This is a genomic window from Flammeovirga sp. AWQ4_249 (assembly GCF_056161045.1).
On record NZ_JBSWYJ010000013.1, the window covers coordinates 115344 to 156293 of the forward strand.

Below are 40950 nucleotides of genomic sequence, written 5' to 3' on the forward strand. Positions count from 1 at the left end.
ATCAATGTTTTAAAAGGTGCCGCGGCTTCTGCTTTATATGGATCTCAAGCAGCAAATGGTGTAATTTTAATTACAACTGAAAAAGGCCAAAAAGGGCTGTCAAAAGTAACTTTCTCATCGAATTTTACAGCAGAACAAGCTTATAAATTACCTAAGCTTCAAAATGACTATACTGGATTTGCAGATGATGGTACTTATGGAGAAAAATCATGGGGTAGAGCTACTCAAAGTGGTGATTCATTTGCTGATGTAAATGACTTTTTACAAGGAGGAACAACTTTTATCAATTCATTAGCAGCTACGCATGGTGGAGTAAATTCACAAATTTATTTTTCATATGCCTATTCAAGTTCGAAGGGTATTTTACCTACAAATTCATTAGATAAACACAACTTCACCGTTAGGTAGTCTTCTAAGTTATTTGATGGTAAATTAGAATTAGATGCAAACATAAATTACATGCATCAGAACGTGAAAAATAGACCTGTATTCGGTTTATATAATAACCCTTACCAATCTTACTTATTATTCCCAAGAGGTGTTGATATTAATCAATATAAAAATGGTTATGAAGTTTTTGATGACAAGAGTAATATTCCTGTTCAACAATGGCATGCACTCAGAGATATTAATCAAAACCCTTGGTGGTTACTAAATAGAGCTAAATCAGAAGAAGTTAGAAAGAGATTAATCGCTTCTGTAAAAGGAAAATATAATATTTATGATTGGCTTTGGGCAAAAGGTCGTGTGAGTATTGATCAAACGAAAGACACTTTTGAGAAAAAGTTTTATGCAACAACTCAAGCAACTCATGTTGCTGAAAATGGTCGTTATTTGAATACAGGCTTAGATAACACTCAAATTTATGCAGATGCGATTTTAAACATGTCGAAATCATTTGGTGACATTAATGTTAATGCATTAATAGGGGCTAGTATTACGCATAATCTATTAGAAGGTCAAACTTTGGATACAAAAACGGGTGGAGAAGGTTTATTAATTCCTAACTATTTTACAGTTGATAATATTCACCCTTCAAGTACAGTTAGACCAGCTGGAGTGTATTCTGAAAAACAACTACAATCCGTTTTTGCTTCTGCTCAACTTTCATATAAGGATTTCTTATTTTTAGATTTAACAGGACGTAATGATTGGTCTTCGTCACTTTCTACTTCATACTTCTATCCATCAGTAGGTTTAACTGCTGTTCTTAGTGAAGTCATTAGTTTACTAGAAGGTTTTGAGATGGCAAAAGTAAGAGCATCTTATACACAAGTGGGTAATGATGTTCCTGCTTATGTAACAGCACCTGGAACTAGAGAGGTGGATGGTACAATCCAATACAATACACGTGAACCTGTTTATAACTTAAAACCTGAGCTTTCTTCTTCTCTTGAATTTGGTTTAGAACTAGACTATAAAGGAAAGGTATACTTAGACTTCTCGTATTATAACACAAATACAGAAAATCAATATTTTGAAATTGCAGCTTCACCAACTTCTGGATATTCAACAACTTTAGTAAATGGAGGTGTTATTCAAAATGGAGGTGTAGAAATGATGTTGACATTAATCCCTGTTAGTACATCTGATTTTACTTGGTCAACAACATTAAACTTTGCTAAGATTACAAATGAAATTATAGAACTTCATGAATCTGTTCCTGAGTTTGTTATTTCGGATGGTGTTGTGAATAACTATATGTCAAAAATTAGAGAAGGTGGTTCATTTGGTGATCTTTACTCTTACAAAATGAAGAGAGACGAGAACGGCGAGGTTGTATTAAGTGATCAAGGTTTGCCTGTACCAACTGATGAAATAGTACTTGTTGGTAATCCAAACCCTGATTGGCAGTTAGGATGGAGTAATACATTAAACTATAAAAATTTCTCTTTTAGCTTCTTAATTGATGGAAAATTTGGTGGAGAAGTAATGTCTATGACTCAAGCTATTTTAGATGAGTATGGCGTATCTCAAGTTACAGCAGATGCTAGAAACAATGGAGGTGTAAATGTTGGAGGAATAATGGTTCCCGCTGCAGATTATTATAATGCAGTAGGTGGTAGAGGGGGTATGCTAGGAGAATATATTTATGACGCAACAAACATTCGTTTAAGAGAAGTTTCTCTAACGTATTCTCACCCATCAGACTTAGCTTTCTTTAAAAATCTATCTGTATCATTGGTTGCTCGTAACTTATTCTTCTTCGCATTAGATGCTCCATATGACCCAGAAGTAACAATGTCACCAGGTAATGGTCTCCAAGGTGTAGACATCTTTGGTATGCCTACAACAAGAAGTTATGGAGCAAACTTGAAGTTTAGTTTTTAGTCAAGAGATTATTTAGAAATACTATAATGAATATTAAAAAATATATAGCTTCAGCATTACTTTCTGCAGGTGTATTTGCTGGATGTACAAGTAATTTTGATGAAATCAATAAATCTCCTTTGGAGTTAGATGCTGATCAGCTTTCTGCGGGAAATAATCATATTAAAGGTTACTATCCTCAAATGCAAAGATCAATTTATTACCATTTAAGTAATGTGACATGGCAATTTCAGTTACAACAAAATCTTATTGGTGATGTTTTCTCAGGTTATATGATGCCACCAACACCATTTGTAGGTAATGTCAATAATATGACGTATTCTTTAGTGGATGGATGGAATGCTTTCCCATTTAACCTTGCCTATTCAAATGTTATGGGTCCTGCAAGACAGGTGAAGAATGCTGCAATTATTGATGGAGAAATAAATGCACCTGAATTCTATGCGGTGAACTTAATTTTAAAAGTGTCAGCAATGCATAGAGTTACTGATATTTATGGTCCCATCCCTTACACAAAGTTTGGTGAAAGTGATTTTGGTGTCGAATATGATAACCAAGAACTCATTTATGATACTTTCTTTGAAGAATTGACAGAAGCCAATGATTTATTAGCAGGAGCTTCTGAGATTTCAGACTTCACTAAGATAGACGAAGTATTTGGAGGTGATTTTGACATGTGGAGAAAGTATGGTAATTCTTTGAAACTAAGATTAGCATTAAGAATTTCAAACGTCAGTCCTTCTAAAGCTAAACAAATGGCAGAAGAAGCTATTCAAGATGGTGTTTTAGAATCATCTTCGGTGGTTGCAGTTGGTGCTCAAGGGGTTACTCATCCATTGTTTACAATATTAAATGCATGGGATGATATTAGAATGGGCGCCAATATGGAAGTAATTCTAAAAGGTTTTAATGATCCAAGGTTAGAAATTTTCATTGATCCTTCTACATATGATGGAGAATATAGAGGAATTCGTCAAGGAATTGATATTAAAGAAAAAGACACTTATAAAGGTTTTTCTAAAATGTCTAATAATGTTATTGGTGAATCTAAACCTTTACAATTGATGACAGGAGTTGAGGTTACATTCTTAAGAGCTGAAGGTGCGTTATTGGGTTGGAATATGAATGGAACAGCACAAGCATTATATGAAGAAGGAATTACTGCTTCCTTTAGTCAATGTGGGCTTCAATAGGTGATTATTTAGAAGGAACGACTTCTCCAATTGCTTATGATGATCCTATTTCTGATGATAATGATATTGATGCACAATCAAATGTCGTCGTAAAATGGGACGAAGGAGCTAGTCAAGAAGTAAAATTAGAGCAGATTATTACTCAAAAATGGATTGCGATGTTCCCTGAAGGACAAGAAGCATGGGCAGAACAACGTAGAACTGATTATCCTATGTTAATTCCAGTAAAACAAAATCTAAGTAACGGAGATATTCCTGCTGGAACTTTAATTAAGCGTGTAAACTTCCCTTATACTGAATATGAAACCAATGCTGATGGTGTAAATGGAGGTGTAGTACTTCTAGGTGGACCTGATGTTGGTGGAACAGCATTATGGTGGGATGTCAATTAAATCATTGAATAAATAATGTTGAAAAGTCACTCTTCATGGAATTTGAAGGGTGACTTTTTTATTTGAATTTATTTTATGTGATGAATGTTACACTACATGTGGAATTGTTTTAGTAAATTGCAGTACCAAACTTCTAAAGAATGTATAAAAATCAGTTCATAGCCCCTTGGCTTAAAGGGTACAAAAAGCGTTATTTATCAGGAGATATTTCTGCAGGTTTAACTGTTGGCATTATGCTTATTCCTCAAGGAATGGCTTATGCTAGTTTAGCTGGCATGCCTCCTGTGTATGGTTTGTATGCTGCTATGATACCTCAGTTTATATATGCTTTATTAGGTACTTCAAGACATATTTCAGTAGGACCTGTTGCTATTGACTCTATGTTAATAGGTGCAGCTATTGGAGGAATTTCTTCAGTAAATCCGGATCAATATATTTCAGCAATTCTACTATTGACATTAATGATAGGTATTATCCAAGTCATTTTTGGGGTAATAAGACTCGGTTTTTTAGTAAACTTCATGAGTAAACCAGTGATAAGTGGTTTTACGTCAGCAGCAGCATTTATAATTGGTATTGATCAATTGAAAAATATTTTTGGAGTAACACTTGAGACAAAAGGAACAGCAGTAGAAGTATTAGGATCAACATTAATATTATGGAAAGAATATAATTTATATGCCACAATAATTGGTGTTTTGAGTATCTCTCTAATTTTGATAACAAAGAAATATTTGAAAAAAGTACCTGGATCATTAGTCGCTGTATTATTCGGTTTGTCCATCATGTTTTTTTCTCCTTTAGAAATAGATGTTTTGGGGGCAATACCTCAGGGCTTACCTTCTTTTCATATGCTTTCTTTTGATTATGAGATGATAAAGAAACTTCTACCATCAGCGGCAATAATAGCTTTGATTGCTTACATGGAAGCAATTTCAGTTGCAAAAGCATTACAATTAAAACATAAAGGAGAGTATAAGATTAATAATAATAAAGAGTTTATAGCATTAGGAATCGGTGATATTTTAGGTTCTTTCCTTGGTGCTTTTCATACAACTGGAGGCTTTAGTAGATCTGCTGTAAATGAACAAGCTGGGGCAAATACAAATTTTGCAAATGTAATTAGTGGCTTAATTTTATTGATGACATTATTATTCTTAACACCTTATTTTGAAAAACTCCCGCTTACAATTATTGGTGCTATTATTTTAGTAGCAGTGTATGGATTAATAGATCTAAAATACCCTAAATTATTATGGGAAACCAAAAGAGAAGACTTCTACATGTTAGTATTGACATTTGTCTTGACTTTAAGTTTTGGTATCCAAATAGGAATTATATCAGGTATGGTTCTTTCATTATTATTGTTGGTAAGACGAACTGCCATGCCACATATAGCCGTTTTAGGAAAGTTACAAGGTTCCTTGGAATACAGAAATAAATTAAGGTTTCCTGATGTAGAAATCCGAGAGGATATTTTAATCTTAAGACAAGATGCTCAGATGTATTATGCTAATTGTAATCATTTCTATGAATTTGTTCATAAAGAAACAGAAAAGAAGGGGGATAGATTAAAATTAGTTGTATTACATTTTGGTAGTGTCTCTAACATTGATTCTACAGCATTGTCTGTGTTAGAAGATTTGGTGTTGGATTTAAAACATAATAATATAAAAATATACTTTACTTATGTTATTGGTCCTGTAAGAGACTTTTTCTCGAAAGTAGGCTTCATTCAAAACCTTGGTAAGGAACATTTCTTTTTAGATATACAAGATGCAATTGATTATTTTGATCAAAAGGGAAATCAAGAAGAAATAAAGCTTAACTTTGCACGAGCGATTCAATCCAATGAATTTGAGGAAAGGAATATTTAAATTTCTTACGAATATAAAACATTAAACATATATAAAATGAAAATTGAACAAATTTATACTGGTTGTTTAGCACAAGGTGCTTATTATATAGAATCTAATGGTGAAGCAGCAATTGTTGATCCCCTAAGAGAAACTAAACCATATATAGAAAAAGCAGAAAAAGAAGGAGCAAAAATTAAATACATTTTTGAAACACACTTTCATGCTGATTTTGTTTCAGGTCATGTATCTTTAGCTGAAAAAACAGGTGCTACAATTGTATTTGGACCAACAGCAAAGACTACTTATGATGCTCATATTGCTAAAGATAATGAGGTTTTCAAAATTGGAGATATAACAATAACAGTTCTTCATACTCCTGGACATACACAAGAATCGTCTACATTCCTTGTTAAAGATGAAAATGGTAAAGACTATGCAATTTTCTCAGGAGATACACTTTTCATTGGTGATGTTGGACGCCCTGACTTAGCTGTAAAATCAGATTTATCTCAAGAAGATTTAGCAGGTTTATTATTCGATTCATTAAGAAATAAGATTATGCCATTAGCAGATGATGTAATCGTCTATCCAGCACATGGCGCTGGTTCTGCTTGTGGAAAAAATATGAGTAAAGAAACATTTGATTCTTTAGGTAATCAAAAAAAGACAAATTATGCATTAAGAGCTGATATGTCTAAAGAAGAGTTTATCAAAGAAGTGACAGATGGTTTAGCAACTCCTCCTCAATATTTCCCACAAAATGTGAAAATGAATAAAGAAGGGTATGAAAATATTGATGTTATTTTACAAAAAGGAACTGTAGCATTAAGTCCTCAATTATTTGAAGATGTAGTGAATGCCGAGGGTGCTTTAATGTTAGATACAAGAAAGCCACAAGTATTTAAAGATGCTTTTATTCCAAACTCTATCAATATTGGTGTTGATGGTGGTTTTGCTCCTTGGGTTGGTGCTTTAATTTTAGATTTAAAACAACCAATTGTTATCATTGCTGATGAAGGAAGAGAAGAAGAAGTAATCACTAGATTATCAAGAGTTGGTTATGATAATACGCTCGGATTCTTAGAAGGAGGGATTGAAGCTTGGAAAGCAGCAGGTAAAGAAATCGATACCATTGAGTCGATTACAGCAGATGAACTTAAAAATCGTTTAGAAGGGGATATTGAAGTAATTGATGCAAGAAAAGATGGTGAATATAAAGCTGAACACATTGATAGTGATAAAGTAGTACATAAACCACTTGATTTTATCAATACTGAGTGGTCAAATTTAGATAAATCAAAAACATATCATATACATTGTGCTGGTGGATACCGTTCAATGATTGCCTCATCAATATTAAAGTCAAGAGGTTTTGAGAATATAATTGATGTAAAAGGGGGCTTTAAAGCAATAAAAGAAGCAGATATTAAAACAACAGCATTTGTTTGTCCTTCTACTTTAAAGTAACAAAAAAGCCGATGATTTACTCATCGGCTTTTTTTATTTTATTCTATATTGAACACCTATTTTACCATATAAATTAAATAGGTTTGGATCAACAATTTCATACCCTTTAGGGAATATTCCATTAAAGCCCCAACTGACTTGAGCATCAACAGTAAAGTTTTTAATTTCTTTTTGAATTCCAAATTGAGCTCCCCAATCAAATGACACTAAATCTTCACCATAATCATAAGGTGTATCTCTACCTACCGTAGATTCCAATACACCATCATCAATAATACTTCCTTCATAAATTTCACCTTTGAAAGTACCATTAAACATATATCCTAAATAAATGCCTGCAATCCCATACCAACCGTTGTCCTTCTTACTTAAGGGTGTTCTGAATTGAACCGGAATTTCAATATAATTTAAAGCAACTTCAGTAAAAACCTCACCTGTAACTTTACCTTGATAAGTATCTGAAAGTTTAAAATATTGATCACTGACAAAAGCAGTAGTATTATTGCCTTTTCCCGTATAAAGAAGTTCAAAACGTATGGATTGTCTTGGATTACTTAGTTTGTAATCTCCATAAAAACCAAGAGATAAATTGAGATCAGTATTCCAATCGAATCGATCAGGCATATTTTGAAAGTAAATAGGAACTGCAGCACCAAAATTGAGCCCTCCACGAACACCAAAGCTCCATTTGCTTTCAGTTTCTTGTGCAGAAACAGAAACTCCATAACTACTGAAAAGAAAAAGAATAAATGCTAGATATTTTCTCATATTAGTATTCAAGCTCAATTTCATCCACATACATTAAACTTCCGATAGAACCTCTGAAGAAATCACCAGCACTACTTGAAGCAAAAACAATAATTATATGTGTTGGAGTAGTTTCAGCGGCAGCCCATCCAGTTTCTTCAGGTCTTAATTTAAAACCAGCTGTTGGATTTGTAATTTCTCCATATTGAACGGGTAGGTTAACCTCAGTCCAATCCGTAACAGTTGTACTACTTTGCATTGCTGCTGTACCAATTCTTTCAATAGTATCACCTTCTCTTTTTTGTAAGTAAAGGTAAACTAGACATGAATCAATACCGGAGATTTCCACACCATTTGGACCTGAAAACTGTTTATAACTCTCGCCCGGAGTATATTTATATTGAAATTTTAATGCAGAAGGTCTTTTTTCGAAAGGAAGACCAAGTTTTGCACTTTGTGCAGGGTCAGATAAATTAAGTTGAAAGGTGCCTGTATAAATTGTAGAAGAGGCGATACCAGTGATACCAATTTCAGCTGTTTCCAATCTTGCAGCACTTCCATTAACAACATCTTCAGTTTCCTCAGTGGCATTTACTACCCCTAAAAATGATGTGCCAGGATTAGACGTTTCCCATCCAACTGGATTAGAATATTGACCATCAATAGATTCCCAGTTGTCTAAATTTAAATTTCCTTCAAAAGCTTGATCTTCAATAGGGTCAGGATCATTATCATCATCCATAGAAGGTGATTCAGAATCACATGAAAGAATAGACAATGCAAAGATTGAATACACAAAAAATGAGTTGAAAATTTTCATTTGTATTAGTTTATATTGAAGAGAATATTTTGATCTATATTTTACTTGAATAAAATATAGATCAAAGATAATTAATTTATAATACTTTTTTAATTCTAGAAATAGCTTCTTCTAAAATAGGGAATGGGCATGCTGTATTTAAACGCATAAATCCAGTTCCTTCAGGACCAAATAACCTACCATCTTGAACTCCGACTTTACATTTTTCATAGAAGAATTTTTTCAATAGAGTTCCACTTTTTTCATAATTTTTGCAATTCAACCAAACCAAATATGTAGCGTCTGTTTGCATAGGGTCAATAGGAGTATCTTTTAACGATTCTTCTATGTAACTTATGTTTTTTTGAATATGACTTATAAGTTGTTGATACCAGTCTTCACCATAAGTGTAGGCTGCAATCATTGATTCTGTAGCAAATGTTCCTCCAAAATCAAAATGTAGATGTTTTACAAATTTTAAATATCTTTTTTTTAATTCTAGATTTTTGAAAATGAGATAAGCACAGTTTAGTCCTGCAAGATTGAATGTTTTGGAAGGAGCCATACAAGTAACAACTCTTTTCTCTGCAACTTCTGATATACTTGCTAAAGGAATATGCTTATTATTCCATAGTGTTAAATCAGCATGAATTTCATCAGAAATCACGTATACATCATATTTTTCACAAAGATTTAGAAGAGTATTAAGTTCATCTAAATTCCACATTCTTCCTGAAGGATTATGTGGATTACAAAAAACAATTAATTGAAGGCCATTCTTCATTTGTTCCTCTAATAGATCAAAATCAATATAGTACCGATTGTCTTTTTCGATTAAAGGCATTGCTATTAATTGACGATTTGATCCTAAGACGTTTTCTGCAAATGGAGGGTAAACAGGAGAGAAAATACCTACTTTATCATTTGGTTTTGATAATGCTTGAATAAGAAAACCTAATGCAGGAACTATTCCGGGAGCAAAAACAAATTCAGTTTGATAAACATCCCAATTATGTCTCTTTTTTATCCATTTAATGGCAGAATTCCAAAATTGATCTGTTTGTAAAGTATAACCGTAAATAGGATGTTGTACACGTTTGTTTAATGCTTCAACAATCTCTGGAGCTGTAGCAAGATCCATATCTGCTACCCAGAGAGGTATGATGTCATCCGTTCCAAAAATAACTTTTCTTAATCCATATTTTACAGTTGATGTTGCTTCTCTGTTATATATTTTATTAAAATCGTATTCCATTACTATATTTTTTGAAATACAAAAAGTACAAAAAAATAAGGGAACCACAATGAAGTGATTCCCTTTTTTGTTAGCGTTTATTTTAACTACTGAAATATTATTGGCAATCTGGGCAATCTCTTGATACTTTGATGTCATCAAGTCCAAAATCATTACCACCTGCTCTTGTATTATCACATACAATTGTAATTTCATCCTGACCAGTCATTTCTGAAGTCCAGCATAAAGTTACAGTTTGCCATGCATCATCAATTTCACCCGTTACATTAGCAACAATATGATTACTTTCAAATACACTTGCAGAGATTGTTAATGGAACATCAGCATCACTGCCGCTTACATTAATGTCAGCTACTCTAAAAGTTAATGTATAGTTTTGACCTTCTACTACATTAACTGTAGTGCTAAATGCTACTAAATCTGCAGTTGTAGAACCATTAATTATCATTGCATTACTTGAATTTTCATGATTTGTAAATAAATGGTGATAATTCTCTGGAGTACTTGTAATAGCATAAGTTCCTTCAGGATGTAGCTCATTCGTTTTATCTGGATTACTATCTGTTACAAAACGATAATCTGTACTGAATTGATCATCATCATTTTCAAAATCAATATTTATAACTTCAACACATGGAGTAGCTCTAGTTATAGTAGGAGGTGTACAGCTGAATGCGATATTATCAATTGCAAAGTCATTACCATTCCAAGCATCACTTACTTCTGCTATACCAATAGTAATTATACCATTTGCAGGAGCTGTAAACTCAAGATACATTTGTGTCCAATCGTCGCTCTCTGTTAAATCTAATACTTGAGGTAAAGAAACCGTTCCTTCATTAGCAAATCCAATGTTGTAACCAATATACATGTCAAGGTGTGGATTATTTAGATCTTTACCTCTGATAACATTAATTACATCTGCAGAGAAATAATAAGTTTCTCCGGCTAATACTGGAATATAATCTTTAAAGAAAGTTCGTGACATATCTGCTAATCCAGGATTGTTATGAGAATTACGGTTTGAATTATCATCTTGAGCAGCATTGACTACCATTACATTATCTCCAAAATCTTCATCCATAAATCCATTATGAACACTCTTTGGATTATTTGTAAAACTTACTTGACCTTCATGGTTGTTACCATCAAGACGATCTGCGTAAGAATAGCTTTCAAGGTAAGTTGAAACAAACAATTGATTGTTTACAATATTATCAAAACTACCAATGCCATAATCTTCACAATAATCAGAATAGGCTGAAACATAGTTAATATCAAAATAATCGCCTGGCTGACTTCCGAATGCTTCAATTTTCACCCACTGAATGACATCACCTAAACTAAGTTTATCATTTGTCATTGCCAATTGACCTAGAGGGAAGACATTATTTGTAATTCTTGCTTCACCAAGTAATACCCATTCACCGTTTGCACTTGATCCTGTTTGCGTAACCCATGAGTTATTAATATATTTTGGTTGATCACCTGAAGTAACCCAAACCCAAACATTTGCTTTTTCATTATAACTACTAGCAGCTTGTGCTACAGCAGCTTGATTTGTAGACCCATCATCATTTATGTAACCATAATCAGCAGATCTTCCCCATGTAGTTTCTACTACTTGGATATGTGTTGAATTAGTAACCACTGTTGGGGCTCTAAACTTCATTACTGCATATCCACCATCACCACCTAGAGAAGTAAATAATTTAGGATTTTGTCTTAAATCAGCAATATCAGCGTTAGCAGAATTTTGACGTTGATCAACGCTTACATTTGGCATATCATCAGGTTGAATTTCTGATGGATAATTTGGTCTATATAATTTCATTTCTGCAAGGTTCCAATACTCATGGTACCAAGCCTCATCATTTGCTCCACCTGGATTTCTTATTACTCTATCAGTAACTAAACCATCTGTTCCAGATTCTCCAGCTATATCAAATACTTGAGTACAAGCCATATCACCTGCTGATGTACGTGTAAAGGTTTTGTCCGCTGGCGTGTTTGATGAGAAAGTAATTGTTGGATTGACAACCATTGCTCCATCTAAAGAATAAATTTTAAATGTATTTTGTCTTGCAGTTGAAACAATTACATGATTATCACCCATTAAAGCAGCTCCAGTTACTTTTTTATCTATACTAAACAAATATGAACCTTGAACAGCTGGTTTACCATTTTTCTCTCCAACGGATACTTTAATTGCTGCACCACCGTATGCTCTAGTAAATGTAATTAGATGTTCTTCTTCAAACCCTCCAGTTTCTTGATTGTTTTGTGTGAAAGTTATATCACCTCCTTTAAACTTTAAAGGTCTGTTCTTCTGTGACTCAAATAATTGATATGAATTTTCAGTCATGTCAACATCACCGAAATAATCATTAATTAAACCATCGTTATAAGCAGCATCGTCCAAATCAAAATCATCCTCATCAATAGAAGAAATTAAATCCTCAGCATTTTCTCTAAGATAATTTACTGTAGTAAGTGTAGGATATGTCTCACCATTATATGTTCTTGAGTTTTCAAGATTATCTAAATTATTCCAATCCCACCAAGCAACATCGCCTGTTAAAGGAGTACCATTATCATCACTAGGAACAACTTGATAGAAACCACCAGCGATAAACAACCTTCCTTTTCTGTCAAAGTCAACTTGAGTGATTTTTACTTTCTTATCGGAAGTTCCTCCTGAATTATTTCCTTTTCTTAAGAAGAAAGTTTTCGTTTGTCCATCTCTCCAAAAGTGAATGAGGCCATTGCTGTTTCTGTTTCCTCCATTGTTTACAACTACAACAGTTTGACCATCTGGACTTACTGTCATATGTGAACGACCTTCAAAAGATTTTTTGAAATCAAGTTCAGCATCAGTATCTGTTAATCCTTGGAAATCATAGTTTACTTGGTAAAGATTTGCATTATTTCCAACATTATTAATTAGGTATACTTTTTGGCTAAAAGGCATCCTGATGTTAGAGTTTTCATTAGAATTCTCATCGGGTAGCATGAGATCTTCTTGGATTTTGTTTTGGCATGCAAAACCAATAAGCAAAAAGGCAAATACGCCTAATTTTAATAGCTTGTTCATGATTAAATTTAAAAATTAAAGAGAAATAAAGTTTATTGTATAAAACGAGTTTTTTGAGTAACGAACTCTTTCTTTATTTATAAAGTGTTTAATAATTCAAAAACAGTAATTTTAATTCTTACAATAGTAGCAAAGATTCGAGTGTAAAGGTAATTATTTATTCTAGAATAAATAATTTATCGATATAGCCTATAATGTACTCTAGCTATAGAGTATATGAAAATTTGGTTAGCTGTAAGGATAAATTTAGAATGTATTTTTATTATTTATTAGTGCAAAGTGTTGACTTGATATTAATAAAGATAAAATTGCACATTACTTATAAATGTGTTAAAACCAAATAAAACTTACGTAAGGTGAAATTTATTTACTTCCATAAAAATTAAAAGGAAGATTTTCTAATTTTCTTATATTTAATATATATTTAAAATAATACATAATAAATTATAGATGGTTACAAGACTCTATATACCCTGGAAAAGACTAGTAAGTGATTTATGGTTTTCGGTTTTAATAATTACGATATATATGTTGTTCTTATCGATACTAGATGATGAACATATGCTTAGTAATTTAAGTCTTCCTTTGGGCATAATAACTGTACCAGGTACAGCGATTTCATTATTACTAGCTTTTAGAACGAACTCTTCTTATCAAAGGTGGTGGGAAGCTAGAATGGTTTGGGGTGCAATTGTAAATGATAGTAGATCTTGGGTGAGACAATTAATTACATTTGTTGATCAAGATGCAAAAACAAAAGATATAATTAAGGAGATGTCTTTCAGACAAGCAGCTTGGTGTTATGCATTAACAAGACATCTACGAAAACAAGATCCTTTAAAGGATTTACGAAATTTGGTACCTAAACAAGAATTACCCAGTTTAATGAAAAGTAAGAATGTTCCTAATGCTCTACTATATAAGCAAGGTAAGATGTTAAAACAATTACATGCAGAGGGTCACATTAATACTTATCAATTAGTTCAGTTAGATCAAACCTTAACTAATTTGACAGATTCAATGGGTAAATGTGAAAGAATCAAGAATACAGTTTTTCCTTCGATGTATACTTTGTTACTTGAGATCCTGATTTACTTATTTATTTTTTCTGTTCCTTATGGTTTAGTTGAAACTAATGGTTTAGTACTTTTAGTAACAAGTTTAACTTTAGCAATGGCATTTCTCGTAATTGAAAGAATTGCAACATACCTTCAGGACCCTTTTGAAAATACATCTTCTGATACACCAATGCTTACTCTTTCAAGAACAATTGAGATCAATATTAAAGATGAATTAGGAAATGTAGAGTTACCTGAACCGTTAAAACCAAAGCGCGCTCATGTAATTATGTAAAATTTAAGTTGCTAATTATCAGTGATAAATTTGGAAAGAGACAACTGATAGTATTAATTTCAAGTATAAGATCTAAAATAATATTAAGAAATATATATAAAATGGATTTAGAAAAATTATCTGAAGAATGCATGCAAATTGCATTAGACGCAGGTCGTGCAATTTTAGAAATTTATAAACAAGAAGACCTTGGAGTTGAAGTAAAAGAGGATAATTCTCCTCTGACATTAGCCGATAAAGCTTCTCATGAAGTGATTATGAAAGGTCTTTCTAATTATGAATACCCAATTTTATCTGAGGAAGGAAAAGAAATGTCTTACAGTGAAAGAAAAGATTGGGATACATATTGGTGTGTCGATCCATTGGATGGAACAAAAGAGTTTATCAATAGAAATGGTGAATTTACTGTCAATATTGCTTTAATATCAAATAAAAAACCTGTAATGGGTGTCATCTATGTTCCGGTGAAAGATATTATTTATATCGGAATTGCTGGAGTAGGAGCCAAAAAAGGAGAAAATGGGATATTGGACACTATTAGTGTAAATTGGAAAGAAAAAGATAGAGTTGCAGTGAGATCTAAATCTCATGCCAATCCAGCAGAAGAAGAAATTTTAGAGAAGTATAATGTAACTGATGCAATGTCTGTAGGAAGTTCTCTTAAGTTTTGTATGGTAGCAGAAGGGAAAGCAGATCTTTATTATAGACATGGTCCAACAATGGAGTGGGATACAGCAGCAGGACAAGCTATAGTTGAAGCTGCTGGAGGAACAGTCTATGTAGGCAATAAAGAAGATATTGAATTTACCTACAATAAAGAGAATTTATTAAACGGTAGTTTCTTAGTTCTAGGAAAGTAAAAAAACAAAAAACGAAGGCCATTACGACCTTCGTTTTTTTTATCCAATAATCTTAGAAGAAGGCATTATTTCTTCACCTTCTTTTCTTTTCTTTTTCCATCTTTTATGAGTCCACAACCAATATTGTGGCTTTTTGCGAATTTCATTTTCAAGGAGTCTATTATGTCTTTCAGTGATTTCACCATGGGCCATAGAATTAGGATCATCAGTGACAACCTCAAAGTTTAGACGATAATATCCTCTTTTAACTTTATTGATTTTTGTAAAAATAACAACCATATTATGCTCTCTGGCATATTTTTCAGGGCCATAGAAACAAGCTGTTTCTTGGTTTAGAAAGTCAATCCATATACATTTTTTACTGTAAGTAGGAGATTGATCTGCTCCAAAGATTAACCCAAATGGTTTATCACCTTGGTTTTGGAAAAACTCTTTCGCATGATCTTTTTGAATCATTTCTAAGCCAAATTGACTTCTCGATTCAGTGATTCTTTTATTGAAAAAATCATTACTTAATTTTGAAAATAAACAACTAATTTTTCTGAAAGTACTTCCAGTTGCAGTAGTAGCAGCATATTCAAAATTATTGAAATGAGTTCCAATAACACATAAGTTTCTATCTTTGTATTTATTTATAAGATCTAAATCCTCATAAACACATCTACTAAACAGTTCTTCTCTCTTGACATTAAAAACTTTGAAGCTTTCGCAAATTAAATCACACAAGTGCTTGTAAAATTCGCTTTCAATATATTTTATTTCTTCTGGAGATTTCTCAGGAAATGATTGAGTTAAATTCTTTCGAACTACTTTTGTTCTATAACCTATCATTTTATATAAAACAACATATAAGAAATCTGATATTTTATATAAAACATTATATGGAAGCAATGTAATAGGTAATATAAATATGGTATAAATAATTCTCGTTAACATTGTAATTTAGGAAGTTTATTCATTGTAGTTCTCGCAATATAGGGTAAATAAATCAAATATACTGTGAAATATTTTTTCATTAACTTAAGATAAACTAAAACATATTTAATATTGGACTAAATAATCAATTGATACATAGTATATTAATTACTCAATAGGAATCAACAACACTGTATTGTTGATATTAAATGTCTAATTAATCTGCTAAAACAACCTAATGTCTACATATCAATCGGGAATATTTGATGAAAGTGCTAATGTTTTTAATGTCTCAGAATTTAAATTAATCTCTGAAAACTTAGATAAAGTAAAAGAGGATATTTCTAAGGCGATTATAACATCAAAAGATATCAAAGTAATTGTATCATTTGGAAAAAACCTTTGGTCAAAAATTGGCAATTTTCAATTAGAAAAATTGAAAGATTTCAAAAGCCTTTTAGGCCAAAATGATTATTCGATGCCTACAACACAGACAGATTTATATTTTAGAATCATTGGTTTTGATCAATCCACTGTTCTTGATGCAACAATCAAAATAGAAGAGACCTTAAGAGAATCTTTTAAAATCAAATTATCAGAAAATGGTTTTGTTTATAAAGACCATAGAGATCTAACTGGTTTTGTAGATGGATCAGCGAATCCAAAGGAGGAAAAGAAGTTTCTTGCTGCATTAATACCAGAAGGTGAAGAAGGAGCAAATGGCAGCTTTGTTTTTCATCAAAAATGGGTTCATGATCTAGAAAAATTTAATACACTTCCCATTGAAGTTCAAGAAAAAGTAATAGGTCGAACGAAGAAAGATAGTATTGAACTTGAAGGAGATGATATGCCTGAAGATTCTCATGTTTCAAGAACTGATGTAAAACAAGATGGAGTGTCAATGAAAATATGGAGGAGGTCTTTCCCTTATGGATCAGCGGTTGAGCGAGGGTTATTTTTTGTAGCTTATGCTTGTGATCCTTTTCGCATCGATATTCAATTAGAAAGAATGTTAGGAAATACTGAAGATAAAATTACTGATCGAATAATGGATTTTTCAGTTGCAGTGACAGGTGGTTATTCCTTTGCACCTTCAACAGAAGATTTGGAGAAACTATTAAAATAAAAAAACTCTTCCTTACTTAGTTTGGGAAGAGTTTTGTCTTTTTTATAATCCGAATCTATAATTAATTCCTGTCATTAAGAATTTATTATTTTCTTCGATTCCATATTCACCACGAACGGCTAAATGTTTATTTAATTCAATACTAAAACCAAATTGGAAAGTCCAAGTTTGTAGCAGATCCTTTTTAATTGTATACTCAACTTCTGTATTATCAAACATATCATTGACATACTTATTTACGATGCTACCATCAGGTTCTCCACCTAATAAATTTCTTACAATAACTTTTTGAGCAGGAGTCAAATTATCATAAATGCCAGTGATGGGTTGACTAAGGTCAATGTCATCATTAATAACCTCTGATAAGTGTATGTACCCTGGAGTAGCATTATTGTTAGTGAAATTACGGTTCATTGCACCTACATAAAAAGCGACACTTTGCTTTCCTTGATTCAATGGTATTCTTTTTCCAATTCTAACTGAATAAGTACCAATTGCAATCTGCTCTTCAAGAAGCTCTGTATCACTTAATGCATAATTGATATCCAATGAAGAGAACCAACCTTTATAACCATATGATAAGGTAAAACCACCACCATAAGCAAAAGCATCAAAATCAACTGTAGAACCAAATCCACCACCTTCACTATTACCAATACCGATACTTGTTGTACCATTTACTTGTGTAACCATACCATATACATTTAAAAATGGTAAAATATAAGTGTCTACACGATAATTAAATCCAGCAGCAGTAGCCATTGTCACATTATCGTTTAAGGATTCTAGAATTGGACCTTTGACAAGGTTATCTACAACTTCTTGAGGGATATTCTGCCCAAAATGAGGCATCGAAGGGTCAATTGGTGCTAACTTTACACCAAGGTCAGTAATGCCCATACCCATTGTAGTATTTACATAACTAACACTTACACCTATAGGTAAGGGTAATGAATATCCTTTATCATATACTCTTTGTCCTAAGAATGGTAAGTGATAAGGGTACTCTTCATTATCTCTGATCAATAAAGTTGTATCTTTTACAACTTCTTTATGAGAGTTTTGGTGTGTTTTATCTGTGATTTGTTGAGAGAATATTTTAGTTGAACTCAGCAATAAAAATATTGATAAGAAAATAAGGTAATTTTTATTCATAAAGTTTGATATGAGAATGATTTATTAGACATAATAAGTAACGCAAAAGTACATAAAAGGTAACAATGTAACTGTTTATAAACCTTAATATATTCCTAAGTCATTGTATTTTAATGAGTTAGTCATTTGTGAATAAATCGTTATGTGACAATTGTTACACAGGATCTAGTGTTGTATATGTATTTTTGTAGAGAACTATAAAATAATACAAATATGAATTACCTAGACTTAATAAATAAAGGAGCCAAAGTTTTAGATGTTAGAACTGAAGAAGAATTCAACGAAGAACATTTTGAAGGATCTGTTAACATCCCTGTTAATGATGTTCTGAAAAGAATGGACGAGATTAAAGAACTAGGTTCTCCATTAATTGTAGTTTGTTTCATGGGTGGAAGAGCCGGTGTAGCAAAAGCACAAATTGAAGCAGCAGGAGTAAAGGAAGTTTATAATGCAGGCGGATGGGAAGATCTTCAAGATCTATTATCTGTAGAAAAATAGTATATTAGAGCACATTTTCAACGAGTGAAAATGTGCTTTTTTTATATTTATGAAAATCTCAAAAAAATTCTTACTCCAACAAAAGCCTATGCTGCGATTTGTTGGACAAACTTTCATACAAACCGTATTACCTTTTTTGAAAACAAATTACAAAGGTAAATTAGGTGTAGAAAAACGTTTTGTAAAACCGCCTACTAAAGAATTAATTAAAGCATATTCAGAGTGGTCAGGAGTATCAGAAAATAGATATAATGATATACCCACACACATGTTTTCTCAATATGCACTGGCATTTGGTCTAGGTGTACAAAAGAAATTAAATTACCCTCTTGATAAAATTATTAATCAGGGAGTGGAAATTAAATCAAATGGAGATATATCTTCTGATGACAAAATTAGGTTAACAACTGAGGTTATCAGTGTAAAAGAAGAAGAGGGGAAAGCAAGAGTACATCAAAGGATGTTCATCGGAAATGATACTAAAGAAGATGTAATTGAGGTAAATTTATATACTGCTTTCTTATTAAAGAGAATTAAGAAAAAGAAAGTAGAGCGCAGTGAACCGGATATGGATAACTTTAAACTTATAAGTACATGGTCTGTTGAAGAGAATGCTGGGTTACAATTTGGAATTTTAACCGGAGATTTAAATCCTTTACACTGGGTGAAATTTATAGGTAAAGCAACACCTTTTAAAGGAATTATATTACATGGGTTTGGAATGTATTCCAAAGTTTATGAAATAATTCAGAACTCTTTAGGTGATCGATTAAAAGAAATGAATGTACGTTTTATCAAACCAGTTCTATTACCGAGTAAAGGTTTAGAAGTTTACATTTCAAAAGAAAAAAATGATGAAGGGAGAAAAGATCTTCTTTTAAAAGACGAAAATGGGAAAATATTAATGATTGGAAATTTCTTAAACTAAGAAATTTCCAATCCCATGAGTATCATATCATCAATTTGAGGCTGATTTGTCATCCAATCATTCATGAAATCCTCAATTAAACTTTGATGTTGGAATAAAGGTTTATCTTGAATTGAATTTAAAAATTTCAATAAATTTTTTGACCCTAACTTTTTATCTTTAGGTCCTCCAAATTGATCAGTAATACCATCTGAAAAGAAGTAGTAACGATCTCCTGCCTTTCTTTCAAAGACTTTATTGGTGAACATTTTCTCATTTATCGAATTATCTCCAATAGGATATCTATCACCTTTGATTACTTCTAATTGACCAGTAGTATTCGTTTTATAAAACATTCTTTTTGCGCTAGAAATAGTAATTTTTTTAGTTCGAGTATCTTCTGAAAATATTGTCATATCGATACTATCTCTATTACTATTGGCATTTTCTTGTTTCAATAATTTTATAATTGCCTTATCAATTTTTTCATTGATAATTTTCGGATCATATATTTTTTGATCTACAACATATCTTTCCAATAATGTTATTGCAATTAAAGTCATAAAAGCACCAGGAACTCCATGCCCAGTACAATCAGCGACGACTAGAATGTTTTTTGTTCTTACTTTCTTACTCCAATAAAAATCTCCACCAACTAAGTCTTTTGGCGTGAATATCTTAAAGAAATTATTAAGATTTTTTCGAAGAATTTCAGTAGAAGGAAAGATACTTCGTTGAATATTTTGAGCATAATGAATACTGCTCAAAATTTTCTCATGAGCCTTTTGTATGATATCAGCTTGAAGCTTATGATTTTGTAAATTTTCATTAAGCGTTTGAGCAATACTTAATTGTTCGTTGATTAGAGAAAGTTCTTCTAGATGTTCACTCAACTCTTCGTTTTGTTGTTGAATTTCATTTTTTTGATCAATTATTCGATCTTGAGCATCTTCAAGGTCTACGAATAATTTAGCAATACGAATATTTGCATCTGCTAAAGCTATTTCGCTTTCTTTCAGTTGTTTTATCTCATTGTCTTTTTCAGAGATAATCTTCTCAAGTTCTTTGATCCTTATTTGTAGTGTTTCGCCTTTCATTAAAAAAGGTACTGTATAGATTAAAAAGTTAAAGTGATGTTTGATTCTGATGCTTCTTCAATATATAAAGCAACACCGCCAAATTCTACATCATCACGAATTTCGTCTGTTGTTATACCCATCATACCCATAGTCATTTGACATGCAATTAATTTTGCACCCATATCTATGGATAGATCAATCAAGTCAGGAAGTGTTTCGATGTTATTTTCCTTCATCATCATCTTCATCATACTCGTCCCAATTCCCATCATATTTAAACGGGAGATTGTAGTAGTTTTCGGAGTAGAAGGTAACATCATTGTGATCATTTTCTCCTTAATATTTTTTCCTTTATAGATTGACTTTTCTTTTAAAGCATTAATCCCCCATAAAGTAAAAAATAAAGTGACATCCATACCAAAACTAGCCGCTCCATTAGCAATAATAAAGGCTGGTATAATTTTGTCTAGTTCAAAACTAGTGACAAGCATAGTAATTTTTTCATTTTCACTAGGCTTTATATTTTGAAGTGAACTTTGAAGTTGTTCTAATTGAGATTGAAAAGCTTTTGTTTTTTCATTTACCTTTTCATCTACTAATGCATCGATGTATTCTTTAAGTTTTTGGTCTTCCATAATGATAATAGTAGGATTATTTTAATTTCTCGATGATGGCAATTCTTTTCCTTCCTTCTTCTCGATAGGAAACTAACAGATGTCCTGTTTTTCTAATCCAAGCTTCAACATCTGCTTTAAAGGCAGGGTCTGTAGCAGTTACTTCTACATAATCGTTAATATCAATATTACGAATTGTTTTTGCAATTTTAACAATTGGCATTGGACAGTTTAGATTACTACAGTCTAGTAAATGTTTCTTTATTTCTTCCATTTTAGTAGTTATGTATTATAAAGAACTTGTAAAATTTAGTTTTATTATTGAATATAAGAAAAATACAAAAATAAATAAAAAAGAAAGCAACTTCATACATAAAGTTGCTTTCTTTTTATCAATTAAAGTTTTTCTTCAAATAACTTAAATATTCTTTTGTATTCATCAATCCAACTTGTTGTTTCACGAAAACCATGAGGTTCGATAGGATAGATGGCCATATTCCAGTTTTCTTTTTTTAGTTCAATTAATCTTTGTGATAATCTTACTACATCCTGAAACTGAACATTATCGTCTACCATTCCATGGAGAATTAATAAATCACCTTTTAAACCCTCTGCAAAATAAATAGGAGAAGATTTCTTATAAGCTTCAGGGTCTAATGCAGGAGTATTTAGAATATTAGATGTATAAGGATGATTGTAATGTGCCCAATCTGTAACGGATCTAATTGCAGCTCCCACTTTAAAAGTCTCACTCTCATTAAACATAGCCATTAAGGTGATAAAACCGCCATATGAACCTCCATAAATACCAATTCTATCTTTATCAATACCATGTTTTTCTACAAGATATTTTGCACCATCGACATGATCTGAAAGATCTTTTCCACCCATATGTCTGTAAATATCTGTTCTCCAGTCTCTACCATAACCCTCAGATGCTCTGTAATCAATATCAAGTACTGTATATCCGTTATCTACTAGCATATTATGGAACATGTATTCTCTATAATACACACTCCACCAATGGTGAGCATTTTGTAAATAACCTGCGCCATGTACAAATAATACTGCTTTATGTTGATCTTTTTCAGCTGATGGCTTATAAATTCTAGCATGTACATCTTTTCCATCTTGTGCTTTAAAGGTTACAACTTCTGGTGCTCTCCAATCATATTTATTGAATGCATCAGTGGTAGAAGAAGTAATTTGCCTTCTAGTTGCACCAGCTTTATTGGCTTGAAGGTATAATTCCCATGGTTTATTAGAGAATGAAAATAGTTCAACAAAGTTTTTTTCATCAGGTGATAAAATGACATCATGATTACCAACACCTTTAGTTAGTTTCACCATTTCTCCACCTTCGATTCCAACTTTATAAAAATGTTTTTCACTACTATTCTCCTTATTTGAAGTTAAGTAGAATGCTTTTTTATCCTTAGAAACAACCGTTTTGTAAATTTCAAAATCCCCTGCAGTGATAGCTTTTGTTTCTTTTGTCTCTACATTATATGTATATAGGTGAGAGAATCCTGTTTTTTCTGATTGATACCATAGTGTATTCTCATTAATCCATCCGATTGGTCCAACCCAGAAATTCCACCCACTGATACCAGGACCACCAATCCATGCATCGTCATGTTGTCTATCTATTTCAATAAAACTACCATCAGTTATGTTGATTTGAATTAACCATCTGTCTTTATTATCATAAGATCTCACATCAGCTACGGCGTAATTAGTATTTGATGAAAAATGCGGAGGATGCATCACAACTTTTCTAACTTGATTCAATAATGAAGAATCACGGTTAGAATAGTTTTTAAAATATTTTGGAGTATCCTTGATTCCCGAAAGTTGTTTTAGATCAATAGCAATCACAGTATCCTTTTCAACATTATAAATATAGTTTTTATAAGTATCTTCAGGACTTCCAACCTTTGGTCTTGCATTTTGCATCTTCACATAACCTGTACCTTCAACCCATACAGGCATTTCAGTAGCAAAATTACCTGCACTTTTTCCTAAAGAATACACTACAAATTGTGCGTCATTACTTATTGTGATATCAGATAGATATTGACCGTTTAAGTAGATTTTGCTTTTTTCTTTTTGTGTAATTTCCTCTTTATGCTCTTTTCTTTCTTCTTTTCTTGAATTTCTATTTCTGACAATTTCAAAGAGTTCTTTTTGTTGATCTTCAAGAAATTGTTTTTGAGCACTTAGTTTCTTTTCATTTGGTGTATTGCCTCTAACAATATTTGTTATTTGTTGGGTAACACCAGACTCTTGATTCCAAACAAAAATGTTATTGCCTTCCTGATAAGCAATTTTTGAAGAATTATCTAAAAATTTAGGGTTACTCTTTCTCTCTAAAGTGTTTGTGATTTGAGTAGACAATCCTTTTTTAAAGTCGTAGATGTAAATGTTTTTGTTCTTCACATATACTTTTTTTGTTTGATCAAGATTAAAATTACCATTTGTAGAAGGTAGATTTTTTTCTTCATCAGCACTTACTTTACTGTATTTTTTCGATTTAATATCTACTTTATAAAGGGTTGTGTAAGCCTTATTTTCTTTATTCCAATAAAAGTAAACGGTCTTTGAATCTTTAGCCCAAAATGGGTTAGAAGGTGATCGACCAATGTAATCTTCACCACTCATAATCTCATCAAAAGTCAGTACACTCTGATTTTCTTGAGCATATGAAAAGATGGATAAAAAGATAATAGGTAATAATATTGAAAGTTTTTTCATAATTGAATTGATTAAAAAATGCTCAATATACATTGAGCAATTATCTATTTATTTTCACCATAAAGGTTGTATAGTCCGGAAACTTTAAAGACCATGGAATCACTAAGAATTGTAGATCTAAATGAAATATCGGTAATAAAAAAGGCGGTGTCTGCTTTCATAATATCACCTGCTTCATCTTCATCAAAATCCAAAATCATATCCATGGAAGATGATGATGTATTTATTGGAATATCATATAAATAACCAATTCTTGTTTTCTCATCTAAAGTATTAGCTAGATATACATCAATAGAGTCTACGATTGCTAATGAAGAATCAGGGAAATTAACATCAAGTTGTAGTCTATAAAAAGATAATGTTTTGATCTCTGTTAATTCAGTTTGAAGCTTTAGAAAAACACTATCTCTTGTGTTCGTATATTGATTTGGAGTCTTTTCAACTCTCTCATTTGGTGGAGTTAAATAAAGATATCTTGAGCTAGATGTAAGTTCTAAATCATGAATTGTGAAATGGGTTAATTCATTATCTAAACCAAAAAAATCACAACTACTTGTTGAAATTCCTATTATGATTAGAATTAGATAAAACTTATACTTCTTGAAAAAATTTTGCATGGTACTTAATTTATGAGACACAAATTTATCAAGACAAAAGAATTTTCCCTAATAAAAGTCGTAATCACATTGCAATTATTACTTCATTCAATAAAAAAATATGAGAAAGAAGTTTTCCTCAGTTTTAGATTGTACATTTATAGTATGTTTTTAGTATTTGTCAAATGAGGGCTTTTTTGAAATAATAACCTACTGTAAAATAGCCTCACAACACTTTCTATCTAATTTTTATAATGAGACTTTTTTTAACTGTCATTTTATCATTTCTTTTTCAATCCCAACTATTTGCCCAATATGAATATCCCAAAAGAGAATTCAGAGGAGTTTGGGTAGCAACCCTAAATGCTATTGATTGGCCTTATGATGTCCATGATTCAGCATCTCAACAAAAAGAGGAATTTATAAGGTTATTAAATTTTCATCAAAAAAGAGGGATTAATACTGTTATAGTACAAGTTAGATCAAGTAGCGATGTAATTTATCCTAGTAATATAGAACCATGGGCAATCTGTCTAAGTGGTAAACAAGGTCAGCCACCTGTGCCATTTTATGACCCTCTTGAATTTATGATTAAAGAAACACATAAAAGGGGAATGGAATTTCATGCGTGGGTAAATCCATTTCGAGCAGTAACAAATACCGAATATGTTAAAGTTTCAGATGATCATGTATCTAAAACTCACCCTGAATGGATTTTAAAATATAAAAACTTAGCAATACTAAACCCTGGTATTCCAGAAGCAAGGGATTATATTCTTTCAGTCATAGAAGAATTAATCGTTAATTATGATATTGATGCATTACATTTTGATGATTATTTTTATCCTTATCCTGATCACGGTGAAATTAAAAGTGATCGTTCTACTTATAAAAAGTATAGAGTAGGGAAAGAGTCTATTCGTGATTGGAGAAGAAGTAATATTAATACATTTATATATGATGTTAATCAATTGGTAGTAAAAAAAAAGCCGGGTTTGAAATTTGGTGTTAGCCCTTATGGTGTATGGAGAAACCAAAGGGAAGATAGTTATGGTTCTCCAACAAAATCTGGTTATACTTCATATGATCACCTATATGCAGATGTAAGACTTTGGTTACAGAATGGTTGGATTGATTATGTATCTCCTCAAGTGTACCAGAGTACTAAACATAGAAATATTCCATTTAAACCATTAGTGACTTGGTGGTCTGAAAATTCTTTTGACCGACACTTGTATATTGGTCATGCGACTTATCGACTCCAAAGAAGTTTAGAAAGAGGTTGGAGAGATGATACAGAATTGCCTTCACAAATTTATCATTGCCAAAGTCTTGAGAATGTTCAAGGTAGTATCTTCTACAATTCATCAAGTTTATTATATAACCAAGGAGGTATTGCAGATTCATTGATGCAAATCTATAAATATCCAGCACTTAGCCCATTAATGCCATGGATAGATGCTATACCTACATTACCACCAAATACTGTAAAAATTAATACTTCAGAGAAAGGTATATTAATTACATGGGAAACTCCTTCTGCAGCAAAAGATGGTGACCTCCCAAAATATTATGCTATTTATTCTTCAAAAAAGGGCAAATTACCAGATATCAATGATATTAGAACACTTTTGAAAATTCTACCTGCCGATAAATTGTCATATATAGATGAGAGAACAAATAATCTTGAAGAATTTACCTATTTAATTACAGCATTAGATCAACTCCAAAATGAAAGTCAATCCATTTTACCTTCATACCCTGAAGATAATAATGTGATATTACCAGAGCCTTTGACTGAAAATATGATTGTTGAAATTCAAAATGCAATAATAAAATCAACTTGGAATGTTGTGGATAGAGTTGTTGATAATCAAGAAGTAACAATGATAAAAGATCTCAATTAAATGATGTTCGTCATCAAATAAGTACATTAATTATATGAAATTGTAAGTGTAATAATTACACATCAGTTGCAATCTATAATTTACCAAACTTGTACTACGATGAGAACTTTTAAAAAATTAATTGTTGCGGTCTATAATGATGAGCGAAAAGCAGAAGAAGAATTCAAAATTCTATCAAAAAAAGAAAAGAAAGATGAGCTTGATCTAAAAGCTTATACTGTCATCTCCAAAAAGGAGAATGGAAAAACAGTTCTACATGATACTGAAGGAAGGGATGCATTTTGGGGAGCTATCATTGGAGGGCTCATAGGAATGATTGTTGGTGTTGTAGGTGCTATTTATGGAGCGACTCTTTTTTCTACAGAAATTTTTGCAGGCTCTGTGGTTGCACTAGCAAGTGTTGGTGCAATTGTAGGTTGGATCAATAGTGATGCATTGAAAATACCAACAGATCTTTTAACAGATATAAAAATGTTATTAAACCCCAAAACATCAGCAATAGTTGCCGTTGTGGATGATGATTGGGTGGACGAAGTAGAAGAAATTTTAGAAGGAGGGTCGGAAATGATTCATCATTATCAATTTTCTGATTCTGTGGTCGAAAAATTTGAAAAAGATTGGGAAGATCACGATAAAATAGATCAAGCTACTTCTTAAGGAAAATAGTGATTAAAATTTAACTATAGCAGGATATACTTAATAGATGTATTCTGCTTTTTTGTTTGTTATATATAAAACTCCTTGTGATATTTTTGTTTAAATTGCATAAGTGTAATAGAAAAATAGAAGAAATATGTATTTTTGCATCGCTTTTTCAATACTTGAAAATTAGCAATAGTAAAAATACATCTCATCTTTAAGAGAAAAGTAAAATGACTAGACAACAATTAATCGAACAAGCGTGGGAAGACCGTGCTTTATTACAACAACAAGAATATATTGATGCAGTTAAATCAACTGTTGAAGAATTAGATAAAGGTACTTTGAGAACTGCTGAACCTGTAGCTGATGGTTGGCAAGTTAATGAGTGGGTAAAGAAAGCAGTTATCATGTTTTTCCCACTTGCAGAAATGGAAACTATTAAAGTAGGTCCTTTCGAATTCCATGATAAAATTCCTTTAAAAGGTGATTATGCTGAAAAAGGTGTTAGAGTAGTACCTCACGCTATCGCTCGTTACGGTTCATTCGTGAACAAAGGAGTAATCATGATGCCTTCATATGTTAATATTGGTGCTTATGTTGATTCAGGTACAATGGTAGATACTTGGGCAACTGTAGGTAGCTGTGCACAAATTGGTAAAGATGTTCACCTTTCTGGTGGTGTTGGTGTAGGTGGTGTATTAGAGCCAGTTCAAGCTGCTCCAGTTATCATCGAAGACGGTGCTTTTGTTGGTTCTCGTTGTATCTTAGTGGAAGGTGTTCACATTGGTAAAGAAGCAGTATTGGGAGCAAATGTTACGTTAACTGCATCTTCAAAAATTATCGATGTAACAGGTGATGAACCAGTAGAATACAAAGGTTATGTACCTCCAAGATCTGTGGTAATTCCAGGTAGCTATACTAAGAAATTCCCTGCTGGTGAGTACCAAGTAGGTTGTGCAATCATTATCGGTAAAAGAAAAGAAAGCACAGACAAAAAGACTTCATTAAATGATGCTTTAAGAGAAAATAATGTTTCTGTATAAGTAGACTTTAATATAGATAAAAAGGGATTGTAGCAATGCAATCCCTTTTTTTTATGCTCGATTTTCAAAAGTTAACGAGAAAATTTAAGCTTTTTTGATCAGAATATTCGTTTTTTGTAATTAGAAAAAAGAATATAAACCAATCTTTAAATACTGTGATTGTAGTTGATAAAGTTGTCCTTAGTGACGATATGATGACCGAGGAATTCGTTTGTAACTTAGACAAATGTAAAGGGGCTTGTTGTGTAGAGGGAGACCTTGGAGCACCTTTAAATGAAGATGAGTTAGAAATTATGGAGGATGTATATGAAAAAGTAAAACCATATATGTCTCCTGAAGGAATTGCTGAGGTTGAAAAGCAGGGCAAGTATATTAAAGATTTTGAAGGAGATTTTTCAACGCCAACCATTAATAATAGGGAATGTGCTTATGCCATTTATGACGAAAAAAAGTACCTTCATTGTGCTATTGAGAAAGCATATTTAGATAAGAAGATTGAGTATAGAAAACCAATCTCATGTTATTTATATCCAGCAAGAATTACAAAATATGAAGCATATGATGCTGTTAATTATGACAGATGGGAAATTTGTTCAGATGCATGTGTACTTGGACAAGAGTTAAAAGTGCCTGTTTATAAATTCTTGAAAGGTCCATTAACTTCAAAGTATGGAGCAGAGTGGTATGAAAAATTAGAAAAAGAAGTTCAATTGATGAAAGAGAATTTAAGATAAATCAAAGAAGGATTCAGAAATGAATCCTTTTTTTATTAAAACTGATGAATAAGACATTATTAAAATCATAAACTATTCATCATCTTTGTAATCCAAATTGAAATAAAAAATTAAGTAATATATAGATATGTTATATCCTCAAAATTTAGAAGAAAAACTTGGTTTTGATAAACTGAGAGAACTTTTAAAGGATAAATGTAATGGTGAAGTCGGACGTAGTTATGTGGATAAAATGCGTTTTACTTCAGATCCAAAATTTATAAGACAAAGAATTGCTCAAGTACATGAGTGTGTAAATATATATGAGGCTGGGGAGTCTTTTCCTCATTCTGGGTTTATAGATGTAGGTCTATTTTTAGATAAAGTTGAAATTGTAAATGCTTTCTTATTAGAGGAAGAGCTTTTTGATTTAAAAACAGCATTAACCACTTTGAAAGAGTGCCTGACTTTTTTCAATAGTGTAGATCCTTCTTTATATCCTGAATTAGTAAAGATCAGTGAAGGTGTAGAATTTGATACAATGATTCTGCACGAAATTGACATGATCTTGGATGATAAAGGAAAAGTTAGAGATAATGCTTCTCCTGAATTAGTAAATATTCGTAGGGCATTACATAAAGAATTATCTTCATTAAGGTCAAGAACTGCGTCTGTGATTCAACAGATGAAGAAAAAAGGATATGCTAAAGAAGATGCTATTCCAACAGTCAGAGAGGGTAGAATTGTTGTCCCGGTACCTGCAGAACATAAAAGACATGTAACGGGATTTGTGCATGATGCTTCCTCTACAGGACAAACAGTTTTTATCGAGCCTCAAGAGTTATTGCAATTAAATAATGCAATTAAAGATCTTGAGTTACGTGAGAGACAAGAGGTTATTCGAATTTTAACCGAAATTACACATAAAATTAGACCTCAAGTACCAGGTTTGCGTAAAGGCAACAATTATTTAGGGATTATAGACTTTATTAATGCTAAAGCTAATTTTGCAATGCAGCAAGAGGCTATTCAACCTGAAATTGTAGATGAACCTTTAGTGGCTTGGTATCATGTTGCTCATCCAATTTTACTCTGGTCTTTTACAGATCAAGGAAAAAAAGATGCCGTTGTACGCCAAAAAATCGAATTGGACCTTGAAAGAGGTAGAATTCTTTTAATATCTGGACCTAACGCAGGTGGTAAGTCAATTGCGATGCAAACTGTAGCCCTAGTTCAATATATGTTCCAATGTGGTATGCTAGTACCAATGATGGAAGGTTCAAAAATGGGTGTTTTTGAAGATATAATGATGGACTATGGTGATGATCAATCGTTAGAAAATGACTTATCTACGTATTCATCTCATTTAACGAATATGAGAGCGATGTTAAAGAAAGGAGGAGCAAAGTCTTTAATTCTAATTGATGAATTTGGTTCTGGAACTGAGCCTGAATTAGGTGGTGTTATTGCTGAGTCTATTCTTGAGCAAATGAACCATCAAAACATGTGGGGAGTTATCACAACACACTACGCTAACCTTAAGTTTTATGCTGAAAAGCAAAATGGACTTCAAAATGGTGCGATGAGGTATGATGTTGAAAATCTGAGTCCTCTTTATAAATTAGAACAAGGACAGCCTGGTAGTTCATTCGCCTTAGAGATTGCCCAAAAAATTGGTCTTCCTAAAAAAGTGTTAAATATTGCTCGTCATAAAGCTGGTCGTAAAAAAATCAGTATGGAAGAATTACTTCGTAATCTTGAAGAGGAAAAGAAGGAGTTTGCAAAGAAAAATAAAGAAGTAAAGAGATTAGAACAGAAGCTAAAATCAGCAACTGAAAAGTTTGAATCTAAATCATTAGAACTTCAAAATAAAAAACAAAATATCATCGATAAAGCCCGTAAAGACGCTCAAAAAGTTTTAGATACGGCCAATCGAAAGATAGAATTGACAATTAAGGAGATTCGAGAAACGAATGCTGATAAAGAAAAAACAAAAGAGCTTCGTAAGAATATAGAGAACTTCAAAAATAGTAACCAACCTTCTAAGAAACTTGCATCAGCAGCTCAAAAAGAAGAAGAAACTCGATATGAAGTTATTGGTGGTACGATTACAATTGGTGATGCTGTTAGAATTAAAGGGCAGGGATCCATTGGTGAAGTTGCTGCATTAACGGCGAAAGAGGCTGAGATTATTATTGGTTCTTTAAGAACAAAAGTAAAGTTAAATCGTCTAGAAAGAATTTCTAAAAAAGAGTTCAGAAAAGAAACAAGAGAAAAGACTTCTACTCAAAGTGCTGCATCAAATCTTACACAAAGAAGAATTGATTTTAATTCTCAATTAGACTTAAGAGGGAAAAGAGCTGAAGAAGTAATGTATGAATTAGATGATTTTATGGATACCGCCCTTATGCTTGGTGAAAATTCGGTGAGAATTCTTCATGGAAAAGGTACTGGAGCTTTGAGAGAGGTGGTAAGGAATCATTTAAAATCATTTAGAGGAATCAAAAATGTTTCAGATGATCATCCAGATAGAGGAGGTGCAGGTGTTACAATTGTAACTTTACGTTAAAAACATTCATTATTTTTAATATTTACGAGTATCTTAACATTTGTTATGTAAACTCTATTAAAAAATATTTATATATTTGATAAACCAAAAGTTGAAATTCTGTTTCAATCCTTTGGTCTTCATAGCTGGTTGAAATCGTAAATAATAACTTATTTACGTCTTTATGTTACTTACATAAAGTAAAACGCCCAATATGTAAATATTGGGCGTTTTTGTTTTTAATTAAAAAGGTTTTGCCAAATGAATGACAAAACCTTTTTCTATTTTAAAACTTTAGAATCCTTAGTTTTTGATTCCAAATTTATTTTCCATGTGTTCCCAATAGGTTTTAAGACTTCCTTTCATATCTTTCCTTAGAATGATAATACCTACTAAGTTTGGAATAGTCATTAATGCTATTGTAATTCCTGAAAGTGTCCAAATAATTGTTGTATCAGCAAATGAACCAATGAAGAATGCAAAGACATAGACAGCTCTATAATAAATTACAGATTTAGGGCCTAACAAGAATGTCATGGCTCTATCACCATAATATGACCAAGAAATTGCTGTTGAGAAAGCAAATAATAATAAACCAATAGAAACAATATATTTACCTGCTTCACCAAAGTAACTTCTAGTGAAGGCTAAACTTGTTAATGGAGCAGAGTGAATTAAGGACTTACCTTGAATCACTAGATTTGATTTCCATTCTACAATACCATTTTTAACATTTAATTTACCATTGTACTTTTCTCCTTCTAGCATTACAGTTACATCTTCCGCTAAAGAGCGAGCATGTAATAAAGTAACCGTACTTTTTATCTCACCATTAACTACCGTTAACTCACCTGTATATGTTGGTAATTTTTCCTTGCCACTAATATGAAAAGCTAATTTATCTCTATCATTATTAGGATTAGTTTTACTGTCATCATATTTAGAACTTAAAACCTGTAAATCTGTTTGTTGGAATGTATTATCAACTTTCTCTCTCCATACATTTGAAGATAATAGCGCTAAACCAGTTAATGAACAAATGATGATTGTATCAATAAATGGCTCCAAGATAGCAACCATACCTTCAGAAACAGGTTCTTTTGTTTTAGCTGATGCGTGGGCAATAGGAGCCGAACCTTGTCCTGCTTCATTTGAGAATAAACCTCTATTGACACCTCTATTGAAAGCATATGCTAAAGTCGCTCCTAAGAAACCACCAGTAGCGGAAGTTCCAGAGAAAATATCACTTACGATTTGATTAATTGAATGAGGAATATTTTCAATGTTATAGAAGATAACCGCTAAACAACCGATGAAATAAATCACAGCCATAAGTGGAACTAATTTTTCAGTTACAGCTGCAATTCTAGAAATACCACCTAAAATTACAAATGCTAAAAATACCGCTAGTACAGCACCAGTGATATATTGATCAATTCCAAAAGTTGCATATATTGATGAAGCGATACTATTTACTTGTGGTAAGTTACCAGTGCCAAATGATGATAATACAGTTGCAATGGCAAATAAAACAGCCATCCATTTCATGTTTAACTTATTCTTCATGAAATACATAGGGCCGCCTGCCATAGTACCGTCAGCTGTTTTTTCTCTGTATTTGTGTGATAATGTTACTTCTACAAATTTTGTAGTCATACCAAAGAAGGCTGTAATGATCATCCAAAATAATGCTGCAGGTCCACCTAAATGAATAGCTAAAGCCACACCAGCAATATTACCTGTTCCAACTGTACCTGATAAGGCTGTTGCTAAAGCTTGAAAATGTGATGTATCACCTTCGTCATCAGCTTCATCGTATTTACCTCTGACTACGTTAATAGCATGTGAAAAAAATCGTATTTGAGGAAATCTTAAATAAATTGTAAAAAATAGACCCGTCAGTAATAATAAAGCTACAAACCAAAATGAACCACCAATGTAGCCATCAATAATACTTAGAATCTCGTTTAATCGTTGCATGTGAATGTTTGTCTTGTAAAAAGTTGGACAGTTTTTAAATAAATCTAAATAATGAAATTAGTATGCGAATTTATTAAAACTTAGGCATAAAACTATTTTTTTATTAACCTTCTGATATTTTTTTTAACTTTTTTGGGTATTTTATTTTGGAAATAAAAAGAAAATATTCTTAAGTTTGTAAAAGATAGTTTAATGCTTATTGTCGACTGAAGCAATTTTTTAATCTTTACAATTTCATAAAATTCATCATTCTTTACTTATGAAAAAAATCAAATTTTTTGCATTGATTTTTGTTTCAATGCTGCTCTCTAGTGTAGATACTTTTGCCCAATATGAGAACAAAGTTTCATTAAACTTCTCAGTATCATCTTTCACACATATGGGCCCTTCGGCGGATGTAGGACGTGAATCTTATGATTATTATGGCTATTACGATACATATTATGATGATATTTCTGAAGAGTATTCTTACTCATATACAGAACAAAGTAGTGGTTTTGGTCTAAGTGCAGGTTTACAGTACAACTTTTCATCTCGTTTTTCAGTTGAAGGTCTTTTTAGATTTACTTACATGAACTATTATGCATATGATTATGCAGACATGAATTCATACAGTTACTTAACTGAAGAAGAGTACTATTCAGGATTTTATAATACCGATGATTATTTTGAACCGAGTTATTATGATCATATTAATGGAGAGGATTATACATATACTGGAGATGCTGGTTATTATGCTAAAGAATATAATCCTTACTACGCGCATGAAAGTCAAAGTACTGGAGAGGGACATTTCTTTACATTTGACATTGGTATCGTACCTAAATTTTATTTGAATCCTAGAAATAAACTGAAATTCTATTTATTCACAGAAGCGCACTTAAACTTTACTACAGGTTACGAAATTGAATTCAACTCTTCTACTGTTTATTATGAACAAGATTTTGACGGTAATTTAGTTGTTTCTGATTCAGATCAACAGAGAGAGGTGGTAACTGGTGACCAAGATGATGTAGATTCAGAAATTTACTTTGGTTTAATCCCAGGTGTAGGTATTGATTATGCCCTTGGTAAAAACTTATCATTATATTTCCAAGGTGGATATAGTGTGATGGATTCATACCAAGATATGATGATGCTACAAGGTGGGATTAGAATTAGTGCTTTTAAATCTAAATCACTATAATAAAATATTATGAAAAAGACTCTTTTTTTAATTTTGTTTTGCTTGAACTTTGTCGACTTATTCGGGCAATCAATAACATTAAAAAGCGTCTTTGAAACCAAAAATCAATTGCCTACATGTCTAAATTTTAGTCATGATGGGCAATTTTTGGTTTCAGGGGGCTTTAACCGTAAAATGTCGATTTACAATACAGAAAATAATTCAAAATTATTTGAGTATAAAGTAAAAGATACACCTTTGGATGTAAAATTTTCTAGTGATGGTCGCTATATAATTTCAGGAGGTAAAGACAAATTGATTACTATATTTGATAAACAATCTAATGTTGTAGTTAATACTTATAAGTTTCATAAATCTGATGTTACATCAATTTCTGTTTCTAGTAAAGATAATTCTTTTGTCAGTGGTGGCAAAGATGGTAAAGTCGTTATGTGGAATGTAAATTCTGTAACTCCTGTTAAGACATTTGAAGGAGCAAAAACAGAAATTTTATCAGTAGCTCTTAGCCCAAATGGTAAAACAATTATTGCGGGTGAAAAAACGGGTAAAATGTATGTTTGGGATGTAGAGTCAGGCCAACTTCAAAATACTATTCAAGCACATAAAGGTTTTCTAAGAGATCTTTTAATTAGTACTGATGGGAGATATTTCGTGACTTGTGGTGATGATAAAAATATTAAAGTTTGGGATGCCAAAAGTAATGAATTAGAAAATGCATTTCGTTACCACAAGAAATGGATTCAAACAATAGATATTACTCCAGATAACAAATACCTATTAAGTGGTTCACATGACGGGTATGTTGTGTTAGCAGAGTTGGCAACAGGTAAGATTATCTATAAATCTGAGAAGCAAAAAGACTTTGTTTTATCAGTTGATTTTTCAGATAAAAAAGATATGATTGCTAGTACAACATTAAATGCTAAGAAAATATTTGTGATGGATGCAAAATCTTTAAATATTGATCATGATGAAGTTGAAACAATCAAAAAAATCAATACAAGAGAATATGCTAAGCCACTTATTACTTTAAATAATCTAGCGACTTCGTCAAGAGAAGAAACGATTAACTTAGCTATAACTGCAACTTCTGAAATCCCATTAGTAAGTGTTTCAATTTTAAAAGAAGGGAATAGTTTATTTGAGTATAATGAAACTGAACTTTTGAACTATGTTAAAAAAGAAGGTGATAATTATTCTTTAAAACTATCCAAAAATGTACTTTTAAATGAAGGTGCAAATACATATTCTGTAGTTATTTCTAATGCTTCTGGAAGTACAGAAAGTCAATTCAATTCTGTAAATTACGTAAAACCTCAGCCAGTAGTAGCTCAAGTGCCTTCTAGTACAGCAACAACATTACCTGTTGCTGCAAAAAAGCCATCTACTACAAATAGCTTATATAAATGGGCTTTAATTATTGGAAACGAGCATTATTCTCAATATCAAACTGAAATTAATGCTGAAGCTGATGTTTTATATGCATCTAATGATGCTAGAGAATTTAAAGACTTAGCAAAAAATGTATTAGGAGTTCCAGAAGAAAACATCATTTATATTGAAGATGGAACTTTTATTAAAATGAGAAGAGGTTTGTCTAAGCTTAGTAAAGTTTCTGCATTATTAGGTGACAAGATGGAAATCTACTTCTATTATGCTGGTCATGGATATCCAGATGAAAAAACTAAAACACCTTATTTAATTCCTGTTGATGGAAACGGAACGGAATTAGAATACGAAGCTATTAGTTTAAAAAAGGTATATGCTCAATTGACGGAACACAATCCTAAAAAAGTGACTGCATTTATTGATGCATGTTTTAGTGGAGGTGCAAGACAATCTGGTTTAGTTGAAGCAAGAGGCTTTAAAGTAGTGCCAAAAGAAGAGAAAACATCTAAAAACTTAGTTGTATTTACAGCAAGTTCTGGGAAAGAATCTTCTTTACCTTATAAAGCTAAACAACATGGCCTATTTACCTATTATTTAACTGAAAAAATCAAAGAAACAAATGGGGATATATCATATCAGGAACTGTCTGAATATTTATCCCAAACAATCAGTATTTATTCGGTAACAATAAATAATAAAACACAGACACCTCAAACCAACGTAAGTGAAGAGGTTGGTGATAAATGGAAATCATGGCGCTTGAACGGCGAAGCAGAATAAAATAAAGAAAACTCCTTGAGCGATTACTCAAGGAGTTTTTGTATTATTAGGATTTATATTGCTATTAATCATTGTGAATTAAGTTGTAAAAATCGTAGCTTGCAGCCTCAAATTCTCACAGCAAAACTTGTGGTCAGTTGTAGGGGCACAAATGGGAGGATTTAAAATTTAAAATTTATATACCACAATGATTAAAATTACATTACCGGATAATTCGGTAAGAGAGTTCGAAAGCGGAGCGTCTTCTCTTGATGTTGCAAAAAGCATCAGTGAAGGATTGGCTAGAAATGTACTAGCAGCAGAAGTAAATGGAGAAGTTTGGGATGCTACCAGACCATTGACCGCAGACTCAAATGTAAAATTATTAACGTGGAATGACACGGACGGAAAGTCAACTTTCTGGCACTCTTCAGCTCACTTAATGGCAGAGGCTTTAGAAGCTTTATATCCTGGTGTGAAATTAGGTATTGGTCCTTCTATCGAAAATGGTTTCTACTATGATGTAGATTTCGGTGATCATGAATTCTCTTCAGAAGAATTAGGTGAAGTAGAGAAGAAAATGAAAGAACTTGCAAAGCAAAAGAATCTTTACATTCGTGAAGATATCTCTAAAGCTGATGCAGTAAAATACTTCGAAGAAAAAGAAGATCCTTATAAATTAGACTTATTAGAAGGTCTTGATGATGGATCAATCACTTTCTATAAGCAAGGTGCATTTACAGATTTATGTCGTGGACCACACATTCCTAACACAGGCTTTATCAAAGCAATTAAATTAATGTCTGTTGCAGGAGCTTACTGGAGAGGTGACGAGAAAAATAAAATGTTAACTCGTATCTACGGTATTACATTCCCAAAAGCAAAGGAATTAACAGAGTACTTAGAGAAATTAGAGGAAGCAAAGAAAAGAGATCATAGAAAAGTAGGTCAAGAGTTAGACTTATTTACTTTCTCTCAAAGAGTCGGTCAAGGTTTACCACTATGGTTACCAAAAGGTACTACTTTAAGAGAGAGATTAGAGAATTTCTTAAGAAAAGCTCAACAAAAAGCAGGTTACCAACAAGTAGTTACTCCTCATATTGGTTCGAAAGACCTTTATGTTACTTCTGGTCACTATGCTAAATATGGTGAAGATTCATTCCAGCCAATTCATACTCCACATGAAGGTGAAGAGTATTTATTGAAACCAATGAACTGTCCTCATCACTGTGAAATTTATCGTTCTCGCCCAAGATCTTACAGAGATTTACCAGTTCGTTTAGCGGAGTTTGGTACTGTATATAGATATGAGCAATCAGGTGAATTACATGGTTTGACAAGGGTTCGTGGTTTTACACAAGATGATGCTCACTTATTCTGTCGTCCTGATCAAGTAAAAGAAGAATTTGGTAAAGTAATCGACCTAGTTTTATATGTATTTAAATCTTTAGGTTTTGATGATTATTTAGCTCAAATTTCTTTGAGAGATCAAGAAGATAGAGCGAAGTATATTGGTAATGAAGCGGATTGGGATAGAGCTGAGCAAGATATCGAAGAGGTTGCAGCAGAAAAAGGTTTGAAGACAGTTGTAGAATATGGTGAAGCTGCATTCTACGGTCCTAAATTAGACTTTATGGTACGTGATGCTTTAGGTAGATCTTGGCAGTTGGGTACTATTCAAGTGGATTATCAATTACCTCAACGTTTTGAATTAGAATATAAAGATTCTGATAACTCATTAAAACGTCCAGTAATGATTCACAGAGCTCCATTCGGATCAATGGAACGTTTCATTGCGATCTTAATTGAGCATACTGGCGGTAATTTCCCACTTTGGTTAGCTCCTGAACAATTTACAATTCTTCCAGTTTCTGATAAATATAATGATTACGCTTATGGTGTGATGAGTGAATTAGAAGAAGCAGGGTTTACAGGTAATGTTGATGCTAGAGCTGAGAAAATCGGTAGAAAAATCCGTGATGCAGAAGTTCAAAAAACACCTTACATGTTAATTGTAGGTGAAAAAGAAATGGACGGTAAAGCAGTTTCAGTTCGTAAGAAAGGAGAAGGTGATATTGGAACAATGTCAGTAACCGATTTCTTAGAATTATTCAAGAAAGAAACAGCTGTATAAGCTGATAAATATAGTTTGACAATGAGTTGTGGTTTTTAACTTCAACTCATTGTCTTTTTAAGATAATTAATAAACAATCTAACAATGGTGTATGATGTAATCATTGTGGGTGCTGGTATCGTGGGAATGGCATCTGCAATGAAAATCAAACAACAATCTCCAGAGTTAAGAGTTTTAGTGTTGGAGAAAGAAGGTGATGTCGCACAACATCAAACTGGACATAACAGTGGTGTGATTCACTCAGGTTTATATTATAAGCCAGGGAGCCATAAGGCATTAAATTGCATTGAAGGTTACAATCAATTGATCAAGTTTTGTGATGAAGAAGGTGTTAAATATGACCTTTGCGGAAAAATAGTCGTTGCAACTGATCAAAAAGAATTAGAAAATCTTAATACTTTATATGATAGAGGTATTGCAAATGGTTTGAAAGGTATCAAACGTTTGTCCTCTTCTGAAATTAAAGAATACGAACCTTACTGTACAGGTATAGCAGGTCTTCATATTCCTCAAACAGGTATCATTGATTATACCGAAGTGACAAGGAAATATAAAGAAGTGTTTGAGACTCGTTATGGAGGCGAAGTAAAGTTCAATAATAAGGTTGAAGATATAAGGTTAGGTAGTATTGGAGTTGAGATAACTACAAATAGAGATACCTACCGTTCTCATCTAGTTGTGAATTGTGCAGGTTTATATAGCGATAGAGTAGCACAATTAGCATTAAAACAATTAGATGTTCGTATTATTCCTTTTAGAGGGGAGTATTATGAGATTAAGCCAAGTAAACATTACTTAGTGAAAAATCTTATTTACCCTGTTCCTGATCCTGCATTCCCATTCTTGGGAGTTCACTTTACAAGAATGATAAATGGAGGAGTTGAAGCTGGCCCTAATGCAGTTTTAGCTTACAGAAGAGAAGGGTATAAAAAGACAGATGTTAATGTAAGTGAACTTTTTGAATCTTTGACTTGGAAAGGATTTCTTAAAGTAGCCTCAAAATATTGGCCTACAGGTTTAGGTGAAGTTTATAGATCTTATTCTAAAACAGCATTTACCAAAGCTTTACAACGTTTATTGCCTGATTTAAAAGAATCTGACCTTAAAGTTGGAGGGTCAGGTGTAAGAGCACAGGCATGTGATAAAAATGGTGGGCTTATTGATGATTTCTTATTTGTAGAAGAAGATCGCATGATTAATGTATTAAATGCACCGTCTCCTGCTGCAACTTCTTCAATGGCAATTGGTGATACAATTGCAGAAAAAGTGTTGAAGAAGTTAAAGAAATAATCACTTTACAAGCGTATAGGAATAATTTTATTGAAAAATATACATTTCTATACGCTTGAATTTCAGTCCTCAAATAATCTGTTGATTTTTTTTTACAAAAGATTGTTTGTATATCCAAGATCGAGTCTTACCTTTGCACTCGCAATGACACAAACGGTGTCAATCAAAACAAGTTTTGGGATGTTAGCTCAGTTGGTTTAGAGCACCTGCCTTACAAGCAGGGGGTCATTGGTTCGAATCCAATACGTCCCACCAAGTTTACTTTATGAAGTGAAAATTGGGGTGTTAGCTCAGTTGGTTTAGAGCACCTGCCTTACAAGCAGGGGGTCACTGGTTCGAATCCAGTACGCCCCACAAATTTGAAA

General features: G+C 32.3%; 32 protein-coding genes and 2 tRNA genes (1 of these 34 cut by a window edge). 22 read left to right on the forward strand and 12 right to left on the reverse strand.

Annotation, left to right across the window (positions count from 1 at the left end; genetic code table 11):
• From ACXAHM_RS12160 to ACXAHM_RS12185, 6 genes are all read left to right on the forward strand, one after another.
• A protein-coding gene (locus ACXAHM_RS12160; RefSeq protein ID WP_474960713.1) for a carboxypeptidase-like regulatory domain-containing protein crosses the window boundary here: on the forward strand, positions 1-408 show its end. The gene continues 636 nt to the left of window position 1, outside the view; only the last 408 of its 1044 coding nucleotides appear in the window; its start codon lies beyond the left edge, outside the window; its stop codon occupies positions 406-408.
• Between the two features lie 51 nt (positions 409-459).
• Positions 460-2331, forward strand: a complete 1872-nt coding sequence (locus ACXAHM_RS12165) for a SusC/RagA family TonB-linked outer membrane protein (protein ID WP_474960714.1) — start codon at positions 460-462, stop codon at positions 2329-2331.
• A 26-nt stretch (positions 2332-2357) separates the two neighbouring features.
• Positions 2358-3524, forward strand: coding sequence for a SusD/RagB family nutrient-binding outer membrane lipoprotein (locus ACXAHM_RS12170; protein ID WP_474960715.1), 1167 nt, complete (start codon positions 2358-2360; stop codon positions 3522-3524).
• Positions 3509-3916 carry a SusD/RagB family nutrient-binding outer membrane lipoprotein gene (locus ACXAHM_RS12175; RefSeq protein WP_474960716.1) on the forward strand — a complete coding sequence of 136 codons (408 nt, stop codon included), beginning with the start codon at positions 3509-3511 and terminating at the stop codon, positions 3914-3916. Before ACXAHM_RS12170 ends, ACXAHM_RS12175 begins: the two co-directional genes overlap by 16 nt.
• 140 nt (positions 3917-4056) lie before the next feature.
• Positions 4057-5793 (forward strand): SulP family inorganic anion transporter, encoded by a 1737-nt coding sequence (locus tag ACXAHM_RS12180; protein WP_474960717.1) that lies wholly within the window; start codon positions 4057-4059, stop codon positions 5791-5793.
• A 36-nt stretch (positions 5794-5829) separates the two neighbouring features.
• Positions 5830-7242, forward strand: coding sequence for an MBL fold metallo-hydrolase (locus ACXAHM_RS12185; RefSeq protein WP_474960718.1), 1413 nt, complete (start codon positions 5830-5832; stop codon positions 7240-7242).
• 33 nt (positions 7243-7275) lie between these two features.
• On the opposite strand, the gene ACXAHM_RS12190 is transcribed toward ACXAHM_RS12185, so the two are convergent.
• The 4 genes from ACXAHM_RS12190 to ACXAHM_RS12205 form a co-directional block, all read right to left on the reverse strand.
• Positions 7276-8010 (reverse strand): porin family protein, encoded by a 735-nt coding sequence (locus ACXAHM_RS12190; RefSeq protein WP_474960719.1) that lies wholly within the window; start codon positions 8008-8010, stop codon positions 7276-7278.
• A 1-nt stretch (position 8011) separates the two neighbouring features.
• Positions 8012-8809, reverse strand: a complete 798-nt coding sequence (locus ACXAHM_RS12195) for a PCMD domain-containing protein (RefSeq protein WP_474960720.1) — start codon at positions 8807-8809, stop codon at positions 8012-8014.
• 76 nt (positions 8810-8885) lie between these two features.
• Positions 8886-10043, reverse strand: coding sequence for a MalY/PatB family protein (locus tag ACXAHM_RS12200; protein WP_474960721.1), 1158 nt, complete (start codon positions 10041-10043; stop codon positions 8886-8888).
• Between the two features lie 97 nt (positions 10044-10140).
• Complete coding sequence (locus ACXAHM_RS12205) at positions 10141-13137, reverse strand: hypothetical protein (protein ID WP_474960722.1); 2997 nt, start codon at positions 13135-13137, stop codon at positions 10141-10143.
• A 450-nt stretch (positions 13138-13587) separates the two neighbouring features.
• Between ACXAHM_RS12205 and ACXAHM_RS12210 the strand changes: the two genes are divergently transcribed.
• Together ACXAHM_RS12210 and cysQ are read left to right on the forward strand one after the other, a co-directional pair.
• The gene (locus tag ACXAHM_RS12210) at positions 13588-14490 is read left to right on the forward strand and encodes a bestrophin family protein (RefSeq protein ID WP_474960723.1); all 903 of its coding nucleotides are present in this window, start codon (positions 13588-13590) and stop codon (positions 14488-14490) included.
• A gap of 101 nt (positions 14491-14591) precedes the next feature.
• Positions 14592-15350 (forward strand): 3'(2'),5'-bisphosphate nucleotidase CysQ, encoded by a 759-nt coding sequence (gene cysQ / locus ACXAHM_RS12215; protein WP_474960724.1) that lies wholly within the window; start codon positions 14592-14594, stop codon positions 15348-15350.
• 39 nt (positions 15351-15389) lie between these two features.
• On the opposite strand, the gene ACXAHM_RS12220 is transcribed toward cysQ, so the two are convergent.
• Positions 15390-16286 carry a lysophospholipid acyltransferase family protein gene (locus ACXAHM_RS12220; RefSeq protein ID WP_474960725.1) on the reverse strand — a complete coding sequence of 299 codons (897 nt, stop codon included), beginning with the start codon at positions 16284-16286 and terminating at the stop codon, positions 15390-15392.
• 217 nt (positions 16287-16503) lie between these two features.
• Here ACXAHM_RS12220 and ACXAHM_RS12225 point away from each other — a divergent pair, with 217 nt between their 5' ends.
• Complete coding sequence (locus ACXAHM_RS12225; protein WP_474960726.1) at positions 16504-17391, forward strand: Dyp-type peroxidase; 888 nt, start codon at positions 16504-16506, stop codon at positions 17389-17391.
• A gap of 42 nt (positions 17392-17433) precedes the next feature.
• On the opposite strand, the gene ACXAHM_RS12230 is transcribed toward ACXAHM_RS12225, so the two are convergent.
• Positions 17434-18546 carry a hypothetical protein gene (locus ACXAHM_RS12230; RefSeq protein WP_474960727.1) on the reverse strand — a complete coding sequence of 371 codons (1113 nt, stop codon included), beginning with the start codon at positions 18544-18546 and terminating at the stop codon, positions 17434-17436.
• 213 nt (positions 18547-18759) lie between these two features.
• On the opposite strand from ACXAHM_RS12230, the gene ACXAHM_RS12235 reads away from it, so the two are divergent.
• Positions 18760-19044 carry a rhodanese-like domain-containing protein gene (locus ACXAHM_RS12235; RefSeq protein WP_474960728.1) on the forward strand — a complete coding sequence of 95 codons (285 nt, stop codon included), beginning with the start codon at positions 18760-18762 and terminating at the stop codon, positions 19042-19044.
• 49 nt (positions 19045-19093) lie between these two features.
• On the forward strand, positions 19094-19972 hold the full coding sequence (locus ACXAHM_RS12240) for a MaoC/PaaZ C-terminal domain-containing protein (protein WP_474960729.1): 879 nt from the start codon (positions 19094-19096) through the stop codon (positions 19970-19972).
• On the opposite strand, the gene ACXAHM_RS12245 is transcribed toward ACXAHM_RS12240, so the two are convergent.
• The 5 genes from ACXAHM_RS12245 to ACXAHM_RS12265 form a co-directional block, all read right to left on the reverse strand.
• On the reverse strand, positions 19969-21048 hold the full coding sequence (locus tag ACXAHM_RS12245; RefSeq protein ID WP_474960730.1) for a PP2C family protein-serine/threonine phosphatase: 1080 nt from the start codon (positions 21046-21048) through the stop codon (positions 19969-19971). The genes ACXAHM_RS12240 and ACXAHM_RS12245 overlap by 4 nt on opposite strands.
• A 20-nt stretch (positions 21049-21068) precedes the next feature.
• Positions 21069-21665 carry a DsrE/DsrF/DrsH-like family protein gene (locus tag ACXAHM_RS12250; RefSeq protein WP_474960731.1) on the reverse strand — a complete coding sequence of 199 codons (597 nt, stop codon included), beginning with the start codon at positions 21663-21665 and terminating at the stop codon, positions 21069-21071.
• Between the two features lie 16 nt (positions 21666-21681).
• A complete protein-coding gene (locus ACXAHM_RS12255) occupies positions 21682-21918 on the reverse strand; it encodes a sulfurtransferase TusA family protein (protein ID WP_474960732.1) in 237 nt (78 codons plus the stop codon).
• A 122-nt stretch (positions 21919-22040) separates the two neighbouring features.
• A complete protein-coding gene (locus ACXAHM_RS12260) occupies positions 22041-24398 on the reverse strand; it encodes a S9 family peptidase (RefSeq protein WP_474960733.1) in 2358 nt (785 codons plus the stop codon).
• 44 nt (positions 24399-24442) lie between these two features.
• Entirely contained in the window at positions 24443-25015 is a 573-nt protein-coding gene (locus ACXAHM_RS12265) for a hypothetical protein (protein ID WP_474960734.1), read from the reverse strand.
• Between the two features lie 233 nt (positions 25016-25248).
• Between ACXAHM_RS12265 and ACXAHM_RS12270 the strand changes: the two genes are divergently transcribed.
• The 5 genes from ACXAHM_RS12270 to ACXAHM_RS12290 all read left to right on the forward strand — a co-directional run bounded on the left by ACXAHM_RS12270 (position 25249) and on the right by ACXAHM_RS12290 (position 31868).
• Positions 25249-26901, forward strand: a complete 1653-nt coding sequence (locus ACXAHM_RS12270) for a glycoside hydrolase family 10-like protein (RefSeq protein WP_474960735.1) — start codon at positions 25249-25251, stop codon at positions 26899-26901.
• A gap of 99 nt (positions 26902-27000) precedes the next feature.
• Positions 27001-27558, forward strand: coding sequence for a hypothetical protein (locus tag ACXAHM_RS12275; RefSeq protein ID WP_474960736.1), 558 nt, complete (start codon positions 27001-27003; stop codon positions 27556-27558).
• A 215-nt stretch (positions 27559-27773) separates the two neighbouring features.
• Positions 27774-28586: a 2,3,4,5-tetrahydropyridine-2,6-dicarboxylate N-succinyltransferase gene (locus ACXAHM_RS12280; protein ID WP_474960737.1), complete on the forward strand. Its 813-nt coding sequence runs from the start codon at positions 27774-27776 to the stop codon at positions 28584-28586.
• 155 nt (positions 28587-28741) lie between these two features.
• The gene (locus ACXAHM_RS12285) at positions 28742-29320 is read left to right on the forward strand and encodes a DUF3109 family protein (protein ID WP_474960738.1); all 579 of its coding nucleotides are present in this window, start codon (positions 28742-28744) and stop codon (positions 29318-29320) included.
• A 127-nt stretch (positions 29321-29447) separates the two neighbouring features.
• Positions 29448-31868: an endonuclease MutS2 gene (locus tag ACXAHM_RS12290; protein ID WP_474960739.1), complete on the forward strand. Its 2421-nt coding sequence runs from the start codon at positions 29448-29450 to the stop codon at positions 31866-31868.
• A 282-nt stretch (positions 31869-32150) separates the two neighbouring features.
• On the opposite strand, the gene ACXAHM_RS12295 is transcribed toward ACXAHM_RS12290, so the two are convergent.
• A complete protein-coding gene (locus tag ACXAHM_RS12295; RefSeq protein ID WP_474960740.1) occupies positions 32151-33827 on the reverse strand; it encodes an alanine/glycine:cation symporter family protein in 1677 nt (558 codons plus the stop codon).
• A 259-nt stretch (positions 33828-34086) separates the two neighbouring features.
• Between ACXAHM_RS12295 and ACXAHM_RS12300 the strand changes: the two genes are divergently transcribed.
• From ACXAHM_RS12300 to ACXAHM_RS12325, 6 genes are all read left to right on the forward strand, one after another.
• Positions 34087-35013, forward strand: a complete 927-nt coding sequence (locus ACXAHM_RS12300) for a hypothetical protein (RefSeq protein ID WP_474960741.1) — start codon at positions 34087-34089, stop codon at positions 35011-35013.
• A gap of 9 nt (positions 35014-35022) precedes the next feature.
• Positions 35023-37182: a caspase family protein gene (locus ACXAHM_RS12305; RefSeq protein ID WP_474960742.1), complete on the forward strand. Its 2160-nt coding sequence runs from the start codon at positions 35023-35025 to the stop codon at positions 37180-37182.
• A 187-nt stretch (positions 37183-37369) separates the two neighbouring features.
• Positions 37370-39295, forward strand: coding sequence for a threonine--tRNA ligase (gene thrS, locus ACXAHM_RS12310; protein ID WP_474960743.1), 1926 nt, complete (start codon positions 37370-37372; stop codon positions 39293-39295).
• An 87-nt stretch (positions 39296-39382) separates the two neighbouring features.
• On the forward strand, positions 39383-40585 hold the full coding sequence (lhgO, locus tag ACXAHM_RS12315; protein WP_474960745.1) for an L-2-hydroxyglutarate oxidase: 1203 nt from the start codon (positions 39383-39385) through the stop codon (positions 40583-40585).
• Positions 40586-40762: 177 nt separating this feature from the next.
• Positions 40763-40840, forward strand: a tRNA-Val gene (locus tag ACXAHM_RS12320).
• A gap of 24 nt (positions 40841-40864) precedes the next feature.
• A tRNA-Val gene (locus ACXAHM_RS12325) sits at positions 40865-40939 on the forward strand.
• Positions 40940-40950: the final 11 nt, after the last annotated feature.

Bases quoted from the DNA above. Each gene is read 5' to 3' on its own strand.
- ACXAHM_RS12235 (WP_474960728.1), top strand. From the start codon at position 18,760: ATGAATTACCTAGACTTAATAAATAAAGGAGCCAAAGTTTTAGATGTT.
- thrS (WP_474960743.1), top strand. From the start codon at position 37,370: ATGATTAAAATTACATTACCGGATAATTCGGTAAGAGAGTTCGAAAGC.
- ACXAHM_RS12290 (WP_474960739.1), top strand. From the start codon at position 29,448: ATGTTATATCCTCAAAATTTAGAAGAAAAACTTGGTTTTGATAAACTG.
- ACXAHM_RS12200 (WP_474960721.1), bottom strand. From the start codon at position 10,043: ATGGAATACGATTTTAATAAAATATATAACAGAGAAGCAACATCAACT.
- ACXAHM_RS12180 (WP_474960717.1), top strand. From the start codon at position 4,057: ATGTATAAAAATCAGTTCATAGCCCCTTGGCTTAAAGGGTACAAAAAG.
- ACXAHM_RS12255 (WP_474960732.1), bottom strand. From the start codon at position 21,918: ATGGAAGAAATAAAGAAACATTTACTAGACTGTAGTAATCTAAACTGT.
- ACXAHM_RS12165 (WP_474960714.1), top strand. From the start codon at position 460: ATGCATCAGAACGTGAAAAATAGACCTGTATTCGGTTTATATAATAAC.
- ACXAHM_RS12175 (WP_474960716.1), top strand. From the start codon at position 3,509: ATGTGGGCTTCAATAGGTGATTATTTAGAAGGAACGACTTCTCCAATT.
- ACXAHM_RS12225 (WP_474960726.1), top strand. From the start codon at position 16,504: ATGTCTACATATCAATCGGGAATATTTGATGAAAGTGCTAATGTTTTT.
- ACXAHM_RS12190 (WP_474960719.1), bottom strand. From the start codon at position 8,010: ATGAGAAAATATCTAGCATTTATTCTTTTTCTTTTCAGTAGTTATGGA.
- ACXAHM_RS12195 (WP_474960720.1), bottom strand. From the start codon at position 8,809: ATGAAAATTTTCAACTCATTTTTTGTGTATTCAATCTTTGCATTGTCT.
- ACXAHM_RS12250 (WP_474960731.1), bottom strand. From the start codon at position 21,665: ATGGAAGACCAAAAACTTAAAGAATACATCGATGCATTAGTAGATGAA.
- ACXAHM_RS12220 (WP_474960725.1), bottom strand. From the start codon at position 16,286: ATGTTAACGAGAATTATTTATACCATATTTATATTACCTATTACATTG.
- ACXAHM_RS12185 (WP_474960718.1), top strand. From the start codon at position 5,830: ATGAAAATTGAACAAATTTATACTGGTTGTTTAGCACAAGGTGCTTAT.
- ACXAHM_RS12230 (WP_474960727.1), bottom strand. From the start codon at position 18,546: ATGAATAAAAATTACCTTATTTTCTTATCAATATTTTTATTGCTGAGT.
- ACXAHM_RS12275 (WP_474960736.1), top strand. From the start codon at position 27,001: ATGAGAACTTTTAAAAAATTAATTGTTGCGGTCTATAATGATGAGCGA.
- cysQ (WP_474960724.1), top strand. From the start codon at position 14,592: ATGGATTTAGAAAAATTATCTGAAGAATGCATGCAAATTGCATTAGAC.
- ACXAHM_RS12265 (WP_474960734.1), bottom strand. From the start codon at position 25,015: ATGCAAAATTTTTTCAAGAAGTATAAGTTTTATCTAATTCTAATCATA.
- ACXAHM_RS12280 (WP_474960737.1), top strand. From the start codon at position 27,774: ATGACTAGACAACAATTAATCGAACAAGCGTGGGAAGACCGTGCTTTA.
- ACXAHM_RS12205 (WP_474960722.1), bottom strand. From the start codon at position 13,137: ATGAACAAGCTATTAAAATTAGGCGTATTTGCCTTTTTGCTTATTGGT.
- ACXAHM_RS12210 (WP_474960723.1), top strand. From the start codon at position 13,588: ATGGTTACAAGACTCTATATACCCTGGAAAAGACTAGTAAGTGATTTA.
- ACXAHM_RS12295 (WP_474960740.1), bottom strand. From the start codon at position 33,827: ATGCAACGATTAAACGAGATTCTAAGTATTATTGATGGCTACATTGGT.
- ACXAHM_RS12240 (WP_474960729.1), top strand. From the start codon at position 19,094: ATGAAAATCTCAAAAAAATTCTTACTCCAACAAAAGCCTATGCTGCGA.
- ACXAHM_RS12260 (WP_474960733.1), bottom strand. From the start codon at position 24,398: ATGAAAAAACTTTCAATATTATTACCTATTATCTTTTTATCCATCTTT.
- ACXAHM_RS12270 (WP_474960735.1), top strand. From the start codon at position 25,249: ATGAGACTTTTTTTAACTGTCATTTTATCATTTCTTTTTCAATCCCAA.
- ACXAHM_RS12305 (WP_474960742.1), top strand. From the start codon at position 35,023: ATGAAAAAGACTCTTTTTTTAATTTTGTTTTGCTTGAACTTTGTCGAC.
- ACXAHM_RS12170 (WP_474960715.1), top strand. From the start codon at position 2,358: ATGAATATTAAAAAATATATAGCTTCAGCATTACTTTCTGCAGGTGTA.
- ACXAHM_RS12245 (WP_474960730.1), bottom strand. From the start codon at position 21,048: ATGAAAGGCGAAACACTACAAATAAGGATCAAAGAACTTGAGAAGATT.
- ACXAHM_RS12300 (WP_474960741.1), top strand. From the start codon at position 34,087: ATGAAAAAAATCAAATTTTTTGCATTGATTTTTGTTTCAATGCTGCTC.